Origin of the sequence: Fischerella sp., from assembly GCF_013388695.1 — a bacterium.
GTDB lineage: Bacteria > Cyanobacteriota > Cyanobacteriia > Cyanobacteriales > Nostocaceae > PCC9605.
Genome location: NZ_JACAEU010000151.1, coordinates 1 through 55005, shown reverse-complemented (window position 1 = coordinate 55005; position 55005 = coordinate 1). Strand labels below are relative to the sequence as shown.

Here is a 55005-nt window from a genome sequence, read left to right as displayed (position 1 = left end):
GGAAGTCATCTCACTTATCTTGCTCTGATGTCAAGTACGTTTTTTACACCGCTGATTATTCTTGTCTTGTTTAATTTGTCAAGCTATTTTTATACTAAATTAGATGAGCTTACCCTGACCCCAGATCTAGAGCAGCAGGAAGCCAAGCAAAAGCAAAAGCTGAGTACCTCAAGGAAAATGCTCAGCGGAACATTGAGCAAAAGGGCGTTGAAAGCCCAGGGCAATATGTTGAAAATTATCGCCAAGGTACACCCCTGCCTGAAAGAGTGAAGAATCTTGGTGAAGATATCGGCAGTTCAGCTAAAGAGTTGACTGAAGGTGTAACCAAGGGAACTCAGCGAGGAATTGAAAATATCAAGGGAAATACTCAGGATGCTGCTAGAGATGTGACAAAAGGCACGCAGCGATCTGCTGAGGATGCAAAAATCAATGTTCAGCGCACTGCTGAAGATGCAGCAAATGCAGTGAATAGAACATTCGACAGATAGGTTAACTGAAGTAGTTAATAGTCAATGGTCAATAGTCAATAGTTAAAAGATTAGTGAACTAATGACTATAAAAAATAGACTATTGACTATTTTTTATTTTGTAAATACCAATTGTGTAGTGCTAGCCGCTGAATTTCACGCCAGGGAATATTATGCTTTCGGGCTAATTCTGCACAATCTTCGTATTCTGGCTGGACGTTATTTATAACTCTGTTATTTGCTTGTCCAGTCCATGCTACTTTAACATTTACCATTCCATATTCTGTTTCTATTTGTTGAATTTCTCGCTGTAGAATAGCACGCTGCTGCTGAAAGCGTCGAATACCTAAAGTAGTGGTTTCGCGGAATAAAACAGTTTCACAACTAAGTAAATTTTTTGGATGACAAATCACAGTTAGCAAAATGCCTGGACGGGACTTTTTCATGCCTATGGATTGGGTAAAGACATCCACCGCACCAGCAGCAAATAATGTTTCAAATAGATAACCGAACGCTTGTGGACTTAGGTCATCTATTTGAGTTTCCAGTACCGATATAGTTTCTAAAGTTGGACTGCTTGCGGATGAGTTGTCTGTGAATTCATTAGGCATTGCTTCACCCAGCCACAAGCGTAGGATGTTGGGAATCGGTAAATTCAGAGAACCTGCTCCCAGTCCTATTTGTATAATGCTCATGGGAGGTGGTGAACCAAAATCCTTAGCAAGAGTCGTAGCGATCGCAGCTCCTGTAGGTGTTACTAATTCTCGTTCAATGCCGTTACTATAAACTGGACAGCCGCGCATTTCCCATAACTTCAATACTGCTGGTACTGGTACGGCCATCTGGCCGTGGGCAGCCCGCACTGTTCCCCCACCAGTCGGAAATGCTGAACAATAAAGTTGGGGTAGTCCTTGTTCGTTACTCTCAAGACCTAACCAATCTAACCCCAAACAAGTGCCAACAATATCCACAATCGCATCCACTGCACCCACTTCATGAAAGTGAACTTTTTCTGGCGCAATGCCATGTACTGCCCCTTCCGCGATCGCTAACTGTCGGAATACTGCTAAACTCCAAGCTTCTGCCCTTGCAGGCAACTCAGCTTTGAGTATCATCTGTTCGATTTCTGGCAAATGGCGATGGTGATGAGTATGTTCATGGTTGTGATGATTGTGTAATAACTCTACATGTACTTTCGTTGCCTGCTGACCATTGCGCTGAACAAGTTCTGCCCATAATTTATACTCATGTTCAATTCCTAAGTTATTAAGTTTTTCTATTAAATACTCTAAGGGAACACCTAAACTTACCAATGCTCCCAAGCACATATCACCGGAAATACCCGTTGGACATTGAAGATAAGCAAGTTTAATCATAATATTTGTTAGTAGTTAGTAGTTAGTAGTTGGTAGTTAGTAGTTAGTAATTGGCAATTGGTCATTATTATTTTCTTTCCCATTACCCATTAGCTCTTCCCCACTAACCACTATCCACTATCTACTATCCACACCAAATCTATGGCAAAAATTTTCTCAGTCCATCCTGATAATCCCCAAATCCGCCGTATAGATGAAATACAAACGGCGCTCTCTAATGGCGCGGTTATGCTTTATCCAACTGATACAGTCTATGCGATTGGTTGTGATATAAATGCTAAGTCGGCGGTAGAACGAGTGCGTAAAATCAAGCAGCTAGCAAATGATAAACCACTGACATTTTTGTGTCCATCGCTTTCCAATGTGGCGACTTATGCTATTGTGAGCGATACTGCCTACCGGATTATGAAGCACCTGATTCCGGGGCCATACACTTTTTTGTTACCTGCTACTAAGTTAGTTCCGCGTCTAGTGCAAAATCCCAAACGAAAAACTACTGGGATTAGAGTTCCCAATCATCAGGTATGCTTGGCGTTGTTGACAGCATTAGGAAACCCAATTATTTCAACTTCGGCACATTTACCACCAGACGAGACAGGTAATGGAACCTTGGGAGTGGAACCAGAACCGATTTTGTCACGAGTAGATTTATTTGACCGTTTAGAAGACTTGGTAGATGTAATTGTAGACACTGGCGAGGAACCAAGCTATGAAGTTTCTACGATTTTGGACTTAACAGCGGAGGAACCAGTAATGATACGGCAAGGTTTAGGTTGGGAAAGAGCAGCAGCATGGGTATAAAAAGCTAACTTCACAAGCTCATTCTTGAGTTTCGGAAATTAGAGATAAAAAAACTCCACTTTTGTAATTGTCATACTGATAAAGCGCAATGCATTTATAACTGGGATAGGGAAAAATCTTGGCATAGTAAGGCTTTTATTTGTTTTAAGTAGATAGTGAATATTCATGCGTCAGCCATTGTTAAGTTGCTTATAGAAAAACCGACACATTACCCGATCTGGAACTCGCAAAAATTTCTTACATTCTTAAATGTGAGCGGTGCTTGCGGCAACTCTTGAAAGATGAAAATCAAGAGATTGCCCTGGCATCTTTTGTTATGTCGTTACGGTGCAATACCACTCCCAAAAATATCATGAAAGCCAAGTTTGTCAATGTACCTTCCCCTAGATCCACTGTTGATCCCCATACCGATGCCTTAAGCAAATTTCTATGTAAAGAACTGCAACCACAGGTGAAAGCTGCACCCAGTTGCGTACAAGCTGTAGCAATGCGCATCGCCAAAGAAGTAGAGCGGATTTGCGATAAGAGCCATCGCATCCAAAATTCCGGGCAAATCAAGTCCTGGCAAGTTTCCCTAGCGCGTCATCGCCTGCAAAAATGTTTGAGTTACTATCAACTTGGTTCTAAACAAGGACGCGTAGAATTACATAGCAGCTTAGGTGCTATGGTTTATCGCCATGTTGCTGTATCAGGAATTGAGTTAGGATTTCAAGCTCGCTACAACTTAATTGAAGATTTTTTACAAGCATTTTATATCGAAGCTATTAAGGCTTTCCGGCGCGAAAATGAATTGCCAGAAGATTACACCCCGCGTACTCATTTGCAACTTGCAGAATACATGGCGTTTACAGAACAGTATGCGAAGCGCCGTATTAATTTACCAGGTGGTGCTAATCAGCAGTTGATTATACTGCGTGCTCAAGGTTTTGCTCGTCGTCTGCCCCAAGAAACCAGTGTAGACTTTGAAATGGCGGTGGAAAATGCTAAGACTGAAGAAGCCGAATCTTACCAGCGTCACTCAGCAGTACAGCAATTGCGATCGCAAATGATATCCCAACCAGGTTTCGATCCGGCTGAAGATAGTGAGCGCGATCGCGTCATCTCGGAACTGGTAAAATATTTTGAATCTCAAGGTCAACACGATTGTGTAGATTACCTGGCCTTAAAACTCCAAGACCTCTCAGCACCAGAAATTGACCAAATTCTCGGTTTAACCAGTCGCCAACGGGATTATCTCCAACAGCGTTTTAAGTACCATGTGGAAAAGTTTGCTCGTACCCACCACTGGCAATTGGTACATCAATGGTTGGGCGTCGGTATAGAACAAAAGTTGGGGTTGTCTTCCCAGCAGTGGGAACGCTTTTTAGGTCAGCTTTCCGAACAGCAACGGCAAATTTTACAACTCAAAGCTGCACAACAGACCGATCAAGCGATCGCCAAGGTTCTCAAATGCACTCCCAAGCAGTTACAAAAGCGTTGGACTCAACTATTGGAACTTGCCTGGGCTATCCGTAATGGTAATACTGAAGTCCAAACAAGCTAAAGCCTATATTAGTTTCATCTTCCATAATCTCATATCAACTAATCTTCCTAGGCTTCATCCATTGACTGTAAATGCTGATTATTAATAGCTTACTTACTCAATATCCAAGCCAATACTTTTTATCTTCCCTATCTTCCCCCGTTTGTGGGGGAAGATAGGGAAGAAGCCAAATCTAGTATTTCTCAAATTTTGCAGTCAAAAGTGGATTTTTATTTATTTAAAAAACCAGTTAATCTAATATAAATTAGCTATAGTCGGGAAAATAGAAAAGGGTAAAGGATGAAGGGCAAAATTATCACTGCTTGTGGCATAATTTAGTACATCCGCAAAATCTACCTGCTGAATTTCAGACGCAGAAAGGGCAAAAAATGATTCACCCCTACAATTGCCTAAATTGCATTACAATTCAAATTAATCGGGCAGTTAACAACAAACGTAAAGTCGAAAACAAAACAATTTAAGATCAAGATGTTTGACGGATTTTGGGATAATGTTTTTCGTTACTTCCGCTACTTTATTACTACCCTGTTAGGCGTGTTGTTAAACGCGTTTGCACCATTGGCACCGTTGCTGAAACGCCCAGTTACGTTGATTGCCCTCTTGGGCTTGTTCGTTGGCGGAATGGTCTTTATTACTCTGACCCTGCGGGCAATGCTGGGTTTGAGTACAATTTAGGGTTCAATCCATACACTAGGGTGTGCCCCCAAGCAACTGCCAACAACTAAGAAAAAATAGCAGAAAGTTTGAAGTCGCCCTCTAGAAATCTACGCACTTGCTGATTAAAAAACAAGTGCCGTGGTATAATCTTATCTTCCTAAACGCTTGAAGTTGAAGGAAGTCAAGATATATGTACTCCAGAACATAAAGATAGATAGTTTTAGAAGGAACAACCTTCTTCAGCACGGCTTAGGTGTTCTTAACGGACTGCGACAATCAAGAAAAGCTTTTTTGGGAAACCAAGCAACCCAGGTACACTAGATTTGGATACTGGGTACTGGAGATAAGGGAAGAATATAACCTAGTCCCTAGCCCCCAGTCCCTAGTACCTCATCCCTCTCAGTCTCAACAACTCCACGGTTAAAAACCGTAACTGTCTTAAAGTAGTACAACCTCTGTAAGGAGGAATGATTTTTATGGCTACAAATCGCCGCGTTTCCCGCGTTGCTGAATTGATTAAACGGGAAGTTAGCCAAATGTTGCTCAATGGCATCAAGGATGACCGTGTAGGCACAGGAATGGTAAGCGTTACTGATGTTGATGTTTCTGGCGATTTGCAACACGCCAAAATTTATGTGTCAATTTATGGCACAGAAGAAGCCAAAGCAGAAACAATGGCAGGCTTAAAGTCAGCGACGGGTTATGTCCGTAGCGAACTAGGTGCGCGGGTGCGTCTACGTCGCACACCAGAGGTCGTATTTATTGAAGACCGTTCTATAGAACGCGGTAGTAAGGTGCTATCGCTACTGGATCGAATTAAACAAGAGCGTAAGCCAGAGGATTTCCTATAGGATGAATACGACAGCAAAGAGGAAAATGGCTAATTTGCTAGATTCAGTAACTTAAACAACAATTTCTTCTCAGAAATTGGCCACTCATTTGACAGACGCGATGTGAGCGCCTCTGTTTAAATGTGCCTAATATCTTCTTGGTTGATATTTGATGGCAGCCCTGTCAAGATGGGTAAAAACCAACCCAAATCTCAGCAAACAAGCCTATTTTCTTCTTTGTGTCTTGGTGTCTTGGTGTTTCACAAATGATTTTTCACCACAAAGACACCAAGACACCAAGAAAAACTCATTTCAAGACTTACGCCTTGATAGGGCTGGTATTTGATAGTTACTAGAGCAAAGCGTATCCTGCGTAAAATTGTCCTGTAAGCAAGACAGAAAACAGAGGGTATGCTGATATTTTTTATACATTAATGCAAGAATGCATTTATTGGGTAATCATGAGAAAAACTTATGAATCAAACAAAAATTAACAATCAATGGAAAACTAGTTTACATAACTTAATGCTAAGTTAGATACGGCTATGAAGTTATCTATTTAGACACAAAATATCATCAATTATACTGTAAATAAAGATGAGATATACGACTCAAATCTGTCATTTTCAAACTCTCAACACTATTTATCTAGAGGTACATCTGCATTACCTAAAATTCCCGATCCTATATTGCTACAATCGTTTCTCCGAGAATATTTATTTCACAACAGTGTTATACTTCAGCAAATGCTGAAAGTTTATTTAAGAAATTATTAACAAAGAAAGTTCTATAAGCTTGAGTAGTGTATTGTTGCCTTTATGACTTGCAGCAGTTTATACCCATGCTTCCACCACATTTTCTTTGAGTGTTTTCCTATAGATAGATGCAAAAGTTCGATAGTAATTTACGTGCATTTTTGATCGTGTAAATCATTTCTCTGCTGAAATCTAGGAAATACCAAGGTTTGAGACCAGACCAAGAGAAGTTACACGACAATCTAGTCTTCTTGTTTGAAGGTCTAAAGACAAAATATCAGATTTTGTTGACAAACTTAACATTTATTTACATAATTTGAGGATGTGTAGCGTCAAAATGAAAATAGTTCCGTATACCAAATTACAAAATCCCGGCTATAGACCTACTCGTTGCTATGTTGGTTCCTAATCTGTTTTGGGAACACTACTTACGTGTAAAATTGTGAGTAAAGACCATGAGTGTGAATACGGTGCCTTCTATCAGCTACTACTCTTTGGACGTGATTCAAGACGAAGCGCGGCGACTAGTACAAAAGGGAGTGGTTAGCAGACAGCAACCAATATATACTCTCTGTCAATATATACCAGCACGAGAGTGGGTATGTGTTGAATGTGAATTGGAAAAGTGTGACTTTTTGTTGCGCGATCGCATTGGTGATTTGATTGGTCGAGAAGAATGGGAAAACGACTAATGAATTGACGATTTTAGATTTTAGATTGGGAGTATATATTTTTTGGATGTATGGATTGAACAGTAAAAAATTCAACGCCCAATCTTCAACAACGATCTCTGCTTTTCATAAATCTTTCCCGATCTGAAATCTCGAACCATGCATCTACCCTTAATACAGAAATACAAACTCTGTTTTCTGCTGTTCTTCGGGTTAACGCGCACATTTTAGCCTCTTATCTGTCTTTTTTTAAGAGCGGTTGTTGCACAGGGGCTAAAACTCTTTAACTAAGGTTTTTGGCTATGCCGGAGTAGTTTAATTTTGGTAACTACTCCGGTAATTTTTTGGTATGGTTAGTTGTTTGTTGTTTGTTGTTTGGAATCAGTTACCGAAACCTACCAATCAACCACCAACCAACTACTGGTTCATGTCATTAGTTCTGAGGGGTTTGTAGTGAGTGCTGTCTTCGCTCAATTTCAAGGTGCTCAAGCCCTGACTACAAACTGTTACAACTTATCAAAATTAATGACATAGACCACTACCAACAACCAACTACCAACAACCAACCACCAACAACCTACATTATCCTACTTGCTCTAAATACAGATTGACATCTTCTATCACACGAGTGAGTTCAGCTTCTGTAGTCAAGCGAATATTAACGTCACGGACAGTAAGCAGAATTTTTGCTGCAAAGGGGGTAGGCCAGATATTAGGATTGCAAAAAATCTCTAAAAATACTTCCCCGGTGTAACGATATTCCGTAGGACGTTGGGGACTGGCTTTACCAGCGCTAGGAGTAGTTTTAGCAGCGACAGCCTTGAGGCTACTCATCAATTGATCCAGCGCTACTTTTAATTCCTGTGCTGCTTGGGGTGAAAAGCTAAAGGAGACAGAACCCTCAACCAGGTTTAGTGTCAGGTTATTTGCGGACATGAGCTATTTGTTAGAACATTTTGGTACAAATACCATTTTCATCGCATGGGTAACATCAAGATCCGCTTCTTTTATTGATAGTAATAATTCAGAAAGCTTTCATCCAAGAATATGGTAATTCACATCTGTCTTGAAAGTTGGGCATGGGGCATGGGGCATTGGGCATTGGAAGAGAAATTTTCATCCTTTGCTATGCGTCCCGGTGCATGGGAGTCTTGCACTCTACTCTACGAGAAGACGCTTATGCGTCTACGGGTACTCTGCGAGAAGCCAAATTTATCTCGTTACCAGGTTGAACCTGGCAACGAGGGTGGTGTGAACTTACTGATGACATGAACCACATAGACAGAGATTTTAAAGTTATGAAAACGTAATGAAAAAATCTTAACGACAAACGCTAATCAATATATTTGCTTTAGTTAATGTGTAGCTTATTTATATTAGATTTACGGCCGCTACTAATTAAAAAATATTTCAATAACATAGACTCAAAATTTGAGATTATAGCAAAATGGAATCTCTACGCTGTCAGAGTTTTATACATTTGATTGATGTGTTTAGTTCTACACTGAGAAGTCATAGAACATATTATTTAAAAATACTCTATGACTTTAGATAACCGAGCTACAGTTAGAAAAGTTTTAATTATTACTTTACTGCTAAATATATTCGTGATGCTATTAAAAGCATTTGTAGGCAAGTTAACAGGTTCTTTGAGCTTGCTAGCTGATGCATTACATAGTGTGACGGATAGTGCCAACAACATTTTAGGATTGATTGCCAGTCGATTTTCTTCGCCACAACCCGATCGCGAACATCCCTATGGACACCTGAAATTTGAAGCGGTAGGGGCTTTGGGAATTTCTGCCTTTTTAGGCATAGCCTGCTTTGAAATTCTCCAGGGTGCAATTGAGCGCATTCTCCAGGGTGGTGAACCTGTGAGAATATCAGCGCCGGAGTTGTGGTTACTACTGATTGTCTTAGGCGTGAATATTTTCGTAGCGTTTTATGAACGCCATGTGGGTGTAAAAGTGGGTAGCCCAATTTTGATTGCTGATGCCAAACACACGATGAGCGATATCTGGGTGACAATTTCTGTGATTGGTGGTTTGGTTGGCGTATGGTGGTTTGGTTATCAGTGGTTGGATGTGGTGTTAGCTTTTCCAGTAGCTGTGTTGGTATTTTGGAGTGGCTGGACAGTTTTAAAAGAAAACTTGCCTTGGCTTGTGGATCAAATGGCGATCGCACCAGAAGTCATTCACGCGATCGCTGTTTCTGTTCCTGGCGTTGTAAACTGCCATGAAATCGCCTCTCGTGGTCTGATCGGTCGCCAAGTCTTCATTGAGATGCATTTAATTGTAGACGCCCAAGATGTAGAAACTGCCCATCGTATCACCGAAGAGGTAGAAAGACGGTTGGAGGAACGCTTCAGTCCAGTCAGGATTTTAATTCACGTTGAGCCACCAGAGTATCAGTCTGAGAAAATTAGCTTTGAGTCCAGGTCAAGATAGCAAATCAGTCTTGCGTTAGTTCGCTATCGGCATAGGCAGTTAATGCTATGGCCGGCACATCTCCTCCGCTTTCTGCTGTCAAAGCACGCACCTTAGCGATCAAACTATAGCCATCTTCAATGGGCATAGCAATATCACAAACTAAGACATCGGGTTGTAAATGTGGTATCACTTCTAAAGCTTTTGCGGCTGATGCAACTGTCGTCACACTAGCTCCATCTGCTTCCAATACGGTAGAAATATAAAAGCGGCTATCATCATCGTCGTCTACCACGAGAATTTTTAAGTTAGCAAGAGGGAGAGGAGGTTGTATGGTGTCTCCATCAATATTGGAAAAAAGAGAATGATCTTCCATTATTTTGTCCCTCGTTTTTCCTCTGTTTCTTTGGTTATTCTTGGGGTAGTTTTACTGCGTTAGCATACCCATGAACAGAAAAGCCAGCAAAGCAACACGCCCATTAGCAGGACTATCCAAAAAGTGAACACCAACAAAAATGACACAGCATTTACGGTTGATTTGACTAACTGTGACAAAGAGCCAATTCATATTCCTGGCTTTGTCCAACCACATGGAGTCCTTTTGGCAATTAAAGAGCCTGAATTAACTATCCTGCAAGTAAGCAATAACACATATAATTGTTTGGGTTTTCATCCGGAAGAATTACTGAATCAACCATTGAGAAAATTACTAGAATCAGAGCAAATCGATTTTTTGAATGATTGTTTAACTCAGGAAGACATACAAATTGTCAATCCCCTAGAATTTACTATAAAAACTTTTCAAAAACCTATTATTTTTGATGGTATAATTCATCGCTCCAATGGAGTTGTAATTCTAGAGTTAGAACCAGCAATTTTAGAAAAGAATAATAATTATTTTCGGTTCTATCATTTAGTCAAACTAGCTATTGGAAAACTGCAATCAGCAAAGACTGTTACTGAAATTGGTCAAATTATTGTCACAGAAGTGAGGAGAATAACCGGATTTGATAGAGTGATGTTTTATAGATTTGATCGTGATTGGAATGGTATAGTTATTGCGGAAGATAAACAAGAACATCTCCCTTCCTATTTAGACTTACACTACCCTGCTTCGGATATTCCCACACCAGCTAGAAAACTCTACAGCCAAAACTGGCTGCGGTTAATCCCAGATGCTGATTACCAAGCTGCTGCTATTGTCCCTACTAACAATTCATTAACTGATGAACCTTTAGATTTAAGTGGATCTGTGTTGCGGAGTGTCTCACCTTGTCACATTGAGTATTTGCACAACATGGGTGTAAAAGCATCAATGTCGATTTCAATAATTAAAAATAACAAATTATGGGGACTGATTGCCTGCCATCATCAAACACCCAAATATGTACCTTATGAAATTCGTAATGCCTGTGAATTTTTGGGACAAGTAACTTCTTTAGAAATAGCTACAAAAGAAGATAATGAAGACTCGGAATCCAAAATTGAAATAAAATCTGTTTTGGCAAAATTAGTAGAATATATGTCGGCGGAGAAAAGTTTTATTGATGGACTAATCAATAAGCAGCCGAATATACTCTATCTCGTCAATGCTCAAGGTGCGGCAATCTGTTTTAATAAGGAATTATATTTGCTCGGTAATACTCCTGAAAAACAAGATATTCAAAATTTGCTGTTATGGATTCACAACAATATAGATGAGGATATTTTTTACACTGACTCGTTATCGCAAGTATATCCGGAGGCAGAAAAATTTAAGGATGTTGCTAGCGGTTTGATAGCACTTTCTATCTCTAAAACTCAGAACAAGTATGTTTTGTGGTTTCGCCCAGAGGAGGTGCAAACTGTCAATTGGGGAGGGAATCCAAATCAACCTGTAGAAGTTAGTGAAAATGGTGGTTTGCACCTATCTCCTCGGAAGTCATTTGAGTTATGGAAAGAAATAGTTAGGCTAAAGTCTCTTCCTTGGAAATCCTACGAGGTAAATGCGGCAGCGGAGTTGCGAGGCGCAATTATTACAGTAGTGCTGCGGAAAGTTGATGAATTAGCAAAGCTCAACACGGAACTAGAACGTAGTAATAAAGAATTGGATGCTTTTGCTTATATTGCTTCCCACGATTTGAAAGAACCGTTGCGCGGTATTCATAATTACTCGAATTTTTTAATTGAAGACTACAGTGAAAACCTAGATGAAGAAGGTAAAGACAAGCTGAGAACTTTGATTCGCCTTACCCAGCGGATGGAAGATTTAATTGATTCACTACTACAGTTTTCACGGTTGGGAAGGGTGGATATGTCGATGCAACCGACCGATCTCAATGCTGTTGTGCATCGCATATTAGATTTATTGAGCGCTCGCATTGAAGAAACTGGAGTAGAAATTCGCATACCTAGACAATTGCCAATTGTATATTGCGATCGCATTCAGGTGGGTGAAGTTTTTAGTAATTTAATATCCAATGCCATTAAGTACAACGACAAAACCGAAAAATGGATTGAAATTGGCTATATCGAAGCCTCAGATCCAGTCATATTTTACGTGCGCGATAATGGCATTGGTATTCGAGAAAAACACTTTGACGTTATTTTCCGCATCTTCAAACGATTACACGGGCCAAGCAAATATGGTGGTGGTACAGGTGCGGGACTGACAATTACCAAAAAAATTGTGGAACGACATGACGGTAAAATCTGGGTAGAGTCTGACTACGGTGAAGGTAGTACATTTTATTTCACTTTGCAGAAAGATAACTAAAGCTTGAAGTCCGAATTGTGATGAAAATTAAATAATAAATTTTTTATCCTTCTGCCTTCTTCCCTCTTGCTTGTGGAACTATGATTGGCAACAGTGCTCAACCAATACTCGTAATTGAAGATAGCGACGAAGATTTTGAAGCCCTGCGACGAGTGATGTATCGTCAACAAGTGCTAAATCCTATCTTTCGCTGTACTGATGGCGATGAAGCGCTAGACTATCTCTACCACACCGGAGCCTATAGCGATCCTCAAACTTCTCCTCACCCCTCACTGATTTTACTCGACCTGAACCTACCAGGAACTGATGGACGAGAATTATTACAACAAGTCAAGCAAGATGAAAAGCTAAAGAATATTCCCGTTATAGTATTTACCACCTCTGCTAATCCAAGAGATATTGAAATATGTTATCGAAATAGTGTTGCTAGTTATATTCTCAAACCTATCGATATCAACAGATTAAAACAAACACTTCAAAGCTTCCTTACTTATTGGTTGGATATTGTGGTTCTTCCTGATACCGTCGGCAGGTAGTCATGGCGCAACAACAGCAAACTATTTTAATCATCGATGATTGTCCGGAAGACCGCCAAGTCTATCGCCGCTACATCCTGCAAAATCAACAACATCACTACGCGATCTTGGAAGAGGAAACAGGAGAAAGTGCCTTGGAATTATGTCGGCAATTTCATCCCGATTGTATCTTATTAGACTTTCTTTTGCCAGATATGGACGGGTTAGAATTTCTGGCAGAATTTAAACAGCAGATTAACAGAACTATGCCAGCTGTAATTATGTTAACAGGGCATGGTAATGAAGCGGTTGCCGTGCAGGCTATGAAAAGCGGCGTTCAAGACTATTTGGTTAAGGGAGATATTACAGCGGAACACCTGCGCTTTACCATCCAGTCTGCGATTGAACATGTCCGGCTACATCAGCAACTACAACACAGTGAGGAACGTTTCCGTACCTCTGTAGAAAATATGCTCGACTGCTTCGGCATTTTTTCAGCGATTCGGGATGAAGCGGGGGAAATTATAGACTTTAGAGTAGATTATGTGAATGCCGCAGCTTGTGAAGCTAACCGCATGAGCAAGAAGGAGCAGTTAGGCAAAAGGCTGTGCGAAATTTTACCCGGACATCGAGAATACGGCTTGTTTGATCGTTATTGCCAAGTTGTCAAAACGGGTGAACCTTTTGTAAAAGAATCACTGACTTACACAGACTTTTACGGCAAACAGCAATTAACTAGAGCTTTTGATATCCGAGTTACCAAGCTGGGAGATGGCTTTGTAGCAGCTTGGCGAGATGTAACTAAGAAAAAGCAGATAGAAGAAGCTTTGCGGGAGAGCGAGGAACGCTACCGCTTTTTGTCGGAGGCAATACCACAACTCGTTTGGATTTGCACTGCAAACGGCGAATGCGAATATCTCAATCAACGATGGTATGAGTTTACCGGACAAACCGTTGAGCAGGCGATGGGGTTTGGTTGGTTAGAAGTTGTGCATCCAGACGATATCCAGCGAGTGATGCAGGTATGGGCACAGTCTTTGCATACAGGAGCACTTTACGAAGTTGAACTGCGCTATCGCTGTCATGACGGAACCTACCATTGGTACTTAGCCCGAGCCTTGCCTAAAAAGGATGAGCAAGGACGAATCGCGAAGTGGTTTGGTACAAGTACAGATATAAACGATCGCAAACAATTAGAAGCTGAGCGTTCTCGTCTTTTTCAGCTTGAGCAAGCTGCCCGTGCCGAAGCTGAAGCAGCAAATCGTGCCAAAGACGAGTTTGTAGCTATGGTATCGCACGATCTGCGCTCTCCTCTCAATGCTATTCTGGGCTGGACGAATCTGCTGCGAACTCGAAAACAGGATGAAGCTACAACTATCCGCGCTCTGCAAACTATCGAACGCAATGCTCTATCTCAAGCAAGACTCCTAGAAGACCTGCTGAATATGTCCCGCCTACTCCGGGGTAAACTGGAACTTCAACTATGCCATGTTCATCTCGCTACCATTATACAGGCGGCATTAGAAACAGCTTATCCTTGTGCGAATGCCAAAAACATTCTTTTAAAGTCGATTCTGGATGACTCAGTTCCAGCATCTATCGGCGATCCAAACCGCTTGCACCAAGTTTTAGGAAATCTACTTTCTAACGCTATTAAGTTTACTCCCGAGGGAGGACTGGTGGAGGTGCGTTTATCAGCACATGGGGCAAGGGGCATGGGGCAAGGGATAATGGAAATTTCCAATGCCCAATTCCCTATTCCCTATGCCCAAATCACAGTGTCTGACACAGGAGTTGGTATTAGCCCTGATTTTTTGCCCTATGTTTTCGAGCGTTACCGTCAGGCTGACTCTAATAAACAAGGTGGTTTAGGACTAGGTTTAGCGATCGCCCGTCATATAGTAGAACTGCATGGCGGAATTATTCAAGCAGCTAGTGATGGTGAAGGCAAAGGAGCTACTTTCACCATTTTGTTGCCATTAAGATGATAGTGGTTAGTAATTAGTAGTTAGTGGTTAGTAGTTAGTGGTTAGTAGTTAGTGGTTAGTAGTTAGTGGTTAGTAGTTAGTAGTTAGTAGTTGGTCATTGGTCATTGTTATTTTATTTCCCATTATCCATTCCCTCTTTTCCCACTATCCACTATCCACTTATCCACTAACTCTATTCCCACTCTATAGTTCCAGGCGGCTTGGAAGTAATATCGTAAACTACCCGGTTAACTCCTTTCACTTCATTGACGATCCGGTTAGAAATCACTTCGAGTACATCATAAGGCAGACGCGCCCAGTCAGCGGTCATGCCATCTTCACTGGTGACGATGCGTAAGACGATGGGGTAAGCGTAGGTACGCTGATCGCCCATTACACCCACGCTTTTGATTGGCAACAATACGGCAAAGGCTTGCCAGCATTGGTTGTACAAGCCCTGTTGATTAATTTCTTGCCGCACAATCAAATCAGCATCCCGCAAAATCTTTAACCGTTCGGCAGTGATTTCACCCAAAATGCGAATCGCCAAACCAGGCCCGGGGAAGGGATGGCGCTGTACGATTTCTTCTGGCAAGCCAATAGAACGTCCGACTTTGCGGACTTCATCCTTGAACAGTTTCCGTAGTGGTTCTACGAGTTTGAATCGCAAATCCTTGGGCAAACCACCGACATTGTGATGGCTCTTAATTTTCACCGCCACTCGTTCGCCTGTTTGCGGATCGACGTTGGTATCAGCAGACTCAATCACATCTGGATAGAGCGTGCCTTGTGCTAGGTAATCAAAGGGCCCTAACCGTTTTGATTCCTCCTCAAAAACCCTGATGAACTCGTGTCCAATTATACGACGTTTCTCTTCAGGATCGGTAATACCACTGAGAGCATTCAGGAAGCGATCGCGAGCGTTAACGTACTCTACAGGAATATGAAACTGCTCTTGGAATACTTTCAGCAATCGCTCTGGCTCATACTTTCGCATAAAGCCTTGGTCAATAAATACACAAGTAAGTTGATCGCCGATGGCTTTATGCAGCAAAAAGGCTAGGGTAGAAGAATCTACTCCTCCAGACAGTGCTAGCAGTACCCGCTTATCGCCGACTTTGGCACGAATTTCGCGAATTGATTCTTCTACAAAAGCGGCAGTTGTCCAGGTGGGTTCGCACTCGCAGATATGGTAAACAAAATTACGGATTAATGGCAAACCACCAACAGAATGTACTACCTCTGGATGGAACTGGACACCATAAAGTTTGCGATTGTGATCGGCGATCGCAGCACAGGGAGTATTTTCTGTATGTGCCAACAATTCAAACCCTGGTGGCATTTTTGTGACTGAGTCGCCATGACTCATCCACATGGTTGTGCCATCTTCGACATTGGTAAATAAGTCTGTCGGATCATCTATATATAACGAAGCCTTGCCATACTCGCCTCGTTCAGCTCTTGCGACTTCCCCACCTAGTTGTTGCACCATCAGCTGCATACCATAGCAAACACCCAAAATGGGAATTCCCAAATGCCAAATTTGTGGGTCGCAATGGGGAGCACCCTGATCATAAACTGAACTAGGGCCACCAGAAAGGATAATTCCCTTGGGATTAAGCTTTCGTAACTGTTCGATTGTAGTACGGTAAGAGAGAACTTCCGAATAAACCTGAGTTTCTCGAATTCGGCGAGCAATCAGTTCGGAATACTGAGAACCAAAATCGAGAATAACAATCATTTGGCGATTAATTTGCCTCAAAGGTTCTACTGCTTGAGGCGCTTGTTGTGTTTGTGTTGGTAGGGTCACCGCTGTACTCATGATCGGGAGAGTGTGTGAATTTAAAAATAAAAATCGTTGCTCTATGGTCTAACTGATACCATTTGTGCGCTCAGGCTTGTAAGGTAAAGTAAATCCCACACAAACGCCAATAAAAAGGCATTTGTCTAGCCTATGTGTTTATAAATGGTATTAAAAAGAAAAAATTACCCTAGAGTGGTTACTAAAAAAAATATTTATTGGAGTTTGTCATGATTATTCATAATAAATTAACATAATTTTGCGATTAGCGAACAACCTGTTTTGCTCTTGACTAGAATTTGATGAACGCGCTTGAACAGAGAGTGGGGAGATGGGGAGATGGGGAGAGTGGAAGAGTGGGAGAGTGGAAGAGTGGGAGAGTGGGGGAGTGGAGGAGTAAGTAATAAATGACAACTAACTACTAACGACTAACCACTAACAAATGACCAATGACCAATGACTAATGACTATTGACTAAACTCCAACTTGGGCTAGTAAAACCTGCATATCTTCCCAAGTCAGTCCTTGTTGAATATAACGGGGTGCTTCTGGATTATAAGGACTCGCTACTCGGTCAATTTTGAGAAGTTTTGCCTCCTCTGGCAAGACAGGTACATCCGGATCGAAGCATGTAGGACGCATCAAAGAACTAGAGAAGCCTTTAAATATAGCTATTTGATCTTCCTCGCCAGCAATTGCCACTGTCACCAATAAAACTTCTTGGGGACGTTTGATGGTGTATTGTTCCAGTCTTTTACCTATAGAATTGTTCATTAAGAAAAATTATACAAAGAACCTGTAATGATTATGGATAGTGGATAGTGGGGGAAGAGGGAATGGGTAATGGGTAATAGGAAATAAAGTAACAATGACCAATGACCAACTACTAACTACTACCCACTAACCACTAACTACTAACTACTAACTATTACTGTGTAGCGGAACGCCCCTGCTTACCCAACTTAATCAAGACAAAATAGCTCAAGTAAAGCACGTAAATTACTAAACAAATTATACTGACAATGCCGAGAAAGCCAGCACTGGTATTGGGATGGAAAAATTCTTTGAATAGTAAAGGAGCCTCAAACCAAACACTACAATTAGGATTATTGCTAGGATTTGCAGAAAAAGCACAACCCAAAAAAGGTATAGAGGCAAGCGAACCTAAAATACAATAAATAGTTGTTGCCCATCGCCAAGAAGTAAAAGTCAGCTTTAATGGTCCGTTGGGTTGATACTCAATTTCATCGTTAAGATCCACCCAGAACCAAAGGGAGATGGGTATGAGGATACGACCCATAAACCCTGAAAGGAAACTCACCGGATACTGGGCAATCATTAAGTAAACAGTGATGGCCAATAGACTTGATACCCGCCAGTAAATAGTTAACAAGCGTTGCATTCCCTCAGCTTTTTGCACAAACGCCCAAATCAGCAAAATCAGAGGAATAATCACTGCAAATAATACTGCTAGCCGATAGTCCATCCAAACAAAAGGGCGAAACCAAACTTCCTTGTCCATAATCATTCCCAAAGCTGATAAATAACTTTACTTGACAGGATAAAACCCACAGAATGGGTATTTTTCATATAACAGCTAGCTAATAGCTTAACTAAAAAGTCAAGCTAAACGCTTGACACCAATACAGGATTTTAATTTTTTCCTGATTGTTTGCACGCTACAAGAAAAATATAAATATAAGAGATGTTACGATTTAACAAAAAACAAGCAGTTCCAAAGATCTTGAACTAACATCTTGCAATAGTTGCCAGAAATATCAGGGAGAATTTAGCAACTCACCCTGACTGGCTACATGCTTGTCACTCTCAAACTTACTAGAAGAAATTGTTAGTTTATTGTTCTTGATCGAATGAAGGAGAAAATTTCACTTGCTACCTTGTGTTACCGTATGATTACGATATAAATAAACAAAGAAGTGTGAAATTTCATGCTCGATCAAAGTGTGAAGGTGCAAGATATTGGTAAATAGATCTTTGTTACTTGCTTGTAAACGAAAAAGAAAACTTAACTGACTTGATTTTTAGTCGTCATAAACACGACATTCATCAGCTTCAGGGTTATCATCACAATATTTCTCGAAAGCAGTTTTGGGCTTAGCTTGCTTCTGATGGGAAGCTTCGGCTTGCAGTTCTTCTACTGCATCCCAAGCGGCAGCACATTCAGCAGAGTTGTCACCTGCTGTATCACAGACAGCACGAGCTTCTTCAACTTCTTGTTCGATTCTGTTTCGGATGTCGGTCATAGTTGTAATCTTGCTGTGTGTTGTTAATACTAGTATAGAAAAAGTACAAGAAAGGCAATTTTTGCACTATTCCTAATTATTCTAGCCATATTAGCTGCTAGTTTAGTATTTGTGATTCATACTTGATTATAAATACAGCAAATAGCAGCACAGCTCCTCTATTTAACTTTATCTTTTAATCTTTTGCAGACCATCAACTTGAGAATAGAGATTATACAATATTTTTATATGTATTTAATAGGGAATAGCAACCCTAGGTTTTTGCGATAAATGATAAAGGGCTGGCTTCACCTAGTCGTAGGATGCAATATTCTTGTTTTCCTGGATAAAAATTAAAAACACTACTAGCCGCATAAAAAAAGCGTAAGACTCATGGCAGATCAAATGCAATGGGCAAATGCCCTATCAACCCGTCCTTCTCTAGAAGCAGCTGTTGACGAAGTGGTACAACGAACTGCCTCTTCATTATCGGCACGTGCAGATCTGGGGCTGGTATTCATTTCGTCTGCTTTTACGAGTGAGTATTCCCGAGTGTTGCCTTTGTTGGCAGACAAGCTTTCAGTACCTGTGTTAATTGGCTGTAGTGGTGGCGGTGTAATTGGCACAATCGGCTGGGGACAAACCCAAGAATTAGAAGCAGAACCCGCCCTCAGTTTGACTTTAGCTCATCTGCCAGGAGTGAATATTAAAGCCTTTCATGTTGTTGCCGAAGAATTACCTGACTTAGATGGGCCACCGAATGCTTGGATTGATTTAATTGGTGTACCTCCCTCACCTACACCTCAATTCATTTTGTTGTCTGCTTCTTTTTCCTCTGGTATCAATGACTTGTTACAAGGGCTGGATTATGCTTATCCAGGATCGGTAACAGTGGGAGGTCAAGCAAGTAGTGGTGTTATGGGTGGTAAGATTGCCCTTTTCTATAACGATCGCCTGTACCAAGAAGGAACAGTTGGTGTTGCTTTGAGTGGCAATATTGTTTTAGAAACGATTGTCGCTCAAGGATGCCGACCAATTGGCAAACCATACCAGGTAACAAAAGGCGATCGCAATATTATTTTGGAATTGGATGAGCAAGTACCGCTGATTGTACTGCGAGATTTGATTGCTGAGCTTAGCGAAGAAGACCGAACCCTAGCACAGAATTCTCTGTTTGTCGGTTTGGCAATGGACGAATTTAAAGTTTGTTTGCAGCAGGGAGACTTTCTCATTCGCGATATTCTGGGAGTAGACCCAGCTGGAGGAGCGATCGCTATTGGCGATTACGTTCGTGCCGGACAACGCCTGCAATTCCACTTGCGCGATGCTGAAGCTTCTGCTGAGGACTTAGAATTCCTCCTAAAAATGTATCAAAAACAGCAAGCTATCGAACCCGCTGCTGTGGGTGCGTTAATGTTTTCCTGCCTAGGACGAGGTGCAGGACTTTACGGTCAACCAAATTTTGACTCACAGCTATTCCAGCGCTACCTCAATGATATTCCCCTAGGAGGCTTTTTCTGTGGCGGCGAAATCGGCCCTGTAGGTGGTAGTACTTTCCTACACGGTTACACTTCTGTGTTTGGAATTTGTCGGGCAGTAGAATCTAAATCTAGTTAGTGGATAGTGGATAGTGGTTAGTAGATAGTGGATAGTGGTATTTTTTTACTACTAACTACTAACTACTAACTACTAACTACTAACCAATACCCTAAAGCAACAACGTACTGTTATTATCAATGAACGTGGGTGTGCCACAAGTGGCGATCGCTCCGTATTTCTCAAAATAATGACTTACTTCTGGGGGAAAATGCGAGTAGTTAAACAGCGCATCTCCATTGGCAATGTTTGCCCAAAAATCCCGGAGAGTAGGAGCTAGTTCTTGTGCTTGCTCTAGTGGTAGGTTTAAAGGCGGTAGAGTAAGTAATTTCATTAAGAAAGGAAAACTGCGATCGCCCATCCATTTTCGCGAAGTATGTTGCAAGTTGGGGAAATTAGGTACTGACTCCACTCGATAGGATAACATTTGCAACCACTGTCTACCGTGGCTATCTTGGTGGAATTCTAAGACTCGATATGGATGAGGATAACTAACTAAAGAACCAGTGGTGATGTCATATACTCCCTGAGAGTACGCTACATCCTGAACGTGTAAATGCCCCGTAAATACCAGCCTCACACCGTAATGCCGTAGTAGATGCAATAATTCTGCTGCATTTTCTAACATGTAGCGATTTGCCATTGGATGGCGTGATTGATTGGGTAGATGCTCAACAACGTTGTGATGTATCATCACCAGTACCAATTCATCATCAGCTGTAGCTAGCACCTCTTCCAACCACCGCAGCTGTTTAGTATCCAAGCGTCCAATTTGCTCTGCTTGGTCATTAAAAAAGTTAGAATTCAGACCAATCAGTCTGACTCCTGGCAATACCTCACAAGTGTAATAGAATTGCTCTGGATTATGGTAGCCGAATTTACGATAATAATAAGGAAATTCTTCAAAAGCAATTGATTGCTCGTTAGCTTTGAGTACAGGAACATCATGATTGCCAGGAACGACGTAGACAGGAAAAGGTAATTGTGCTAGGCGTTTTTCCAACCAAGTATGATTTTCTGGTTCACCGTGTTGGGTTAAGTCTCCAGGTAACAAAAGAAAATCTAAATTCAGCTGTGTTAAATGTTCTAGTACAGTTTCAAACGCTGGAATACTGACTTCCACCAAATGAAAACGGTTAGGATGATTCCAGATTGTCTGGGGAAGCGCAATGTGCAAGTCGCTGACTATGGCAAAGCGAAAATTGGAAATCATTGAAGTAAGGACTTTCTTAAAAACAGTGTGTAAAAACTCTTTTGCAAAAGAGTATAACCTCTGCTTTGTAATTTTGCTTAGCAGCGATCGCGCTTAATATTTATATACATAATGAAGCTAACAATTAAAAGCTAGCGGGTAAAAATATCTAAAAATTTCGCATCACAAACCTAGCTATCCTGGCTTTTCGCTTGCTTCTCTTCAGAGAGTGCTTTTTGGATAGCTTGCCTACAAAATTCCGGGGCATCTTCTTTTTTACTTAGTTCCTCTTTCATTGATTTTGTAATACGTAAATTGATTTTTTCAGTCAATGGTTCGTCTCTATCAGTCTTAAGGGACTTCCAAATAAAAAAGTATCCAAAAATCTCTTGTGGAGGCAGGCGTCTCTCCTGCCACTTGATAAGGGCGCACTCCACAGTCCAGGATAATTTATTTCTTGGAAATCCCTAAATGGTTTTAAGTTTTCTGGGTTCCCTTTAGGATTAGGCATTAATGTTGTAAGTAGAAATTATTAGACTTGTGATGGTGAATCGTCAAATAGATGATCTGACGATTTTTTATAGTGACTCTAAACACATTAGAATTTGGAAGTATTGAATAGTAAGTATGCCTATCCGAGTCCGTCAACACGTTAACCCATTAGCACAAAAGTATCAAACACCCGTCAATCCCCTTGACTGGGCAAAAGTTTATGCTCAGCCAAATCAACCGCTACACCTCGATATTGGCTGTGCGAGAGGAAGGTTTGTGTTGAAGATGGCGCAGGTAGAACCTAACTGGAATTTTCTCGGTTTGGAAATTCGAGAACCGTTGGTAGACGAAGCCAATAGATTACGGGATGAATTGGGACTGACAAACCTGCACTATCTTTTTTGCAATGTGAATAACTCCTTGCGATCGCTTTTATCAACTCTCCCCACAGGAACTTTACAGCGCGTCACTATTCAGTTTCCCGATCCGTGGTTTAAAAATCGCCACGCCAAACGGCGGGTTGTACAACCGGAGTTAGTCGCTGAACTCGCAGATTATCTTGTGCCAGGGGGAATAGTATTTTTACAATCGGATGTGGAGTTTGTAGCGATGGAAATGTGCGATCGCTTTGCTTGTCATCCAGCTTTCCAAAGGCAAGGTTCAGGAGAATGGCTAGCAGAAAATCCCCTACCAGTACCTACAGAACGGGAAATAGCTACTCAAAACAAGGGTGAACCTGTTTATCGTGCTTTGTTTGAACGAGCTAGAAGTTAGAGCAGAAGTTGGACTAACATGTACTGCTTTGCAGTTGGTGTAGGTAGATGCCTCATCCACTGGAGTTTAGTGGGTCATGAACTGCAAGTTCATGACCCACTAAACTCCAGTCATCCATATAAAATCCTTGTGGGGTGGGTATCTTGCCCGCCCAATTTTTACACATTAAATGTACAACAGCTTACAAATCCAAAACTCCAGAACTCTAACTTTCACTTCAATAACCGCCAAATCTTCACAATATTCTCCGCACTGCCACCACTAGCAATAGTCTGTCCATCTGGACTAATAGCGACAGAATAAATATAACCAGAATCCTTCTTTAAAGTGCGAATTTCCTTCTCAGTTTTCAGATTCCACAATTTAATTGTGTTGTCACTACTACCACTAACAAGAGTAACTCCATCTAAACTTTTACTGTGGGCGGTGTTTGGTACAAAAGCAACGGAATTGACTTTATCAGTATGCGCTTTGAGGGTGAGAGTTACCTCTCCCGTTGCTAAATTCCACAACTTAATTGTTTTGTCCTTACTGCCACTAGCAAGGCTGTTACCATCAGGGCTGAAAGCTACGGAAATAACCAAATCCGCATGTCCCTTGAGAGTGCGAATAGCTTTTTCGGTCGCTAAACTCCATATTTTAATGGTCTTATCCCAACTACCACTAGCAACAGTTTGCCCGTCAGGACTAAAAGCTACAGAAGCAACTGACTGAGAATGCCCTTTGAAGGTGCAAATTTCCTTTCCTGTTTCCAGACTCCACAGTTTAACCGTATTGTCTAAACTGCCGCTAGCAAGGGTTTTGCCATCGGGACTGAAAGCAATGGAAGTCACTCCAGCAGCATGTCCCTTGAGAGTGCGAATTTCTTTGTTAGTAGCTAGATTCCATATTTTTATCGTTTTGTCTGCACCAGCAGAAGCAAGGGTTTGCCCATCAGGACTGAAAGCAAGACTCCAAACCCATTCGGAATGCCCCTTCAGAGTCAAGATTTCCTCTTTGGTTGCCACATTCCAGACTTTGATTGTTTTATCATCACTGCCAGTGGCAAGCTTTTGTCCATCAGGAGAGAAGGTGACAGAATTCACATCACTGGCATGTCCCTTCAAAGTGTTGGTTTGGTCGGAATTTTTGACAATTGTTTCTTTCGGTTGATTGGAATTAGAAGATTGAGTGATACCCTGCTGGCGAGACAGAAAAAACCAAACTCCTCCTAATCCGAAAATGACAATAGCAGCATTCAGCAATAGTCGATTTTTGAACCTTCTACCTGGTCTTAATAAAAATCCCGGCTGAGTTTCTGACGAGTTTGACAGTATGGTTTCAGGGACTGGTAATAGTGATGGCTGACGTGTCAAGTCTCTCATCACTTCATCAGCGGATTGATAGCGTTCTTGAATATTTACTTTCAGCAATTTTTCGATCACCATGCCCAACTCCATAGATAGGGAAAGCCCGCCCCTACTAGGAGTACTGAAATATTGCCACCAAGATTCCACCCAACCGTAGCCTTGTTTCATCCACAATTTCGAGGGGGAAACCCCAGTTAGCAGGTAAAAGCAAGTCGTCCCCAAACTGAATAAATCGCTAGCCGGGTAAGCCTCTCCATCCTGCATTTGCTCTATGGGAGTATACCCGTGTGAGCCGATAGTCGTTCCCATTTTCGCTTGTACTGTTGCTGTCAGCAGCTTTGAGGCTCCAAAATCAATCAGTACTAATCGCCCATCGCTTTGACGACGAATAATATTTTGAGGCTTAATGTCCCGGTGAATTACTCCACGCTCATGAATAAACTTGAGGACGGGCAGCAAATCCAATAACAGTTCGCGAATTTCCTTTTCGCTGAATCTTCCTCGCTGATGTAATTCTTTACGTAAATTCTGCCCATCAATAAACTGCTGCACCAAATATAAATAGTTGTCTTGCTCAAAATAAGCCAAGAGATGGGGAATTTGGGGATGTTCTCCTAACTCTTGCAGTCGCTGCGCTTCTTGTTCAAACAGCTGAACTGCTTTCTTTAAAGCCCCCGTTTCCTGGACTTTTGGTGCTAATTGCTTAACTACACACTTTTCATTTAGTTTATCTATATCCTCCGCTAGATAGGTGATACTAAATCCACCTTCTACAGAAAGTCTTTCGATAACGCGATAGTGACCTCTCAGCAGCGATATAAGTGGTGTTTTGCAATTTTCGCAATACAGGCTGCCTTCAGGATTTAAAGGATTTTGACAATCGGGATTTAGGCAGCAAATCATACCAGCAATTAATTGGCAGCTTGAGTATATATTAATTTATAACGTATAATTTGACTATTAAATTGACTAAATATTTTTATGAATTAAGGAAATAAATCTACCAATAAACAAGAACTTTAAAATTCAAGTATAGATATTTTTCTATAATCATAGTTACTATAGGAATCCGATTTGATTTATGAAAAAATCTAAGTATCTGTAGTGGCGTGTCAAGGCTAAAAAGTTGCATTAGAATCACCTGTTTCTTGGATTTCAAAAATCGGATAAAGATGTTTAAGTTTGACACGAGCATCTTCAGTAGTAAAATGCCAAATAACCTTACTGGTGGTGGAGTTACGTTCTTGTTGCCAAGCAGCCAACTCACGAGAAAGTTCTTCAGTAGAAGAAATCCGTCGAGCTAAACACTGTTGGCTTAAAACACTTAATTCAATCTCTGCAACCCCCCTCGCCAGCTGCCATTACGAGGGGTATAGTAAATCTCCAATTTTCGAGCTAGACGGTGAGCTTCTGGAGCGGGAAAAGCTTCATACAAAGAGGCAATGTTGTGAGTGTTGAGATTGTCACAAAGTAATTTGACTTTATGGGCATGAGGATAGTCTTGATCTAATAACCGACGGATTTCAATCGCCCAATCGACACGAGTGCGATGGTCACGATTGCTGACTCTTCGCCAACCGCGATTCGGGTCGAAGAACATAAATAAAGCTTGGACTCCTTTTATAAAAGTCGGGGATCTGTGTCCAAATCACTTTGAAAAGGTGCGTTACGGTTTTGCCGTAACGCGCTCTACTGAAGTTGATATTTAACTAAAGTGCTTGATAATTGCCTCGGCGAATTCCGAACACTTCAAGGGTTCCACTGGCGGTTGCATCAACCGCGCTAAGTCGTAGGTGACTTGACGATTGGCGATCGCACTTCCGATCCCTTTTTTGATCAAGTCAGCCGCTTCTTGCCATCCCAGGTATTCCAGCATCATCACACCGGACAAAATCACTGAACCGGGATTAATCCGATCCAAGCCAGCGTGTTTGGGTGCTGTGCCGTGGGTAGCTTCAAAAATAGCGCATTCATCGCCAATATTTGCCCCTGGGCCCATTCCCAGTCCGCCAACAATAGCCGCCGCCGCATCGGACAGATAATCGCCATTCAAGTTCATTGTTGCCAGAATCGAATACTCATCTGGTCGAGTTTGGATTTGTTGGAAAATACTATCGGCGATGCGGTCATTTACCATCACCTTGTCTTTCCACTTGCCATGACCGTGAGTTTCCCAAATTGAGTTAAGAACTGTTTCCACTTCCTTGACAATTTGGTCTTTTTTCTCAACAGTTAGGGCATCAAATCCAGGGTCAATCATCCGGGCATTTTCTTCTGGGGTGAGATCGGGGTTTTTCTCTTTGTTACTCAAAATCCACGATTCCCGTTCCGTGATGCACTCTTGCCGAAACTCAGTGGTTGCCAGTTCGTAACCCCAATCACGAAAAGCACCTTCGGTGTACTTCATAATATTGCCCTTATGCACCAAAGTCACCATTTGCTTGTGTTTGGGTAGTTGCAGGGCGTGTTTGATGGCGCGTCGTACCAAGCGCTGGGAACCAGTTTTGCTAATGGGTTTAATGCCAATGCCAGAGTCAAGGGGAATTTGTTTTTTGCCGTGTTCTGGCGTAGCGGGGATAAGTTCTGTGTTGAGATACTTAATTAAGCGATCGGCAATTTCGCTACCTTGCCGCCACTCAATCCCCAAATAAATATCCTCTGTATTTTCACGATAAACAATAACATCGAGTTTTTCTGGGTTTTTGTGGGGTGAAGGCGTACCAGCATAGTACCGACAAGGGCGCACGCAAGCATACAGCTCAAAAATTTGTCGCAAAGCAACGTTTAGCGAACGAATACCGCCACCAACCGGGGTTGTTAGCGGCCCTTTGATCGCAACACCATATTCTTGAATCGCTGTCAGGGTGTCTTGGGGCAAATACTGATAGGTACCGTATAATTCACAAGCTTCATCGCCAGCGTAAACTTTGAACCAGCTAATTTTCCGCTTGCCCTTATATGCTACGTCTACGGCAGCATCAAACACTTTTTGAGCAGCAGGCCAGATATCGATACCAGTTCCGTCGCCGCGAATAAAGGGGATAATCGGATTATCAGGAACAGTTGGTTCACCATTTTTGAAGGTGATTTTTGCTCCAGTTGAGGGGGGAGTAATTTTTTCGTACATTCGCACACTCCTGATTGTGACGCAGCGACATCAGCTGCCTTATTTGTTTGTGGTTGGTTGTTGGTAGTTGGTGGTTAACAGTTAACAACAAACAACAATCAACAATCAACAATCAACAAACAACAATTTCCTGTTTGGAAGGCTAGCAGATTTTGCTGTGCATAGTTTTGATAAAGTTAGGAGGCAGAGTCTTTCCCCTTCACTATGTCGCAGAGTCTTCGATGCTATCTTATCGCCTACACCGGCAATTAGTGTACTCTGGGAATATACAGCAAAATGCCAGCAATGAAGAATAAAAGAGAGATTACTATCAGGGTGACTGAGCAGGAGTTCGCAATGTTAGAATCCCACTGTCAGGCTGTAGGTAGAACCAAAACTGATGTTTTGCGAGAGTTTATCAGGTCTTTGGCTACTACAACTACTGATACAAATAATGAGGGTGAAAGTATAGAATGAGTATGTTTGAAGGACAATTTCCTGTAAACTACTTTACGCTACCAGTGTTTACCCATCTACTAAATTTGATAGCTAATCGCTTGTCCACCGATCGCGTTTTCTGAGTAATGGCATGACAGACCCAATGATTGTATCAGGCACATCTTCTGACATCGAATCCCTCCGCAGCCAGTTAATCGCTGGGTCTATTCAAGTCCAACAACAAACGATCCCACAACTGGCTAACCTTGGTAATGGCGGATTTGATATCCTGATGGAATTTTTGCTGCAACGTTGCGACAAACCAGCAACTTGGGTTGATGGCAAAGCTTACCAAGTTCTGCATAACTCTGATTTGCCTCAAGTTAAAGAATTTCTGCGAACCCATTTTCCACAAGGCGTTGTACCTCTACAATCAGAGTGCGGCATTGATTACAGCCCCTTGCAACAGCTACTTGCAACTCAAGATTTCCAAGCAGCAGATCGCATGACCCTGCAAAAAATGTGTGAAATTGCAGGTACTGAGGCAATTAAACGCAAATGGCTATATTTTACTGAAGTAGACAATTTCCCCGTGACTGATTTACAAACCATCAATAAGCTGTGGTTAGTTCACTCCGAAGGCAAATTTGGCTTTTCGGTACAGCGAGAAATTTGGTTAGGTTTGGGGAAAAATTGGGACAATCTGTGGGTGAAAATCGGTTGGAAAAAGGGCAAGAACTGGACGCGCTACCCTCAAGAGTTTACCTGGGATTTGAGCGCCCCTAGAGGTCATTTGCCCCTTTCCAATCAACTGCGAGGAGTACGAGTGATTGCGTCTTTACTTTCTCATCCTGCTTGGAGTTAGTCATTTGTCAATAGTCCTTAGTCATTAGTTACCAAGGACAAATGACAAATGACAAATGACAAAATTCAAAATCTAAAACCGGACAATGGCTAGCGTTAGTCTCGAAAGCATAAAGCGCAAATTTAACAATGTCACCGCAATTGAGGATATTACCTTTAAAATTCCTGATGGCGAATTTTGGGTTTTGGTGGGGCCTTCGGGATGCGGTAAGTCTACGATTCTGCGAACCATAGCCGGTTTGGAAACTGCTACCTCTGGCAAACTTTACATTGGGGATAAGTTAATGAACAATGTCCCCGCCAGACAGCGGGATGTGGCGATGGTGTTTCAGAATTATGCGCTATACCCCCATATGAGTGTGGCAGAAAATATTGCTTTTGGGTTGCGGATGCGAAAAGTTGACCCAAAGATAATTCAAGAACGAGTGGTGACAGTGGCGCGATCGCTTTCTTTGGAACACCTTTTAGAACGCAAACCCAAGCAACTTTCTGGCGGACAGCAACAACGGGTAGCATTGGGGAGAGCGATCGCCCGTCAACCCCAAGTATTTTTACTCGATGAACCTTTATCGAATTTAGATGCCCAATTACGAGATGATACACGGGCTGAGTTAAAAGAGTTACATCAAAATCTGGGAATTACCACAGTCTACGTTACTCATGACCAAGTAGAGGCGATGACTTTGGCTGATAAGATTGTGGTGTTAAACCGGGGAAGAATTCAACAAATCGGCGAACCACAGTCTATTTATGCTCAGCCTGCGAACCGAATGGTAGCGACTTTTTTGGGTAGTCCGCCGATGAATATTTTACCAGCGAAGTATACGACTGGGAGTTTTGATGTCAATGGGCAGGTGATACCAATTACAGCGGATATGCAGGAGAAATTGCACCTGCGGGAAGGGCAAGGGTTTGATTTGGGTGTTCGTCCAGAAAATATTTTAATAAACGAACCACATAAAACCCAAAGGACACCAAGAGAAGAATTTGGAGAGTTGATGGTTGAGGTGAAGGTGGTGGAACCTTTGGGAAGGGAGACTTTGATTCGTGCGGGTTTACCTGGTTCGGGGGTAATGCTGAATGTGCAGGCGGGTGCAGATGTACATCCACATCCGGGCGATCGCCTTTTGTTAGAAGTTGACCTAAGTAAGTTATTTGTATTTGATACTGCGACTGGAGATAGGTTATATCCACAGCTTAGTGAATAATTAATAGCATCTCCCTATCTCCTCATCTATCTAGCATCTGCAACTACCCATTTACTATTTTCTGCATCCCACAACAGCGAGAAGTTTACGGAACCAGGGGCTTTTTTTCCATTTTTCAGCAAATATTTCAATTGAGCTTTTACTGTCGCTGTTTGTGTACCAGTTTCTAATAAACTTACTTGTTTAACCTCTACCTGTTGAACTTGTCCTCCCCACCAATCAACGTAAGAAAGATAGCCGTTGGGATGCAGGCGTCTATTATTTTGGTAGTTGGGAGATAACTGATTCCACGCTGCCTGATACTCTCCTTGATTAATAGTTGCGTAATAATTTCGCACAAATTCTTCTGGAGATGGTTTATCAATTTGTGGGGCTGTTGCTTGAGTATCTTCAGAAATTGGGGTTTGGTTGGGAGTAGGTTCGGTAATGTCACTATCTGGCGTTGGTTCGGGTGATGCAGTTTCCTGTGGTTCTTCTAAAGTTGGTGGGGAAGGTGCTGAAATGATAGGAAGGTTGGATTGCTGTGTTGGTTGTTGGTTGTTGGTTGGTGGTTGGTTGTTGGTGGTTGATTGAGTCGATGAAACTGTTGGCTGTGAGGGTTGTGGTTTGTTGCTGAGGGCAATACCAATGATTACAGATGCGCCAATCAAGCCACCTGCGATAATACTGCCTATTAGGATTCCCCTTTGTCCACTGCTACTGCTTTGATTAGCAGGAGGTTGATAGGTATTACCCGGACTGACGGCTACTGTGTTTTGAGATGTCTGGGGAGGTGGTACAGTTGCTGCTAGTGGTTGGCTGTAAGGCACGGTAGGAGGAAGTGGGGAAGCACCAGCATGCAGTGCTTGCAGCATTTCTCTGGCACTAGCAAAGCGATCGCCTGCACTAAACTGAATTGCTTTATCTAATACAGCTGCAAAGCTGGGGGTTACACTTAAAGCATGTTGCCGCCACAACAGCGTACCTGTCGCCGGATCGGTTGCCAACTCTTGCGGCATCTTACCTGTGAGCAAATAAATCGCTGTTAAACCTAGACTATATATATCACTGGCAAACATTGGGCGTCCTACGGTTTGTTCGCTGGGCATAAACCCTGGTGTACCAATTACAATTGACCTTGTGGAATTCCCCGAGGGAGTGACTACCGTTCCGATTGTTTCTTTAACTGCGCCAAAGTCAATTAAGATTGGTTGGCGATCGGCATAACGAATCAGGATATTGTCTGGCTTGATATCCCGGTGAACAATACCTTTGCTATGGACATAATCGAGAACTGGTAAAATGTTGGTAAGGATTTCTTTGACTGTACTCTCACTCATCAAACCCTGCTGTTGTAGTTTGGCGGTAAGAGTTTGTCCTTGAATATACTCTTGTACTAAATAAAATTGCCCATTTTCCGAGAAGTAGGCATACAACCGCGGAATCTGATCGCTGCCATCACCCAGTGCTTCTAAAATTGCTGCTTCTCGTTGAAACCGCTGTTGTACCAACTGATAAACCTGGGGATTGTCCTGAATCGGCTTTAACTGTTTAATGACACAGCGGCGTCGGGAGGGCATTTGGGTATCTTCTGCTAAGAACGTTTCCCCAAATCCACCACTGCCCAGAGTCTGAATGACTTGATAGCGGTGATTGAGCAGCGTTTGCATAAAATTACATCAGGATAAGTAAGGAAGCAATATATTTTACAAATTTTTTCCTGTCACTAGTTTAGTTATTGCTAATTTTTAATTACGTCTAAGTGAATTCACTCTCGGTCGGTAATGGGTAATGGAAAATAAAACTACCTCTTCCCCAATCACCAATCACCAATTCCATCTGTGGTCGATTTCCATAAGAGACTATTTATAACGTAGGGATGGGGAATAGTCAGGGTCATAGCCGCAATTTCCCATGCACCAGCCAAGCGTTGTACATCAGGTGCATCTGCAATAGTGAAAGGTCGAAGAATCAGTCTTTGTGTTTGTAGGGTTGGTTGCTCAACTTGATAAATAGTATTATTCATTAACTGATCTGCATTTGTATTATATATGTAATTTAATACTACAAAAGCCTCTTGTGATTTTCGCAATAGTCTTGATTTCCTTTGCACCTGAGTAGAGACGCGATTTATCGCATCTCCACCCTTTCATCAAAGCTGCGCTACAGTTAGGGATAAGTCAGCATGCTTCCAAGCAGTAGTAAAGCGCTTTTGCACTGCTTGAGCTTCTTCAGTTTTGCCCTGTGCTTCTAAACTCTTGGCAAGACCTGCCAGTGACCAACCGTTTTCTGGAAAGCGTTTCAAATCTTCGTGATATACAATTTCAGCTTCTGCTGGTCTATTAGCCTCCAGTAAAACTGCTCCCAGAGATTGACGAACCGGGTAATGCCAAGGTGGTGGTTCGTCGTAGTTGAGCTTGTCTTCAAGATTGACAGCTGTTTTGAGGTGGGCGATCGCTTTTTCATAATCACCTTGTTTGGCAGCGAGTTTACCTGTCAAAACCTCAGATGCAATTTTTAAAAGACTGCCAGTAGTGTTGATATCCCAAATTGTGACTTTTTCCAATGCCGGATCGGCGGCGATCGCTTGCAGATGTTCTAGTTCCCGCGCGGCTTCCTGGAGTTGACCTTTTGCTGTCAAGGCAGTTCCCCGTGCATAATGCCAAACACCGGTAGGATACTTCAAATCGTCTGCTGGGGCTGGTTCTGCTAAAATTTCATCCCACTTGCCAAAGCGAGTCAGAGTGTAAAGCGGGATCGAATAGTAATGCTGTAGTGTTCCATATCCCGGTTCTCGCATTTGCTTTTCATCTGCCATTGCTGCTGTATCGTAGGCAGCTTGCATAGCGAGTTTTTGGTTTCCTTCCATTGTCGCAGCAGCCCAGAGAAAATGATGATTGTGCGGCACATAGGCCAGAGGATACATACCTTGCTTGTGGCATTGGGTAATGTATTCCTTGTCAGCAGCAATAGCTTGTTGGTTAGCTATAGCAGCATCGTGATATCGCCCAACGCGGATGTAGATATGTGAGGGCATATGCACGAGGTGTCCAGAACCCGGTACTAAATTACCAAGGCGATCGGCTGCTGCCACACCTAGTTCAGGTCGTACAGCTTCGACAGCATGAATATATAAATGATTTGCCCCAGGATGGTTGGGATTACGTTTTAATACTGTTTCCAATGTAGCAAGTATTTCTTGTGTTTCTAGCTTTGGTTTACCGTTTTCTTGCCAGTAATCCCAAGGCATAGTATTCATCAGTGCTTCAGCAAATAGAGTCGCAGCGTCTAAATCGTCTGGGTAAATTTTAGCTACCTCTCGCATTGCGTTTGTATAATCGATATTCAAAGACTTACGGTTTTCCGTAGGCTTTTGTGAATAGCGTTTTGCCAACGCCTGAATATAAGCCTTCTCCTTTTCGCTAGCTTTTCCACTCAGTTGTAGCGCTTTTTGAAGTGCTTCCCAAGCAGGGGAAACAGCTGCATCATCCATAGCAGCATTGATATTTGAGCCAAGGACAAGAGCAACTCCCCAGTTACAAATAGCACAGTCCGGATCGAGTTTAGCAGCTTCCCGAAAAGAGCGTTCAGCTTCAGCATGGTTGAAACCATAAGCAAGGATTAACCCTTGGTCAAAGTAGCGTTGGGCAAGTTGGGATTTTGTGGAAATGGGATGATGGTAATTACCAAGATTATTGAAAAGGGGTGCGGTGGCAGAATTTGTCAAATGTACAGAACGACACCCAGAAAATCCAAGAGTAAAAATTAGAGCAAATATAAATAAGATGCGGTACACTCTTAAAGCCCTCCGGAATACTTGTAATACAATTTCTTCAAAATATTTGCAATTGATAATTTGCCCATAACTTCTTGAGAAGCAAGGGCGTTGCAGAATGCAATTTTGAAATCAAGTGACTTTGATTTAAACCTTTTTTGATTTATCTGAGTTTATTTATGAATTTACGCAAGTAAAACTCAGAATAATAACCCCTCCCCGCTTGCGGGGAGGGGTAAGGGGTGGGGTTCTCTGAAAATAAAGCAATCAAGTTTACTCTTTTGCCTTTATCTCATTTTTCCTTGCTGCTGCCGAGATAGGCAATTGCAGATTTTGGTCATAGATAAAATCTTTACTAATTTCTACACTACGTTTGGGCAAGTTATTACCTTCAGCAATAGCATCTTGGGAAGGAATCTGCAATGTATACTTACCAACAGGAACTCCATCGAGACGATAAAGACCAGATTCGTCTGTTACCTCAGATGTAACACGTTTGCCATCAGCACCGATCAGTTCCACTTGTATTTGTGCCATTGGCTGGCCTGCTGCATCGGTGATGCGTCCAGCGACACCATATTCTGGTCTAGCAGAAAAATCTAAACGAGTAATAGCAGAACCTGCCACCTCAGCGATTACAGTGGATTTTGGTACAGCGAGTTCTACAGGCAGCTGTTCTGGGTCAAGTAGGACTAAATAAACACCTTCTCGCAAATTGCCTACAAAAAAGTTACCTTGAGAGTCGGTTACAGCGCCTCCAACGCTTTGGTTGCGGCTGTTGAACACTCGAACAAAAGATCCGCCTAAATCAAAGTCTTTTTTGTCTCCTTCGACTAGAATTCGTCCGGATATACCACCGCGATCCTGCCCCATACTTATAGAATCAGCAGGGGCAACTCTACCACCAGCAAAAGATAAATCTGATACTAGTGATAGGGTGAAGCGATCGTCACCAATTCCACCAAAAGCATTTTTACTTCTGGAGGGGATAGCTTGATAATCAAGTCGAGCAAATAAACCTGGAAGTACCCGCATACTAGCACCGGCAACTGGCCCCACTTCTCCATCACTATAGGCAAGTCCTAACCGCCAACTCAGACCTGTAGGACTAAGAGCATTGTGATTGAGAGTAGCCGTATAACGAGCAGCCAAATCACCACCAAACTCAGTACCTAAAGATATCTGATAATTACGGCTGAGATTCTGAGTAAAATCTGTAATGTATGTATCGCCGTAACTGTTAAAAGACAATCTAGTTACCGAGCTAGGGTAATAGAAAGCGTTGAATAAATACTCTCCCTGGTAATCGGGTCTGCCACTTAAATATAAGTTTGAAAAAGGACGTAGAGAAAAAGTCGGTAAAATATAGTCAGCCGAATTCTTCTCAATTTGTTGGCTGCGGGCAAGGAATCCTAAATTAAATTTGTCACTAAATTTATATTTAACTTCTAGACTATGATTGTAGCGATCGCGTGATTGGTTGTTATACAAATAACCTTCTGGGAAGAATTCAGAATTACCGAGGATTTGCAAACGTTCTAATTCCAAATCCAAGTCGGTTGTATAACCGAATTCACCACGAGAAGTACCAACACTAGTTGCGAGAATCAATGGATCTGCGACTTGCCAAACTAAACCTGCTTGTGTTTGAAAGCGATCGGGTAGTGTTTGTACTGTCCCTTCAAAAGTTAAATTATTTGAAAGTCCTTGACGAAACTGGTAAAAAGCAACAGGTTCACCTTCGTCAGTCGAATCAAAATTATTAAACAAAGCATCCTGCACCAAGTTGCCGCTTAATCCCACACCAGCTAGCTGAACAACTCCTCCTGCTGGCAACAATAAATCAGAAGCATTGATTCTTAAAGAACGAATTTCTATTGGTGCACTCAAGTTGTTACGGTCAAAAATCAAAAGTTCAATTTCATTGCTTTGACCAGAAGGTAAATTTACATCAATAAATTCGTATTCTCCATTTAACCCTACTTGCTGTTGAGCAACTACAATTCCAGCAACTCTTAACTGTACAAAACTCGCTGGTGGTGCTTCGCCTCGAAATGTCTGTATTGGTCGAGAACGTCTAGGCAAAAGCTGTGACGCACTGTAATTTGTAGTAAATCTATCAGTCGCCAGATTAGTATAAGCAACTTGTGCTCCAGTCAGATTCACACCTGTAAGTAGGGGATGCAAGCCTATTTGTTGCCGACCGACCTGATAGCGGAATTGACCAGCACGTTTAAAGAAAAAATATTCAGAAATATTTGGACTATTCTCAAAATTGTTGTTCATGCGAACGCGCCACATACCGCCCGCTAAGCGTCCTCCCAGTAGGGTAGAACTATACAAACTTGCGTCTTGTCCAGAACCACTGTAAACATTAAATTCTTGCCTTAAACTCGAAAGCCCACCACTTGGAGGAGTAACTTCCGGTTTTAATTGCAAAGCTTGAGCGCTAGATTGCCCCCTGCCCGGTCGCCAAGGCAAGTCAACAATTAAAGCTAAATCAGAAGCATCAAACTCAATTTTTGTAAATAATTTTTCTTTGAATAAAGCTTCACTCACGTATGTGATATTATTGATTTTTTTCAGGCTACTTTCAGCTATATCAACTATTCCCAAAGGTGTTTTCAGGCGTGTTTTATCATCTATTTTTTCCACTTGAAAACCAGCAATCTCAGAAAAGGAATCTAGCGGTATTAAAAGAGTATTTCCATCTAAATGAATTTGTAAGCTACCAACTTCTTGCTCGTTGATAATTATCCCAACTAAAAAAGAGTCTCCCAAAGCTTTAATATTTTGAGCAAGACTGCTTGAGTCAGTATTCACAGGTACAGAAATACTATTAGTATCTTCTGCTTGTTGAATATCATTTGTTGTTTTTGTAGCATCGGCTGGAGTAATTGATGTAGATTTTGCTCCAGCAGCAGAATTACTAGAAAGTAGTTGAGTATTATTATTTGAATCTTTTGGGAGATTAGCAATTATCTTAGCTTCAGGAGATTGATTTTCTACAACTACTGCATTACTGGCTAGTGATGAAGTTAATAATACTGTTGCTGAAGTAGCTTGACTATTAGAAAATTCCGGTGGAATTTCTTGAAGCAAAGCCACTAAAATATCATAATGTTGGGTTGCTAACTCAAGCTGATTATTGAGATAGTCAGGCTGTTTTTCTTCTAACAATGAATCTATATTTTGTGCCTTTGCAGCTGTAGCATTACCGCTGTGTTCGGAAGCGGCTTCTGCGATAAATTTCGATTGTTCGGGTAAAGCCTGTTTTTCTGTAAACAGTTGATTAACAATCTCATTTGACTGTATTGCGATCGAAATCGCAGGTGGTACAGGCGGTAAAGCTGGATAAAGCATACTTAAGCACAAAAGTGGTATTAGACTAGAAAATTTAAGCAAGCAAAGATTGACCGCCTAGATTATTTCCTAGGCAGTAAGTGAATTTAGACTTTGTTTGTATAGCCGCGAATTCTATTCGCTAGGAAAAAAAAGAAGAGCAACCAAGAATTTATAAATGCAGATTTATCCGGAGAATTTCTGCTTTAGAACAAAAACTATCTGTTGCCAAGAGGAGCTTTTTGATTGTGAGTAGTATTAGGTCGAGTGTGTGGTTGTTGGGTAGTAGTTTGTTTTGGAACAGTAAAGGGGATGCCTTGGTCAATTGGTACACCACTCAATTCGCCATTGATGTCTAAGACGTAGTTGCCAGGTGGTAATTTTTTGGTAATGGGCAACAGTATTCGACGACGATTATCAGGTAAGACTGGTGAAGAGGGTAACGATCCTACGTCTAATAAATTTTCTGGAAGTTTTGCCTCCGCCTTTCCGAGATTTGCAACTGGTTGTGTCACTTCTGCTCCCGGATATTTAGCAGCAGGCCAGATAGCATATTGACCACTTAGCCGCACATAGGCATTTCCTTTATTGGAAATATCAAATACACCTGTAACTTTATTTGGTTTGGTGTCTACAGTTACAGAGTTTAGTACGCCAACCCTTGTGATTTTGCCCGTATAGCCGTAGATTACAACACCTAACTTTCCAATTGTTTGAACAGTACTTGATGCCTTTTCAGCTTTAGGAATTTCTTCAAAAAAGATTACAGCACGATGTTCGCCGATCTTAGGCTGGACTTTTGGACGAATAGCAAAGCGTACAGTCTGAGCACCACGAGCTGGGATTGTAAATTTGGAGGGGGTGAAGACAATCCACTGAGATAGCGATCGCTCATCAGCAGGAACTTCTTGGAGTTTATTGTCCTCGCTCATCACCCATGACCGCACAACGGCCTTGACTTCAACGGGTTTAGAAGAAAGGTTCAAAACGCGAATTGCTTGGGAGCGCGTTTTGCTATTAATTTCCTGTTCAATCCTATAAGGGCTGACGCCAATATTAATTGCTGCGGCGGGAGGTATCCCTAGAGCTAATACCCCTATTAAACTTAAGGCTATTTTTCTATAATTTGGTAACATCTGGATAAAATTTTTCACTTCAACACACACCACAAAGAACTATTTCTAGCTCATCGAGCAGAAAACTATTATCGATTCACCGTTACCGTCAGTTCACCAGCATATGCACCTGCTGACTGGGCAGTCGAGAGATCCATTTTTAATCTCACCCCTCCCTGTACCAGAACTGTATTAGTATTTTGATCGCGGGTAATCTCCAAGATAGGTAACGGTTCTAGGACAATTGAAACTCCAGAACCAGAATGCTGTTCACCGCTAAACTGATTAGCCTGTCCACTCTCTGACTTGAATTCATAAGTAGCACGCAAAGAAGCAACTTGATCTGTGGGAACCCACATTTGCCACAAAGCAGGAAATTCTCGGGTAATCACCGCATTTAACTGAGGGGGAGCCAGCAAATCTTGTTCGTTTGCAACTGACTCAGTTGTGGCTGCGGGTGAAATTTCTGATGGGGCAAGGGGAGGAATGGTTAATTTTTGGGGGGTTGATAGCTGATAAATCTCTGTAGGCTTTGGATTTGTAAACAGCGATTGTGCTAAAACACGAGACTGCGGCCATGCCATAAGTGCTACAGCTATACCCAAATAGCCAATCAAGTGGCGGTGGCGGCTAATTATTTCAGTCAGTAACATTTGGTTTAATTTGGCATCTTGCACTTGCAAAGCTTGGTAATATGAAGAATTTCTCCACCTCTGGCGAGCAACTGGCAGAGGTGGGAGGAGGAGAGTTTGCTTTCTATAAAAGATGTTCAGCCAACTCCCCTTTCCCATTGCAGGAGAAATGAGGACTGAGGGCTAGTAAAAGCCCAAGTTTTTAAGGAGCAGACGCTGTGATTGTAACAGTGCCGCCTGTGTAACTACCCGATGTAGTCGCACTGGTCAGGTCGAAGATAAAGTCAACCCCTCCAACGATAGTAGGATTGATTAAGCCTTGGGGAGTTAAGGCTGATTTGTCTGATAGAGCATCATCAATCGTCATTGCTATAGTAGATAGTCCATTTGAAGGATTAGCACCCTCTTCAACATCAACATCAACCCCAGCAGCACGTGGGCTGTTAGACCAGACTGCGTATACATTGTTGATTGTTCTTATGGCATTTGTTGCGTTGGCAAATGCTGGAGTGGCGGTGTCAAGACCACTGGTAATCTCATCTGCTATACCAGATTGATCGACTCCATAAAAGCCACTTCCTAATGCTGCTAATGATGCGCTACCTCCCAAATCTGTAGGAGTAAGAGTCACGTTAATATTACTGACAGTCCGCAAGTAAAGAATTTCGGGTACACTGACGCTGACACCGACGTTGGCAGGTGTACCAGTAATCTGAGCTTGGGCGGGTGCTGCAACAATGGCACTACCTACAGCAGCGGCACTAGCGGCGGCAATAGCGAAAATTTTGTTCTTCATAGATGAAAATTGCTCCTCAATGTGTTTGTGTCAATGTTTTTATCTTTCTTGTTTAGTTCTGGTTTTTCACTTAAGCAAGCAAATTGCCCAAGAATTTTTCCATAACTCAATCTGCAATCAATAAATCCGTGTATGATTTATATCTGGTTTTAAAACATCACCTCCTTTCTAAAACACCCACAATTCTGTTCCATTCGTCCCGTCTGTGGCAGTGAAAAACAGCTTGTTACCAACGACAGTCAGCTGGGCAGGGTTGGCATTGCCCGTTGCATTGATGGTGCTAACCCTACTCGTACCTAAAGCTGTGCCGTTACTGCTCCACAATTCCCTGCGATTATTTGAATCTGAAGCGGCAAAATACAGGGTGCCGTTAAAATTGACGAGACTATCGGGATAACTGTTGTTAGGATCTGCACCAGTCCAAATATCACTAACTAAAACTGTGCCTCCATCAGTGCCGTCACTCTTCCACAGTTCCAGCCCAGTTGCAGAGTCTGGCGTGGTGAAGTAAAGAGTAGTACCAACGGCAGTGAGATTAACGGGTCCAAAACCAATATTTGGTGCTTGTGTGAGGTCGTTCTTAACCCGCACGGTTCCGCCGGCAGTACCGTTACTCTTCCATAGTTCTTGCTGAAAGTCGCCATCGCTATCGGTGACGAAAAACAGGGTACTGCCAACTGCAGTTAGATAAGTTGATCCAAGCGCACTATTCAGGTTTGTAAGACTAACGGTTCCGGCTGTAGTGCCATCACTCTTCCAGAGTTCAACCCCATTAGTGCCATCATCAGCAGTAAAGTAAAGGGTGCTGCCAACAACGGTGAGATTGGCAGGAGATGAGCTAAGTCCACCTAGTTGGATGTCCTTGACAAGGGTTGTTCCCCCTGCTGTGCCATCGCTTGACCACAATTCCGTGCCATTTGTTGTATCAGTGGCTGTAAAATAGAGTTTGCCGTTAAAAGCAGTCAGCCTGGTCGGATTGGAACCGGTAGCACCAGAGTAAATATCTTTGACAAAGCTAACTGTTGCTGTTGTGTCGTCATATACCCATAGTTCTGAACCGTTTGTGCCGTCATTGGCAGTGAAGAACAACTTACTACCAACTATTGTGAGGTTGCTTGGGTTAGAACTACCAGCCCCAGGATTAATGTTACTTACCATTGTGGCTGAGGTGCCATTGTATACCCACAGTTCTGAACCGTTTGTGCCGTCATTGGCAGTGAAGAACAACTTACTGCTACCAAAAGCCGTTAGATTGTCTGGGTTAAAACTGCTAGGATTAACAGTGGTGAGGCGTTGGGTGCCAGCACCAGTACCATCACTCTTCCACAGTTGATTGCCGTTGGTGCCATCATTGGCAGTAAAGTACAGTGTGCTACCCAGTGCTGTGAGATTATCAGGGTTAGAACTGCCTGAACCTGGCGAGATTTGTAAAATTTGGGGCTGAGGTGTAGCAGACAAACTCAGATTGTAGAAAGTGTTGCCACTGAATTGAAAGACCCGAATATAATAGGTACCTGCATCCAGGTTTATGGTGAGGTTTTCATCTACAGGCCCATCCTGCCAAGGGTACGAAATTACACCACCACTACTGTTTAGCAATTGCATATCAGCATCTGCACTCATACCACTGAGTGTGACGTTAAAGAGACTGTACTTGCTGAGATTGAAAACATAGTAGTCGTTAGTATCGATATCCCCAACAAAATCGTTAAAGCTTTGGGAACCGTTAAGTGTGCCGATGTTTTTAGCTGTAGTCCGCGTGTTTGGAGCTTTATCTGGAGGAATGGTTGTAGCAGAGACACTCAGATTGTAGCTAGTTGACGCGCCAGAACTAGGTAAAACTCTGATATAGTATGTACCTGCATTCAAGCTGCGGTTGATTGAGTCAGTCGCTGTGCCAGTTCTGCTAGAACTGGATATTACTGTCCCACTGCTGTTGAGTAGTTGGACATCAGCGTTTGCTGTTGCAGGTGTTAAATTTAGGTTAATGAGAGCGCTTGAGCTTAAATCAAAGCGGTAATAGTCGTTAGAATCGCGGCTATTAACAAAGTCTGTGAAGTTGGAAGGAGTTGAGGTTAAAGTGTTGATATTGCGAGCCAGCGCCTGCGAGTTCCCCGCATAGTCTGGCGGATCAAACACAAGGTTTAGATTATAGTTTGTAGCACTACCGACGCCAGGAAAAACTCGGATGTAATATATGCCACTGGAGAGATTACGAGTTATGGCCTCTGGAGTAGTGCCTGATTGCTTGGAACTCGTAATCACTGTTGTTCCAGAGCTATCAAGCAGTTCTACATCTGCATTGTTTCCTAAACCATCAAGTGTTAGGTATAGGTTGGCGGTTTCGGTGAGATTGAATTTGTAATAATCATTAGTATCCTGGGCGGCACCTACATTGCCAACAAAATCAGTGGTACTATAGGGGCTGCTAAGTGTATTGAAACTACCAAGATCTAGTGCAGCTGCTGGTGTGTTGCCAGCCAAATCCGCAGGAATGGTGTTGGCTGAAAGACTGAGATTGTAATTAGTAGTAGGGACACTGCTGCTAGACACGTAAACCCGGGCGTAATATGTGCCTGGATTTAAGGTTGTGGTGATCAGTTCAGGTGAAGTTCCCGACTTGAAGGAAGTTAGAAGAGTCTGACCAGTACTGTTTTGCAGGAGTAAATCTGCATTGCTAGTTAAGCCATCCAAGTTGAGGGTAACTGTACTAGCGCTGCTTCCACCAATGAGGAATTTATATAAATCGACTGTATCAGAGCCACCAATAGTGTCCTGAAAAATATTCTGGGTGCTAGTGAGCGCACCACCAATATATGAGCTAGTGTCTAAAGCTGTTTGTAAGGTGTTTCCTGGATCTGAAAATCCTGAATAAGTTGGCATATTTATCTATTGATTCCTATAAAAATTGACTCTACTAAATCTTTCAAATGGCAGTATTACTTGATCGGGTGATTAAAAATTTCATCAATAACAAGCAGATTTTTCTGATTTCTGAAATAATGTTCATAATAGATTTGATTAAGCAGCTAAGGCTGACAATTCATCTCTAGTCGCATTTGGCTAGCCAAGCTTGCTATATTTGCTTGAACTATTTAGGAAATGACAGTCTTATCTAAAAGCTAAAGTCGGTTTTAATTGAGTAGTAGATGCCAAAGTTGAACCTGTTGCAAAAATTTGCTGTTTTCAGCCTGTTCACTAAGCTTGTCCGTCTTCATGACTTATCAGCAGAGAAATTTATTTATCTTGCACCGTGGGAAAAAATTTGCTGTTGAGAATATCCCGATAACAGTGATAACGGCTATTCAAATCTGCTTAGCTTTGGCAAATTTCCTCTCCAAATTACAACAACCAGAATATAGCTTTTCTGTCTAAAAGGTTACTTCAGTAATATTATGGAATTTGTATATCAACCACCTAGGATTGTTTAAGTGCAAATACGGTTGTAATAAATAAAGACCGTAACTTTCATTACGATGATTGCACTCAACAAGAGGTTGTAGAACAAGCCATACCTAAGCTAAGTGGAAGTTGTGAACAATATATGAATATGAGATGGATTTGCTGTGAAAAGATACAATTATGTTTCAAACTACTCGTCGCCGTCTTGCACTCTGGTACACAGCCGTAACTGCGGTGCTGCTACTGCTATTTGCTATTGGCGTATATTTATATGTCCGCAGCACGTTAGTTGAGCGGGTGGACGATACCTTAAATCATGTAGTGGAAGTTGTAGAGCGATCGCTGGTGATTGAACCTGTCAACTCTGATAATGGGCGATCGCGTATTAATGTTGAAGCTAGTTTTCGCAACAATGCAGACACTGTAGAAGATGACCACATTGACTTAGAGTGGTTTAGTCCCACTGGAAAGTTACTTTGGTCTACTTTATCGGAACCACTGGATATTCCCATTCATGTTAATCGCACTGGCGAAACCGTGCATGTGGTGAGACAGAGAGATGGGGAGAATTCTTCACTGCTTCTGCGTCAGGTAACTGAACGAGTGGAAGTAGGAAAGCAGGTATTGGGATATCTGCGTGTGAGTCATCCTTGGTTTGAGGTGACAAAACCGAGTCGGCAGTTAATTTTTGATTTAGCACTGGGTATTTGGTTGATGGTGCTTTCTGTGGGTGCGAGTGGTTGGTTCCTTTCTGGTAAAGCGATGGAACCTGTGCGTCAGTCATATCAACGTCTCAAGCAGTTTACTGCTGATGCTTCTCACGAACTCAGAAGTCCCATTGCTTTGATTCAAACTAATGTGCAAGTTGCCCTTGCTGATTTGGAGTCAGCAGAGGTAGAAGGTGCTACTCTTGAGCACTATCGGCAACAATTGAAGGTAGTAGAAAGGCTAACACAGCGTTTGGGTAAGTTAGTCAATGATTTGTTGTTTCTAGCACGCCAAGATAGCGGTATCAGCAAAGAAAGCTTTTCTCCTTGTCCTGTAGACGCTTTGCTGATGGAAGTGGTGGAAGAACAACAACTGTTAGCTGCGGAAAAAGACATCACCCTCAGCTTTAAATTAGTTGATCCTCCTGCTAGCGAAACTAACCCCGAAATGCTAGAGAATTGGTTCACACTGATAGGCAATTGGGATCAATTGGTGCGGTTGTTTACAAATTTGATTGGCAATGCTTTGCGCTACACAACCTCATCCGGATGGGTAAATGTGGAATTGGCGCGGATAGAAGAAAACAATCGTGTTTCGGGACTGCGTTATGGTAGTCCCCAGCTGCAAGTAAAAATTAGTGATACTGGTATTGGTATTCCTGCGGAAGCACTACCGCGTTTGTTTGACCGCTTTTACCGGGTAGATCCGGCGCGTACTCATACAAATAGCAAGACAGCAACAGAAAATACTACTGGTTCGGGATTGGGGTTAGCGATCGCCCTAGCTATTGTTGAAAACCATCACGGTCAAATTCAAGTTGAAAGCACTGTCGGTATAGGCACTACTGTCACTGTCACTTTACCAATAGGTCTTGAGACTTAATAGTGTACTCAATTGATGTTTCTTGTGACAGATTTCAGCGTGTTTCCTATGGTAGATGAAAAAGAGTAATTGTACTTATTAATTTAGATGGCAGTGCTTGATGAAGTGAGTCAAAAATTATAACTCTAGCAGTTTGATATCACCACTCTTGAAAACTTATTCAGTACTTCTACAAACTGCTGAGTTGTTATTGGTCACCATCGCTTGATCCATAACCTATATATAAAAAACTGGAGGATTTAATGCAAACAGAAATCAGAGAACAAGATAGATCCTTTTTGGAAAAGGTAATGCGCCAGGCTGGTTTGTCAGATGTTTACGATGCTAGGGATATAACAGAAGTAGTATTTCGTACGATGCGCGACATGATGACTACAGAAGCAGCCGATCGCGTCGCAGATGAATTACACAAACCAGCTGAAGTGAAAGATGATACAAAGTTGCACGAGGTTGCAGACTTGTGGAAGGATACTAATCCCATCGTTGCTTTCTTGAGCCGGGTGCGTCCACCTTTAATTATCAAATCTGATACATTTTTATTCCGTATCAATCAAGAAGCAGGTTTACAACCAGATGTAAATGTAGAAAATGCAGTCAAGGCTGTATTTTCAGCAACCAAGGACGAATTATCTGAAGAAAGAGTCAAGGAAATCACTGAATTTTTACCTGACAAAATTCGCCAACTATGGGAAGAAGCTTAAGTAAGTATTAAATTAAAATTAATACGGCACTCTTTCTTGAGCGTTGGAAGTTAGGAATTGTAAACAGTTCTTAACTTCTAACTGTTCTATTTCTAGAGATAGAGTTTTATTACTTTTGATCGAAACTAATATTGCAAATCTTGTTTATTTTCATTCCCCTAGTGAGAGGAAGAAAATATTATCGATTTGTTAACCTTTAATTAAAACTTTTGGATTTAATATACTAATTCTCCATGACAATGAGTTCTAAGTCACTTACCTGTAGTACCCTTTGCTAATTAGATATATCAGAGATAGGGGTAATTATAAAGCTCATCGCTACAGAGAATTAGTATAAAACTCAAAACTTATCTATATCAACTGTATTACATTGACTGACTATCTCTAGCATTTGGAAATCAGAGGTAAAAATGAACAAAATATTTCGCACATCTACTAAATTACTGGGTGTTGTTTGCAGTGGGTTAGTGATTGGTGTATCAGCAATTCCGCAAGCGGTAATGGCACAACAACAGCCTACCGCCTCTCTTTCCAAAGTTAACCCCTGCCCCAGTATTTTCTACGAAGAACCACATAATAATAGAGTATTGGTTCCACAAGGATGCCCACCCAATGCTTTTACCCAACGACAAGCAACACAAGGAATTTCTCCGCGTGAAACTGTTCCTGGTACTCCGTCAGTCAGTGTGATTCAACCACCTTTACCAGAAAAACAGTTTGACCCAGTCGCTACGATTACACCTAGCAATGGCAGAGTAGATGTGAGGCTCAAAAATAACACCAATGCTGCGATCGCATATCAGGCAATTGGGCATACTAGACAGCGTGTTCTCCTAGGTAGACAAGAAGTTGTATTGCGAGGCTTGCCAGTAGCAATTACTATCACTGCTGTTCGCCAAGATGGTGGGTTCTTGAGAATGACTCCAACAACCTCTGAGTCAGGATTATTAGAACTGGCTTTGGATGAAGCCACGGAATTTAGAAACAGTCAAACCGCAATCAGAATTCAACAAGATGGCCAAGTCTATTTGAACTAAGTACAGCTTTGCGTAAAAGCGTAGCGATTTAAAACACTCCAGGGACGCAAATGTAAACGCACCAAGGGCGCTGACTCTTGGTGCTAAAATTTCGGCATGAACTTATGCAATGTTGTACTAAGTGACAAGGGAAAGTTTGCGATCGCTGGAAACCTTACTAAATTAGGGTTTGCAGGTCTCCGTTTAATTCTCATCTATCACAATTTCGTCATAATTTTGGGCATGTAGAGACGTTGCGGTGCAACGTCTCTACAGGGTTTAAATGTCAATCGATTTGTCTTATCCGAGCAGTATTGTCATCTCTCAATATTTATTGAGAATAGTCACGTAATCATCAGGGTTTTGAAATCCAATTTTATGGCGATCGCCAGTTTGAGAAAAATGTGGGTAATGACAAGCTTTTTAAGGGGGGCTATAGAAAATTATCTGTATCAACATTTAGATCAATATTTTAGAGAAATGGTATCAGTTCAGCATTGCAAAACGCGATCGCCGCTTTTTTTGTTGATAGCTTGTGCAAGTGCGATCGCGAGTGCAATAATAGCCTTGTTGATGAGCTTTATATCGTTCCCAGCCTCAGGCTGAGAACGAGGGATGAGGGAAGGGTGAGGTAACTACTGATAAATACTGATAATTTGCGTCAAATATTGTGTCAATGTAAACGCATCTACTCCCAATTCTGTTCGCTCTTGGGCTGCTAAAATTCCGGCTTGAGCGTGCCACCAAGCAGCAGTTGCAACCATCTCTTCTAGAGGCTTTTGGCGCGTTACAGCTTGTGCGATTAATCCACCCATTAATCCGGTTAAGACATCACCACTGCCACCCCGCGCTAAAGCTGGCGTACTTTCGGGATTAATCCAAGCTGAACCTTGGGGATTGGCGATCGCAGTTCTTGCCCCTTTCAACAACACCACTGCCCCGCTTTGCATTGCAGCTTCCCGCACTGCTTTGACTCTGTCTTGTTTAGCATCGGGTAAATCGGGAAATAAGCGTTTGAATTCACCTGTATGAGGTGTAAGTACTGTTAATGCTTGTCGCACCCCCCCTAATCCCCCCCTTAGCAAGGGGGGATTAGGGGAGGTTCCCATCTCTGCCAGAATATTCAAACCATCAGCATCGAGAACCAAAGGAATTGTGCTTTCTAACACCTGTTGTAAAATCGGGCTGGCATCTTTGGTTAAACCGGGGCCGCAAGCGATCGCATTAAATGAATTTAGATCGCTGTTTTCTGGCAATTGTAGTTGGGCGATCGCACCTGTTTCTGTCTCTGGACAACCGATAATTAGCGCTTCTGGCAAATGGCTAACCAAGATCGGTTTGAGAGACTCTGGCACAGCAATTGACAGCATACCAACTCCACTAGCCCGTGCTCCCAACCCAGTTAAAATTGCACCTCCAGAATAGCGACGCGAACCGCAAATCAGCAGCAAATGCCCTTCTTTATACTTGTGGGTGACAGCAGGACGAGGTAAAGGCAGAGTTGAAAAAGCAGTGGCTTTGGTGATGCGTTTAACGCTGGGTGCATCCCCAAGTATCGCTTGTACGTCCGCCCAGGGAATATCAAAATCAATTAACTCCGCTTTGCCAACGTATTCCAAAGCATGGTCTTGCAATAAACCCAACTTCCACAAACCCAGACACAGCGTATGAGTGGCGCGGATCGCAGTTCCTAGAAATTCACCAGTATCGGTATGCAAACCCGAAGGCACATCGATACTAACAATTGGTGTAGACCTTTCATTTAACTGATTAATAGCACTAGCAACAGGGTCTTTAAGATCTCTTTCCAACCCAAATCCAAACAAGCCATCAATTAATAAATCACACTCTGGCAAATCGTCTATTGCTTCATAACATGGAATGCCCAAACTCTGAGCATACTGTAAATGCTGCGAAGTTAATTCCTTGAGCTTAGAGAAAGGGCAATAGATACAGACTGCATACCCGCGAAAGTGCAACTCACGAGCAACTACCAAAGCATCTCCGCCATTGTGACCGGGGCCGACGAGGATTCCCACACGAGGAGGGGAAGAGGGGGGGATAGGGAGAGGGGGGAAAGAATAATTGTTTACATACCTCCCCCACTCCTCCGCTCTTCCACTCCCCCATTCACCTTTACTAGGAGTTGGAGGGATCATTTCCGCAATGCGACGGGCAATCAGTCCCGCCACCTTTTCCATCAAAGCCGCCACAGGCATTCCCGCTGCAAAGATACGCGCTTCAATATCGCGCATCTGTTGTGCTGTCACTACAACTTGCAAAATTAGTTCTTGCCTGTTCATCAATAGAATTTTTCGTTGTTTGTTGTTTGTTGGTAGTTGTTTGTTGTTGTGCAAACAACTACCAACCACTAACTACTAACCACTAACCACTAACTATTACTCTATCTTGCGTAGTAAACTCTAGCGTTACCGAATCCTATAGATTGGAGATAATTATTCCATTGCTCTGCCTGTAACCTATTAGCAAAAGGCCCGACTGCTACATGCGCTCCTAGTGGCTGATTTCTGGTGGTGACGGCCGCTTTTTGTCCGATATTGTTTTTAATTTGGTCGGCAATTGAAGCTATGTTTTCTGAGTGAGCGGGAATGGCTACATAGTAGTAATTAGGTACTTCTGGCTGATAGTTGTTGACAGGTTGATAATTGTTAACGTGAGAGTAAGTCGTGATTATCTGATCCTGACCATTCGCAAAGTTGGCAATCCGCGCCCCATATATACCGTAGGCTGCTAGTTGTTGGATACGCTGTTGGGCATTGGATGGTTTGCTAAAGGTTCCTGCCTGAATTACAGAATGTCCTTGAAATTGCCGTATATAAGCTGTCGGTTCAATTAAACGTACTTGTTGCAGGGTTTGGACATTATTACTCTCAACATAAACCAAGTAGCGCTTAAAGTTTTGGCGATTTTGATTAAAAGGCGTCGCCTGATATTGTCTGTCACCCCGGTTAATCATATACTCCTGGGGAGTTACATTCACTTGGGGAACAGTATATTCTTGAATATTTGTCGGTAGGGGCGGCAAGAGATCGTTGCTACTCGCTGGAAGAGTTGGCAAGAGTGTTTGCGCTGGTGTGGGAATAGAGTGGCAAATAAAGACCAAGCATCCTCCCAATAAAGCACCCACAATCAAAGATGGTTGGGTAAAGCGTAGAAATGCTATAAGTTGAATTGGTAATGCACTCGACATAGTAGCAGAAAAGTTTGTAGATAATTTCCTACAGAAACTAATTAGTTACCTGTTGTAGTAATTACATAGTGGTAGCTTAGAAATAAGAGCCTAGCAATATGTTTACGGATATGAAAAAGGTCGTCGTTGGACTATCTGGCGGCGTTGACAGTTCCACCGCCGCCACCATTTTGCACAATCAAGGCTATGAAGTGATTGGTTTGACCCTTTGGCTGATGAAAGGCAAAGGTCAATGTTGCTCGGAAGGTATGATTGATGCGGCTCTTATCTGTGAACATCTGGGTATTCCCCATCACGTTGTTGATATTCGGGAAGTCTTTCAGACAAATATTGTTGATTATTTAGTTGCTGGTTACAGTGCCGGGATTACGCCTTTACCTTGCTCGCAGTGCAATAGAACAGTCAAGTTCGGCCCGATGTTGGAGTATGCCCGCGAAAAATTGGGATGCGATCGCATTGCTACAGGTCATTATGCCCGGATTAACTATAACGAAGCAACTGAGCGTTATGAACTCCTGCGGGCAGTAGATCGTAACAAAGACCAGACCTATTTTCTCTATGACTTGTCTCAAGATTTACTGGCAGGAACAGTATTTCCCCTAGGTGAAATGCAAAAAAGTGAGACTCGCCACATTGCCGCCGAACATGGACTTAAAACCGCTGAAAAGCCAGAAAGTCAGGACTTATGCCTAATTGAAGCTAACGGTTCCATGCGGGCATTTCTGGATAAATACCTGGCACCCAAAAAAGGCGATATTGTTGACATTGACGGTAAGGTGCTGGGTCAGCATGATGGTGTCCATCATTACACGATCGGACAGCGCAAGGGCTTGGGAATTGCCGCTGCTGAACCGCTGTATGTAATTGCTTTGGATGCAGTTAATAACAAGGTGATAGTGGGCGATCGCACTAAAGCAACTCAACCAGAATGCACCGTGCATCGAGTCAATTGGGTATCGATCGCCGAACCCGCTAGCCCGATTCGTGCCGAGGTGCAAGTCCGCTATCGTTCCACTCCCGTACCAGTAACGGTAATTCCCTTGGAAAACTCCCGCGTGCGCGTAGTATTCGATGAACCCCAATTCAGCATTACTCCTGGACAAGCTGCGGTGTGGTACGAAGGAGAAAAAGTCTTGGGTGGTGGAATAATTGAGCAGTTTAAGTAAAAGGGACTGGGAATTAAGGATTGGGGATTAGGAATTGGGCATTGGGAATTGGAAATTGGTTTTCTTACCGATGCCCCATGCCCTTTGCCCCATGCCCCATGCCCCAGTCCCCAGGGAGAGGAGCGGCGTTCACCCAACGCCGCTAACATAAAGGTATAGCGGGGGAATCATGAAACGCGACCAGTTTCGCGCAGCATTACTTAACAACAGAGATCTCTAAGTAGTCTAGTCAATAGCTCCTAGCCCCGCTTTTTGAGGGGATTGGGGGATCTAATATTTTGCAAGGTTAAGGTGAATTGATATTACCACTACCCAGCCCCCACTCTAAAACTGGCCAATCCACTCCGCGATAATAGCGTGTCATGTCGTCAAACTTCCGCAGTTCAGCGCGGTGTATCAAAAATTCTGGCGAGTTCAACAACCATTGCTGATTCAACTGCGAAAACATAGTAGCAAGGCGATCGCGATCTAGTTGCGGTGGCACTTCTCCAAAATAACCTAATGTGATGTGAGCAGTGAAATGATACTGTTGTTCAATGCCCAAAGCAATTAGGTTGGAATTTTGGTATATCGCTCGACGAAAGTTAACAATCTCCTCGTAACAGCTTTCATCTTGGGGTACTAGACAAATACCCACAGCTCTTGGCATTACCATTAGTCCTAGCGTTTGCCAGCGAACGGGATGAACCGCACGTGTCATCGATTGTTGATATTGCTGAACTATTTCGGCGAAACAAGAGCGTAATTGCTGTTCAAACTCGGGTTTTTTTTCGCAGGCGTCATAGAAAGCACTATCCCAAATTAAGTCTGCTAACGTTAAATGAAAACTAGCAGCAGGTACAGGTACAATCAGATCGCAACCAACAGGTAACTGCAAGAGTTCTTGTTGGTAGCCTTGCAACTGAGTATAGAAAGCAGAGTTTTCTGTCTCGTCTTCCCAAGGGGGAGTAATCACCGTATAACCAGGAAAAGGCACAGCTTGTCTTTCCCGGTCTGGTGTAGGCTGAAACTTAGAAGATTCCTGGATATGCTGGACTTGGATTCCATAAGCTTCTGGCAGCGTCATTCGTGCTACCCGGTTTAGGTAAGTTTGATAATTATCGTCCAATTTTCATATCCTCGCGCTCTCACGCTTATTGATTTTAGGCAAATTTACCAAAAATAGGGAATAGGAAATGGGGAATAGGAAATGCAAATTTTATCTTTCACTCCCCCAAAGCCCCAACCCCAGAGGGGGCCCCTAGCCCCCACTTCCCCACTCTCTTACTCTCCCACTCTCCACAGGAGGTTCCCCATGCCAATCTATGTTTACTGGGGTGAGGATGATTTTGCGATTGAAAAAGCGGTTGCAGCTTTGCGCGATCGCGTCGTTGACCCACTATGGACTAGTTTTAACTACACTACATTCTCTTCAGACGCAGGTGATGATGGTGCGATCGCTGGATTAAATCAAGTGATGACACCACCGTTTGGTGCTGGTGGTCGTTTGGTTTGGCTTGTAAATTCCACCCTTTGCCAGCATTGCCCGGACAATTTTTTATCTGAACTGTCGCGAACCTTATCAGTAATTCCCGAAGATTCATTTTTATTAATTACTAGCCGTAATAAACCTGACGAACGGCTCAAAGTCACTAAACTTTTGAAACAATACGCCACTGAATTCCGCGAATTTCCTCTAATTCCGCCTTGGAAGACAGATCTGCTCGTGCAATCTGTACTGAGCGCTGCTCAAGTAGTTGGTGTAAAATTAACTCAAAAAGCCGCAGATATTTTAGCTGAAGCTGTAGGCAACGATACGCGGCTACTGTACAATGAGTTAGAGAAAATACAGATTTATGCCTATGGCAGCGACAAACCACAAGATACAGATACCGTTGCTCAACTAGTTAGAAATACTAATCAGACTAGCTTAAAATTAGCAGCAGCAATCAGGACAGGAGACACAGCCAAAGCTTTAGCAATCTTGGCCGATCTCATCAATGCTTGCGAACCAGCTTTGCGGATAGTTGCCACACTGGTTGGTCAATTTCGTACCTGGTTGTGGGTAAAAATCATGATGGAAAGTGGTGAGCGAAATTCACAAGCGATCGCTCAAGCTGCTGAAGTAAGTAACCCCAAGCGAGTTTACTTTTTACAACAAGAAGTTAAGTCACTTTCTGTGCAGCAACTTATTGCCTGTTTACCTATTCTATTGGAATTAGAAGTTAGTCTTAAGCAAGGAGCAGTGGAGATGTTGGTTCTTCAGATGAAGATTATGGAATTATGTCAAGTATGCCGAGGAAATTGACAAAAATAAGTGAATTTAGGATAAATTCAATATTTTCTTGGAACTTCTTTCTTCTAAAATAATTCATTGAGATTAACCAAAGCTTAACTGTAGTTGTTTTGCACACAGCAAATGAATAGATTGCATCATCTTTATTACCAACCTAGCTTAACTAGGATGCTCTCTCAATCTTTATTTTTCGGTTCTCTTACTATTACTAGTCTAGTTTCTAGTGCTTTGATTTTTAGCTCAAACGTTCATGCCCAAAATACATTACAACTCGACAATACACAAATACTCAACTACTCCAAAGTGATACTGCGGATGGAGCCAGAACGCCAACAAGCTTTTGACAAAATAAAAAAAATTATTGGCGATCAAGAAGTTCCTAAGATTGTTTGTAACGATCCCAATAGCTACAATTCTCTACCATCCCAAGCTAGAGACGTGGCAATAGATTATTGCAATCGCTCTCAACAGATCGTCGAAGCTAATGGTTTAAGTATCGATGAATTCAACAGAATTACTGTCGCATTACAAGATAATGAAGACTTAAAACGAAAGATTTACAATAATTTAATCCGCCTACAAAAAAATCCTGAAAATCAATAAGCAAATTTCAAAAAAATTCCAGATGATCTCGGGGAAAATTATTATCCCCCGATACTCCCGGAAGTAGTGTGTGTGAACATGAGTAATTAACCATTAATCAATAATAGTATTAAGAAGCCAGTAAATTTACCAAAGCTTATTTTTAGATTCACATTGTTTTATTTTCTTACCATCGAATTGACAAATATTGCCGCAAAAGTAAATCATTTTCAAGCATTTTCTAGATACGCTTGTCGCTTAGCATGAATATTTTTCATGTGTTTTTTCACTGTATTGATGCTAATGTAAAAATGAGCAGCAATTTCTTTGTAGCTATAGTTAACTCGATAAAGACACCAAATTTCTGCCTCTCGTCGCGTCAAATTGTATTGTTTTATTTCTGCGATCGCTGCATTTCTAACAGACTCATATCTATTTTCAATAGTCACTAGTAAGCAAGAGTGCTTCAATCTTGCTAGATCCAACCATCTCACGCGAATCCGAAAAATTTTTGACTTGTCTAGTAAAATTTCATCCGACAGAATCAAGAGTTTGTTGGGAAATAAATTGCGGCTTTCAATTAACGATTCGCAAATTCGCCAAATCACTGTTGGTACTTGATTTTGGCGGTAGCTACCTTGATTGAGTTGACAACAAATGCGATGAGCAGATGCGTTAGCATGAATGAGTTCACCTGTTTCGCTAATAATTAACAAGCCATCTTGCAAGCCTTCTATAACCTCTTGCAAAAAATAAGCTTGCTGCCAGTAATTAAGTGTAATATTATCTTGCTTTTGAATTTCAACAGACGATTTTGCTGATATTTTTGTGAAAGCAATCATATTTACTAATTTTAAGTTAAAATATGCACATAGAATAAAAAGCGTTAATGTTTATTATTCCTTGGCTCTGAATTTGCATTTCAATGAGCCTCCTTTTATTCAGGAGGTTGGGTAATCTAAATTTATTGCCACATCATAAATAATTGGATTAGTGTTTAGTTATTGATAATTAAACACTAACTATTATCATTGTTAAGTTTATTTACGCTTTAATACTTCTGCGTAAATTCTATTTGTCTAAGGTTTCACGATCTAAATACAAATCTTTTATTGTCTATTTCGGATATCAAAATACTGGTGATGATTTTATTGGGATTGCCAGACTTTAAAGTATTGTTGACCGAATTCGTCGGAAGGCAGTCCCAATGAAAAAATTTTCATCACCATGCATGAAAAACCTCACCCCCTGCCCCTCTCCTTAACAAGGAGAGGGGTGTATGATAGGATGGGATGAGGTTACTTTTTTTCAAGTCAGAGGGCAGTCCCAATGCATTCTCGAACTACTGCACCTTCCCCTCTCTTTGCTGATAGCTGTGCTACTTGTTTTTCAAACCCGTCGAACCGATTTAAAAAAAATAAAAACGCCCTCCCCAATTGGGAGGGCGTCAGTTATACAAGCTAAGACTTATTTATTAGCCGTTGATAGCAGGAGCGCTGATTGCAACAGGAGCAACTTCAGCACTAGCCAAGTCGAGAGGGAAGTTGTGAGCATTGCGCTCGTGCATAACTTCCATACCCAAGTTAGCGCGGTTGAT

45 protein-coding genes and 3 pseudogenes are annotated in these 55005 nt (G+C 42.1%); 23 read left to right on the top strand and 25 right to left on the bottom strand.

Annotated features, from left to right (window positions below; all coding sequences use genetic code 11):
• Both HXY43_RS26980 and HXY43_RS26975 read left to right on the top strand, forming a co-directional pair.
• The coding region (locus HXY43_RS26980; RefSeq protein ID WP_367161494.1) for a hypothetical protein at window positions 1-270 on the top strand (270 nt) is incomplete at its 5' end.
• Entirely contained in the window at window positions 267-488 is a 222-nt protein-coding gene (locus tag HXY43_RS26975) for a hypothetical protein (protein WP_367161493.1), read from the top strand. The genes HXY43_RS26980 and HXY43_RS26975, both read left to right, overlap by 4 nt.
• An 86-nt stretch (window positions 489-574) precedes the next feature.
• On the opposite strand, the gene larC is transcribed toward HXY43_RS26975, so the two are convergent.
• The gene (gene larC, locus HXY43_RS20855) at window positions 575-1843 is read right to left on the bottom strand and encodes a nickel pincer cofactor biosynthesis protein LarC (protein ID WP_290887116.1); all 1269 of its coding nucleotides are present in this window, start codon (window positions 1841-1843) and stop codon (window positions 575-577) included.
• Between the two features lie 141 nt (window positions 1844-1984).
• Between larC and HXY43_RS20850 the strand changes: the two genes are divergently transcribed.
• The 5 genes from HXY43_RS20850 (at window position 1985) to HXY43_RS20830 (ending at window position 7121) form a co-directional block, all read left to right on the top strand.
• The gene (locus tag HXY43_RS20850) at window positions 1985-2644 is read left to right on the top strand and encodes an L-threonylcarbamoyladenylate synthase (protein WP_290887113.1); all 660 of its coding nucleotides are present in this window, start codon (window positions 1985-1987) and stop codon (window positions 2642-2644) included.
• A 352-nt stretch (window positions 2645-2996) separates the two neighbouring features.
• Window positions 2997-4187 carry a HetZ-related protein gene (locus tag HXY43_RS20845; RefSeq protein WP_290887110.1) on the top strand — a complete coding sequence of 397 codons (1191 nt, stop codon included), beginning with the start codon at window positions 2997-2999 and terminating at the stop codon, window positions 4185-4187.
• Between the two features lie 468 nt (window positions 4188-4655).
• Window positions 4656-4862 carry a DUF751 family protein gene (locus HXY43_RS20840; protein ID WP_026734564.1) on the top strand — a complete coding sequence of 69 codons (207 nt, stop codon included), beginning with the start codon at window positions 4656-4658 and terminating at the stop codon, window positions 4860-4862.
• Between the two features lie 458 nt (window positions 4863-5320).
• Window positions 5321-5695 carry a 30S ribosome-binding factor RbfA gene (rbfA, locus tag HXY43_RS20835; protein WP_290887106.1) on the top strand — a complete coding sequence of 125 codons (375 nt, stop codon included), beginning with the start codon at window positions 5321-5323 and terminating at the stop codon, window positions 5693-5695.
• Window positions 5696-6884: 1189 nt separating this feature from the next.
• On the top strand, window positions 6885-7121 hold the full coding sequence (locus tag HXY43_RS20830; RefSeq protein WP_290887103.1) for a DUF4327 family protein: 237 nt from the start codon (window positions 6885-6887) through the stop codon (window positions 7119-7121).
• A gap of 561 nt (window positions 7122-7682) precedes the next feature.
• Here the strand turns inward: HXY43_RS20830 and HXY43_RS20825 are convergent.
• Window positions 7683-8036, bottom strand: coding sequence for a hypothetical protein (locus HXY43_RS20825; protein ID WP_290887100.1), 354 nt, complete (start codon window positions 8034-8036; stop codon window positions 7683-7685).
• Between the two features lie 111 nt (window positions 8037-8147).
• Here HXY43_RS20825 and HXY43_RS20820 point away from each other — a divergent pair, with 111 nt between their 5' ends.
• On the top strand, window positions 8148-8372 hold the full coding sequence (locus tag HXY43_RS20820) for a hypothetical protein (RefSeq protein ID WP_290887097.1): 225 nt from the start codon (window positions 8148-8150) through the stop codon (window positions 8370-8372).
• 269 nt (window positions 8373-8641) lie between these two features.
• Entirely contained in the window at window positions 8642-9547 is a 906-nt protein-coding gene (locus HXY43_RS20815) for a cation diffusion facilitator family transporter (protein ID WP_290887094.1), read from the top strand.
• A 19-nt stretch (window positions 9548-9566) separates the two neighbouring features.
• Here the strand turns inward: HXY43_RS20815 and HXY43_RS20810 are convergent.
• Window positions 9567-9902, bottom strand: a pseudogene (locus HXY43_RS20810) (response regulator); the annotation flags it as partial.
• 123 nt (window positions 9903-10025) lie between these two features.
• Here HXY43_RS20810 and HXY43_RS20805 point away from each other — a divergent pair.
• The 3 genes from HXY43_RS20805 to HXY43_RS20795 all read left to right on the top strand — a co-directional run bounded on the left by HXY43_RS20805 (window position 10026) and on the right by HXY43_RS20795 (window position 14784).
• On the top strand, window positions 10026-12281 hold the full coding sequence (locus HXY43_RS20805; protein WP_290887090.1) for an ATP-binding protein: 2256 nt from the start codon (window positions 10026-10028) through the stop codon (window positions 12279-12281).
• An 80-nt stretch (window positions 12282-12361) separates the two neighbouring features.
• The gene (locus HXY43_RS20800) at window positions 12362-12817 is read left to right on the top strand and encodes a response regulator (RefSeq protein ID WP_290887087.1); all 456 of its coding nucleotides are present in this window, start codon (window positions 12362-12364) and stop codon (window positions 12815-12817) included.
• 2 nt (window positions 12818-12819) lie between these two features.
• On the top strand, window positions 12820-14784 hold the full coding sequence (locus tag HXY43_RS20795) for an ATP-binding protein (protein WP_290887084.1): 1965 nt from the start codon (window positions 12820-12822) through the stop codon (window positions 14782-14784).
• Between the two features lie 172 nt (window positions 14785-14956).
• On the opposite strand, the gene guaA is transcribed toward HXY43_RS20795, so the two are convergent.
• The 4 genes from guaA to HXY43_RS20775 form a co-directional block, all read right to left on the bottom strand.
• Window positions 14957-16585, bottom strand: coding sequence for a glutamine-hydrolyzing GMP synthase (gene guaA, locus HXY43_RS20790; protein WP_290887080.1), 1629 nt, complete (start codon window positions 16583-16585; stop codon window positions 14957-14959).
• A 453-nt stretch (window positions 16586-17038) separates the two neighbouring features.
• Window positions 17039-17338 (bottom strand): hypothetical protein, encoded by a 300-nt coding sequence (locus HXY43_RS20785; RefSeq protein WP_290887077.1) that lies wholly within the window; start codon window positions 17336-17338, stop codon window positions 17039-17041.
• Between the two features lie 154 nt (window positions 17339-17492).
• A complete protein-coding gene (locus HXY43_RS20780; protein ID WP_290887074.1) occupies window positions 17493-18086 on the bottom strand; it encodes a DUF3177 family protein in 594 nt (197 codons plus the stop codon).
• Between the two features lie 520 nt (window positions 18087-18606).
• Complete coding sequence (locus HXY43_RS20775; RefSeq protein WP_026734552.1) at window positions 18607-18828, bottom strand: Calvin cycle protein CP12; 222 nt, start codon at window positions 18826-18828, stop codon at window positions 18607-18609.
• 372 nt (window positions 18829-19200) lie between these two features.
• On the opposite strand from HXY43_RS20775, the gene HXY43_RS20770 reads away from it, so the two are divergent.
• A complete protein-coding gene (locus HXY43_RS20770) occupies window positions 19201-20424 on the top strand; it encodes an FIST N-terminal domain-containing protein (protein WP_290887070.1) in 1224 nt (407 codons plus the stop codon).
• A 91-nt stretch (window positions 20425-20515) separates the two neighbouring features.
• Here the strand turns inward: HXY43_RS20770 and HXY43_RS20765 are convergent, their stop codons facing one another.
• Window positions 20516-21616 (bottom strand): metallophosphoesterase, encoded by a 1101-nt coding sequence (locus tag HXY43_RS20765; protein ID WP_290887067.1) that lies wholly within the window; start codon window positions 21614-21616, stop codon window positions 20516-20518.
• 170 nt (window positions 21617-21786) lie between these two features.
• Window positions 21787-21927 carry a hypothetical protein gene (locus tag HXY43_RS20760; protein WP_331280974.1) on the bottom strand — a complete coding sequence of 47 codons (141 nt, stop codon included), beginning with the start codon at window positions 21925-21927 and terminating at the stop codon, window positions 21787-21789.
• A 295-nt stretch (window positions 21928-22222) separates the two neighbouring features.
• Here HXY43_RS20760 and trmB point away from each other — a divergent pair, with 295 nt between their 5' ends.
• A complete protein-coding gene (gene trmB / locus HXY43_RS20755) occupies window positions 22223-22861 on the top strand; it encodes a tRNA (guanosine(46)-N7)-methyltransferase TrmB (RefSeq protein ID WP_290887064.1) in 639 nt (212 codons plus the stop codon).
• 212 nt (window positions 22862-23073) lie between these two features.
• Here trmB and HXY43_RS20750 read toward each other — a convergent pair whose 3' ends face one another.
• The 3 genes and pseudogenes from HXY43_RS20750 to HXY43_RS20740 form a co-directional block, all read right to left on the bottom strand.
• Complete coding sequence (locus HXY43_RS20750; RefSeq protein WP_290887061.1) at window positions 23074-25113, bottom strand: serine/threonine-protein kinase; 2040 nt, start codon at window positions 25111-25113, stop codon at window positions 23074-23076.
• 215 nt (window positions 25114-25328) lie between these two features.
• Window positions 25329-25831: pseudogene (locus HXY43_RS20745) on the bottom strand (transposase); the annotation flags it as partial.
• Between the two features lie 84 nt (window positions 25832-25915).
• Window positions 25916-27337: an NADP-dependent isocitrate dehydrogenase gene (locus tag HXY43_RS20740; RefSeq protein WP_290887058.1), complete on the bottom strand. Its 1422-nt coding sequence runs from the start codon at window positions 27335-27337 to the stop codon at window positions 25916-25918.
• A 568-nt stretch (window positions 27338-27905) separates the two neighbouring features.
• Between HXY43_RS20740 and HXY43_RS20735 the strand changes: the two genes are divergently transcribed.
• Together HXY43_RS20735 and HXY43_RS20730 are read left to right on the top strand one after the other, a co-directional pair.
• On the top strand, window positions 27906-28619 hold the full coding sequence (locus HXY43_RS20735) for a GUN4 domain-containing protein (protein WP_290887055.1): 714 nt from the start codon (window positions 27906-27908) through the stop codon (window positions 28617-28619).
• A gap of 85 nt (window positions 28620-28704) precedes the next feature.
• Complete coding sequence (locus tag HXY43_RS20730) at window positions 28705-29826, top strand: ABC transporter ATP-binding protein (RefSeq protein WP_290887052.1); 1122 nt, start codon at window positions 28705-28707, stop codon at window positions 29824-29826.
• Window positions 29827-29852: 26 nt separating this feature from the next.
• Here HXY43_RS20730 and HXY43_RS20725 read toward each other — a convergent pair whose 3' ends face one another.
• From HXY43_RS20725 to HXY43_RS20690, 8 genes are all read right to left on the bottom strand, one after another.
• A complete protein-coding gene (locus HXY43_RS20725; RefSeq protein ID WP_290887048.1) occupies window positions 29853-31475 on the bottom strand; it encodes a serine/threonine protein kinase in 1623 nt (540 codons plus the stop codon).
• A gap of 149 nt (window positions 31476-31624) precedes the next feature.
• Window positions 31625-31831 (bottom strand): hypothetical protein, encoded by a 207-nt coding sequence (locus HXY43_RS20720; RefSeq protein ID WP_290887045.1) that lies wholly within the window; start codon window positions 31829-31831, stop codon window positions 31625-31627.
• A 126-nt stretch (window positions 31832-31957) separates the two neighbouring features.
• Window positions 31958-33601: a hypothetical protein gene (locus tag HXY43_RS20715; RefSeq protein ID WP_290887042.1), complete on the bottom strand. Its 1644-nt coding sequence runs from the start codon at window positions 33599-33601 to the stop codon at window positions 31958-31960.
• Between the two features lie 252 nt (window positions 33602-33853).
• Window positions 33854-36943, bottom strand: coding sequence for a carboxypeptidase regulatory-like domain-containing protein (locus HXY43_RS20710; RefSeq protein ID WP_290887039.1), 3090 nt, complete (start codon window positions 36941-36943; stop codon window positions 33854-33856).
• A gap of 197 nt (window positions 36944-37140) precedes the next feature.
• Window positions 37141-38058, bottom strand: coding sequence for a molecular chaperone (locus HXY43_RS20705; RefSeq protein WP_290887036.1), 918 nt, complete (start codon window positions 38056-38058; stop codon window positions 37141-37143).
• Window positions 38059-38126: 68 nt separating this feature from the next.
• Window positions 38127-38828: a hypothetical protein gene (locus tag HXY43_RS20700; protein WP_290887034.1), complete on the bottom strand. Its 702-nt coding sequence runs from the start codon at window positions 38826-38828 to the stop codon at window positions 38127-38129.
• 43 nt (window positions 38829-38871) lie between these two features.
• Window positions 38872-39465 (bottom strand): hypothetical protein, encoded by a 594-nt coding sequence (locus HXY43_RS20695; RefSeq protein ID WP_290887030.1) that lies wholly within the window; start codon window positions 39463-39465, stop codon window positions 38872-38874.
• 168 nt (window positions 39466-39633) lie between these two features.
• Entirely contained in the window at window positions 39634-42348 is a 2715-nt protein-coding gene (locus tag HXY43_RS20690) for an ELWxxDGT repeat protein (protein WP_290887028.1), read from the bottom strand.
• Window positions 42349-43047: 699 nt separating this feature from the next.
• On the opposite strand from HXY43_RS20690, the gene HXY43_RS20685 reads away from it, so the two are divergent.
• The 4 genes from HXY43_RS20685 (at window position 43048) to HXY43_RS20670 (ending at window position 46780) form a co-directional block, all read left to right on the top strand.
• Window positions 43048-44457: an ATP-binding protein gene (locus HXY43_RS20685; protein ID WP_290887025.1), complete on the top strand. Its 1410-nt coding sequence runs from the start codon at window positions 43048-43050 to the stop codon at window positions 44455-44457.
• A 242-nt stretch (window positions 44458-44699) separates the two neighbouring features.
• Window positions 44700-45158 carry a DUF2267 domain-containing protein gene (locus tag HXY43_RS20680; protein ID WP_026734429.1) on the top strand — a complete coding sequence of 153 codons (459 nt, stop codon included), beginning with the start codon at window positions 44700-44702 and terminating at the stop codon, window positions 45156-45158.
• 410 nt (window positions 45159-45568) lie between these two features.
• A complete protein-coding gene (locus HXY43_RS20675; RefSeq protein ID WP_290887020.1) occupies window positions 45569-46195 on the top strand; it encodes a hypothetical protein in 627 nt (208 codons plus the stop codon).
• Between the two features lie 342 nt (window positions 46196-46537).
• On the top strand, window positions 46538-46780 hold the full coding sequence (locus HXY43_RS20670) for a hypothetical protein (protein WP_155960478.1): 243 nt from the start codon (window positions 46538-46540) through the stop codon (window positions 46778-46780).
• Window positions 46781-46809: 29 nt separating this feature from the next.
• Here HXY43_RS20670 and HXY43_RS20665 read toward each other — a convergent pair whose 3' ends face one another.
• Together HXY43_RS20665 and HXY43_RS20660 are read right to left on the bottom strand one after the other, a co-directional pair.
• A complete protein-coding gene (locus HXY43_RS20665; RefSeq protein ID WP_290887016.1) occupies window positions 46810-48477 on the bottom strand; it encodes an NAD(P)H-hydrate dehydratase in 1668 nt (555 codons plus the stop codon).
• 101 nt (window positions 48478-48578) lie between these two features.
• On the bottom strand, window positions 48579-49385 hold the full coding sequence (locus HXY43_RS20660) for an SPOR domain-containing protein (RefSeq protein WP_290887012.1): 807 nt from the start codon (window positions 49383-49385) through the stop codon (window positions 48579-48581).
• Between the two features lie 110 nt (window positions 49386-49495).
• Here HXY43_RS20660 and mnmA point away from each other — a divergent pair, with 110 nt between their 5' ends.
• Window positions 49496-50551 (top strand): tRNA 2-thiouridine(34) synthase MnmA, encoded by a 1056-nt coding sequence (gene mnmA / locus HXY43_RS20655; RefSeq protein WP_290887009.1) that lies wholly within the window; start codon window positions 49496-49498, stop codon window positions 50549-50551.
• Window positions 50552-50837: 286 nt separating this feature from the next.
• On the opposite strand, the gene HXY43_RS20650 is transcribed toward mnmA, so the two are convergent.
• Complete coding sequence (locus HXY43_RS20650; protein WP_290887006.1) at window positions 50838-51659, bottom strand: DUF1868 domain-containing protein; 822 nt, start codon at window positions 51657-51659, stop codon at window positions 50838-50840.
• Between the two features lie 186 nt (window positions 51660-51845).
• Between HXY43_RS20650 and holA the strand changes: the two genes are divergently transcribed.
• Both holA and HXY43_RS20640 read left to right on the top strand, forming a co-directional pair.
• Window positions 51846-52838, top strand: a complete 993-nt coding sequence (holA, locus tag HXY43_RS20645) for a DNA polymerase III subunit delta (RefSeq protein ID WP_290887003.1) — start codon at window positions 51846-51848, stop codon at window positions 52836-52838.
• Window positions 52839-52949: 111 nt separating this feature from the next.
• On the top strand, window positions 52950-53429 hold the full coding sequence (locus HXY43_RS20640) for a DUF4168 domain-containing protein (protein ID WP_290887000.1): 480 nt from the start codon (window positions 52950-52952) through the stop codon (window positions 53427-53429).
• Window positions 53430-53638: 209 nt separating this feature from the next.
• Here HXY43_RS20640 and HXY43_RS20635 read toward each other — a convergent pair whose 3' ends face one another.
• Entirely contained in the window at window positions 53639-54250 is a 612-nt protein-coding gene (locus HXY43_RS20635; RefSeq protein ID WP_290886997.1) for a LuxR C-terminal-related transcriptional regulator, read from the bottom strand.
• Window positions 54251-54882: 632 nt separating this feature from the next.
• Window positions 54883-55005, bottom strand: a pseudogene (locus HXY43_RS20630) (photosystem II q(b) protein); the annotation flags it as partial.

Excerpts from the sequence above, each read along its gene's own strand:
- larC (WP_290887116.1), bottom strand. The coding sequence starts at position 1,843 with ATGATTAAACTTGCTTATCTTCAATGTCCAACGGGTATTTCCGGTGAT.
- HXY43_RS20850 (WP_290887113.1), top strand. The coding sequence starts at position 1,985 with ATGGCAAAAATTTTCTCAGTCCATCCTGATAATCCCCAAATCCGCCGT.
- HXY43_RS20845 (WP_290887110.1), top strand. The coding sequence starts at position 2,997 with ATGAAAGCCAAGTTTGTCAATGTACCTTCCCCTAGATCCACTGTTGAT.
- HXY43_RS20840 (WP_026734564.1), top strand. The coding sequence starts at position 4,656 with ATGTTTGACGGATTTTGGGATAATGTTTTTCGTTACTTCCGCTACTTT.
- rbfA (WP_290887106.1), top strand. The coding sequence starts at position 5,321 with ATGGCTACAAATCGCCGCGTTTCCCGCGTTGCTGAATTGATTAAACGG.
- HXY43_RS20830 (WP_290887103.1), top strand. The coding sequence starts at position 6,885 with ATGAGTGTGAATACGGTGCCTTCTATCAGCTACTACTCTTTGGACGTG.
- HXY43_RS20825 (WP_290887100.1), bottom strand. The coding sequence starts at position 8,036 with ATGTCCGCAAATAACCTGACACTAAACCTGGTTGAGGGTTCTGTCTCC.
- HXY43_RS20820 (WP_290887097.1), top strand. The coding sequence starts at position 8,148 with ATGGTAATTCACATCTGTCTTGAAAGTTGGGCATGGGGCATGGGGCAT.
- HXY43_RS20815 (WP_290887094.1), top strand. The coding sequence starts at position 8,642 with ATGACTTTAGATAACCGAGCTACAGTTAGAAAAGTTTTAATTATTACT.
- HXY43_RS20800 (WP_290887087.1), top strand. The coding sequence starts at position 12,362 with ATGATTGGCAACAGTGCTCAACCAATACTCGTAATTGAAGATAGCGAC.
- HXY43_RS20795 (WP_290887084.1), top strand. The coding sequence starts at position 12,820 with ATGGCGCAACAACAGCAAACTATTTTAATCATCGATGATTGTCCGGAA.
- guaA (WP_290887080.1), bottom strand. The coding sequence starts at position 16,585 with ATGAGTACAGCGGTGACCCTACCAACACAAACACAACAAGCGCCTCAA.
- HXY43_RS20785 (WP_290887077.1), bottom strand. The coding sequence starts at position 17,338 with ATGAACAATTCTATAGGTAAAAGACTGGAACAATACACCATCAAACGT.
- HXY43_RS20780 (WP_290887074.1), bottom strand. The coding sequence starts at position 18,086 with ATGGACAAGGAAGTTTGGTTTCGCCCTTTTGTTTGGATGGACTATCGG.
- HXY43_RS20775 (WP_026734552.1), bottom strand. The coding sequence starts at position 18,828 with ATGACCGACATCCGAAACAGAATCGAACAAGAAGTTGAAGAAGCTCGT.
- HXY43_RS20770 (WP_290887070.1), top strand. The coding sequence starts at position 19,201 with ATGGCAGATCAAATGCAATGGGCAAATGCCCTATCAACCCGTCCTTCT.
- HXY43_RS20765 (WP_290887067.1), bottom strand. The coding sequence starts at position 21,616 with ATGATTTCCAATTTTCGCTTTGCCATAGTCAGCGACTTGCACATTGCG.
- trmB (WP_290887064.1), top strand. The coding sequence starts at position 22,223 with ATGCCTATCCGAGTCCGTCAACACGTTAACCCATTAGCACAAAAGTAT.
- HXY43_RS20750 (WP_290887061.1), bottom strand. The coding sequence starts at position 25,113 with ATGATTTGCTGCCTAAATCCCGATTGTCAAAATCCTTTAAATCCTGAA.
- HXY43_RS20740 (WP_290887058.1), bottom strand. The coding sequence starts at position 27,337 with ATGTACGAAAAAATTACTCCCCCCTCAACTGGAGCAAAAATCACCTTC.
- HXY43_RS20735 (WP_290887055.1), top strand. The coding sequence starts at position 27,906 with ATGACAGACCCAATGATTGTATCAGGCACATCTTCTGACATCGAATCC.
- HXY43_RS20730 (WP_290887052.1), top strand. The coding sequence starts at position 28,705 with ATGGCTAGCGTTAGTCTCGAAAGCATAAAGCGCAAATTTAACAATGTC.
- HXY43_RS20725 (WP_290887048.1), bottom strand. The coding sequence starts at position 31,475 with ATGCAAACGCTGCTCAATCACCGCTATCAAGTCATTCAGACTCTGGGC.
- HXY43_RS20720 (WP_290887045.1), bottom strand. The coding sequence starts at position 31,831 with ATGAATAATACTATTTATCAAGTTGAGCAACCAACCCTACAAACACAA.
- HXY43_RS20710 (WP_290887039.1), bottom strand. The coding sequence starts at position 36,943 with ATGCTTTATCCAGCTTTACCGCCTGTACCACCTGCGATTTCGATCGCA.
- HXY43_RS20705 (WP_290887036.1), bottom strand. The coding sequence starts at position 38,058 with ATGTTACCAAATTATAGAAAAATAGCCTTAAGTTTAATAGGGGTATTA.
- HXY43_RS20700 (WP_290887034.1), bottom strand. The coding sequence starts at position 38,828 with ATGGGAAAGGGGAGTTGGCTGAACATCTTTTATAGAAAGCAAACTCTC.
- HXY43_RS20695 (WP_290887030.1), bottom strand. The coding sequence starts at position 39,465 with ATGAAGAACAAAATTTTCGCTATTGCCGCCGCTAGTGCCGCTGCTGTA.
- HXY43_RS20690 (WP_290887028.1), bottom strand. The coding sequence starts at position 42,348 with ATGCCAACTTATTCAGGATTTTCAGATCCAGGAAACACCTTACAAACA.
- HXY43_RS20685 (WP_290887025.1), top strand. The coding sequence starts at position 43,048 with ATGTTTCAAACTACTCGTCGCCGTCTTGCACTCTGGTACACAGCCGTA.
- HXY43_RS20680 (WP_026734429.1), top strand. The coding sequence starts at position 44,700 with ATGCAAACAGAAATCAGAGAACAAGATAGATCCTTTTTGGAAAAGGTA.
- HXY43_RS20675 (WP_290887020.1), top strand. The coding sequence starts at position 45,569 with ATGAACAAAATATTTCGCACATCTACTAAATTACTGGGTGTTGTTTGC.
- HXY43_RS20665 (WP_290887016.1), bottom strand. The coding sequence starts at position 48,477 with ATGAACAGGCAAGAACTAATTTTGCAAGTTGTAGTGACAGCACAACAG.
- HXY43_RS20660 (WP_290887012.1), bottom strand. The coding sequence starts at position 49,385 with ATGTCGAGTGCATTACCAATTCAACTTATAGCATTTCTACGCTTTACC.
- mnmA (WP_290887009.1), top strand. The coding sequence starts at position 49,496 with ATGAAAAAGGTCGTCGTTGGACTATCTGGCGGCGTTGACAGTTCCACC.
- holA (WP_290887003.1), top strand. The coding sequence starts at position 51,846 with ATGCCAATCTATGTTTACTGGGGTGAGGATGATTTTGCGATTGAAAAA.
- HXY43_RS20640 (WP_290887000.1), top strand. The coding sequence starts at position 52,950 with ATGAATAGATTGCATCATCTTTATTACCAACCTAGCTTAACTAGGATG.
- HXY43_RS20635 (WP_290886997.1), bottom strand. The coding sequence starts at position 54,250 with ATGATTGCTTTCACAAAAATATCAGCAAAATCGTCTGTTGAAATTCAA.